The organism is Micromonospora echinospora (assembly GCF_900091495.1).
Lineage (GTDB): Bacteria > Actinomycetota > Actinomycetes > Mycobacteriales > Micromonosporaceae > Micromonospora > Micromonospora echinospora.
Genome location: NZ_LT607413.1, coordinates 337921 through 393731, shown reverse-complemented (window position 1 = coordinate 393731; position 55811 = coordinate 337921). Strand labels below are relative to the sequence as shown.

The following is a 55811-nucleotide window of genomic DNA, read 5'->3' as shown; positions in this document are numbered from 1 at the left end:
TCCGGCGACAGCTCAACGCCCTGGTGGCCGCCCGGCACCACCGCACCGGCCAGCCCCACGGCAAGATCCACGCGGAGTTGCGCCGGCTCTGCGGCGGGCCGCCGAGCGCCCAGGCCACCATCGAGCAGCTCGAAGAACGTATCGCCACCGTCCAGACCCTCTGACCCCCGCTCGCCGCGCCGGGCAGCCGTCGGGGCTCGGGCGGGTGAGGGAGCGTCGGGCGGGAGCGGAGCGTGGACCACCCTGCGCCCGGTCCTGAGGGCGGTGGACGGCTCCAGGGCCGGTGCCGGGCGCAGCAGGGCACCCGGGACGGCAGGGGCTCGCCTGAGCGCGTCAGAGGGCTGCCGGGGCGCCCTGCGGGGCCCGGAGGGACGGTCGGGCACACCGTCGGAGAAACGCCGGGCACCGGATCGGGCCCGGACCATACGAGAGGACCGGGAGCCCCGTGGGGCTCCCGGTCCGTATGTCGGGTTTGCGGTTAGTTCGCTATCAGATCGGCGCCACGCCAGGTGAACTCCGGGTCCGTCGCGTACCGCACGGTGATCTTCACGAGATCCTCCGCGTACTTGTTCGCGTGGTGCCCACAGAACACCAGCTCGCTCCCACCAGCCAGAGTGATGCGGAGCTTGCCGGCAGCATTGCAGCGGTCGCACCGTTCATCGGCAGCTGGGGGAGCCACCGTCTCGGGCGGCGGCGTGAGGGTCGGGGTCATCGCCTTCCTCCTCTGGTCGTCACCGATGAACACTCTCGTCGGTCATTGCTCACCTATCGTGCAACACCCTTGCCGGGCTTTGCCTTCCCAGTGTGCCCGCGGGGGACCGGGGTCACACATGGGAGACAGTCTGCCGTGCACCAAGGGTGCCACGTCAACGATCACAATCGTGCAACCGGCCGGTCACCGGGGCGTGTTGTACGTCTGGTGATCAAACCGACACCGTTGGTTGACGGAATTGCTCAGTCCAGGTAGTCACGCAGTACCTGGGACCGGGACGGGTGCCGGAGCTTCGACATGGTCTTGGACTCGATCTGCCGGATGCGCTCCCGGGTCACCCCGTACACCTGGCCGATCTCGTCCAGGGTCCGTGGCTGACCGTCGGTCAGGCCGAAGCGCAGCCGGACCACACCCGCCTCACGCTCGGAGAGCGTCTGGAGGACCTGCTGGAGCTGGTCCTGGAGCAACGAGAACGACACCGCGTCGACCGCGACGACGGCCTCCGAGTCCTCGATGAAGTCACCGAGCTGGCTGTCCCCCTCGTCACCGATCGTCTGGTCCAGGGAGATCGGCTCCCGAGCGTACTGCTGGATCTCCAGCACCTTCTCGGGTGTGATGTCCATCTCCTTGGCCAGCTCCTCCGGGGTGGGCTCGCGGCCCAGGTCCTGGAGCAGCTCGCGCTGGATGCGGCCGAGCTTGTTGATCACCTCGACCATGTGCACCGGGATACGGATGGTGCGGGCCTGGTCGGCCATGGCGCGGGTGATTGCCTGGCGGATCCACCAGGTGGCGTAGGTGGAGAACTTGTAGCCCTTGGTGTAGTCGAACTTCTCGACGGCGCGGATCAGGCCGAGGTTGCCCTCCTGGATGAGGTCGAGGAAGGCCATGCCCCGCCCGGTGTACCGCTTGGCGAGGGAGACCACCAGCCGCAGGTTCGCCTCCAGCAGGTGGTTCTTGGCCCGCTCGCCGTCCCGCGAGATCCAGCCCAGGTCGCGCTGCATCTCGCGGGTGAACTTCTCCTCGCCCTCCTCGGCGAGGCGCAGCCGCTCGGCGGCGTAGAGCCCCGCCTCGATCCGCTTGGCGAGCTCCACCTCCTGCTCGGCGTTGAGCAGCGGGACCTTGCCGATCTGCTTGAGGTACGCCCGGACGGAGTCGGCGGAGGCGGTGAGCTCGGCGTCCCGCCGGGCCTGCTTGAGGGCCTCGGACTCCTCGTCGTCCCACTCGAAGTCGTTGTCGGTGGCGGAACTGGCCGCGTCGGCCTCGGCGGCCTGGGCCAGCTCGACCGGCTCCTCGACGACCACGTCCTCGATCTCGGCGGCGAGTTCCTCGGGATCGATGTCGCCCTCGGGACCCTCGCCCTTGGCCTTGCCGGCGGCCTTGGCCGTGGCTCCGGGGCCACCCGCCCCGGCGGTCGCCTTGGTCGCCCGGGTCGCCTTGGCGGCCTTGGCCGGCGCCGCCTTGGCGGCTCCGTCCGCGGTCGCGCCGGCGGCCTTGCGGGGGGCTGCCTTGCGCGGGGCCGGCGCGGCCTCCTCGGCGGCGGGAGCCTGCTTCGGCGCGGGGGCGGCCGTCTTCTTGGTGGTCTTGGCGGTGGTGGCCCGGGACGCCGGTGTGGCCGACCGGGCGGCGGAGACCCGGCGGCGGGTGCTCGCCGAACCGTCGACCACCACGGTCACGCCCGCGTCGGAGAGCGCGCGCAGGATCTTCTTGGCCTGGGCCGGAGTCACCTCAGCGGACTCGACGGTGCGCGCGAGCTGGGCCGACGTCAACTGTCCGCCGGCGCTCTGCGCGTGGGCGATCAGCGTGTCGGTGAGCGAGCGTACGTCGGCGCCGGTGTGGCGGGGTTCTGTCACGAATGACCTTCCGGAGGCGATGAGCGAGCACGGCCGGGTTCGTCCGGCGCAGCATGGGGCACCGCGTCGGGCGATGTGGTTGAGGGACCCCCGTGTCCCGGGCCGGCCGGTCGTCTGGCGGTCCGTGGCGCGTGGGCAGGGGTGAATTGTAACGCCGTCTGCGGCGATCATCCTGCGCCGCACGGCGTACCGGCGGCCGGAGGCCGCGAAATTGGCGAACTTGTGGACTTTGTAAGGATGATACTCGCGGGCGACACGGACGTCCCGGACGTGTGGAAGGGGACACCATGGGCGCGGCGAGGCCGGAAGAACTGCTCGAAGTTGCCGTCGGGGTCGTCCGGGCGGCGGCCGCGACAGCCCACCGGATGTGGGGCGAGGGGGTCGCGGCGGTCGCGACCAAGAGCACCGCCACCGACGTGGTGACCGCCGCCGACCGGGCGGTGGAGGAGCAGGTCACCGCGGAACTGCGCCGGCTGCGCCCCGGGGACGCGGTGCTGGGCGAGGAGTACGGCGAGGGCCCGCCGGCCGCCGCCGGGGGTGTCCGGTGGATCGTCGACCCGATCGACGGCACGGTCAACTACCTCTACGGCCTGCCGTACCACGCGGTGTCGCTGGCGGCCGAGGTCGACGGCCGGGTGGTCGCCGGCGTGGTGCGCAACATCGCCACCGGTGACGAGTGGACCGCCACCCTCGGCGGCGGCGCGTACCGGGAGGGACGGCGGTTGCGGGGCTCCGCCGAGACCGATCTCGGTCAGGCGCTGGTCGCCACCGGATTCGGCTACGACCCGGCCCGCCGGGCGCACCAGGCGCGGGTGGTCGCCGAGCTGATCCCGCACGTCCGGGACATCCGTCGACTCGGGGCTGCCGCGCTCGACCTCTGCCTGGCCGCCGAGGGACGCGTGGACGTGTACTACGAGAAGGGGCTGGCCGCCTGGGACATGGCCGCCGGCGCCCTGGTGGCGGCTGAGGCGGGGCTCCGCGTCACCGGGCTGCGGGGGTGTGCCCCCGGCCCGGACATGCTGGTCGCGGCGCCACCCGCCCTGTACGACGCGCTGCACGACCGGCTCGCCGACCTGGACGCCTCCGGCGGGCCGTGACGGCCGCCGTCCGGACCGGAGCCGTGTGGGCCCGGTCCGGACGGCGGCGACCGGCTAGTCCTCGACCGGCGCCGGGCAGGTGTTCTCCGGCGCCTGGGGCGAACCGAGGTCGCCGAGGGACTGGTTGACCTCGGTCAGGGTGGCGAGCTGCTGGAAGCCGCTGCCGATCACGACGTCCACCACGTCGTCCTCGCGCTTTTCGTCGTACTCGTAGACGGCCTGGTTGAGGAAGTACGCGCGGAGAAGGTGCGCCGAGCCGACGCCCTTCGGCCCGTACCGCAGGGCGGCCACCTGGTCGACGGAGCGCTTCTGCGGATCGTTGCCGGCCTTCTTCACCTGGAAGTTCCGGTTGCGGAAGTCGTCGGCCACGCTGGTGGCCAGGCCCGCCTTCTCGGTGGCGTTGTAGACGTTGATCTTGACGTCCTTGGACTCGCGCAGGGTGACGTCGGCCAGCGGCCACCCCGCCGGGCAGCCCTTCGCGGTACCGGCGTCGCTCTGGCTGTCCTTGACCAGTGCCACGACCGAGAAGACCAGCGCGAAGGCCGCCAGCAGACCGACGACAACGAGTGCTCGCACTCGCGCAAAGCTCATCTGGGCGCTCCCCCGGGAGAGGTGGACGAGGACGGCCCACGACGGGGCGGCCGTACGGACGGGCCGTCGGGTACGCCGCTGAGGTTATCGGTTGTCCGGCGGACGCGTGGAAACAGCCGGACATGCCGGCGTGCCGACCGGCGAGCGGGTAGTACTACCCCTATCTTCGTGTCGCCTGAGTCACATTGGGAACATCTTTGGCGACGAGGGCGTACATCCATGCCACGAGAGCGGTATACATGCCTCGCTTAGAGGGGGGTAAGGTACCGCGCTCGCTGGGGGACGTTCCTCTGGCAAGCCCCGATCCGACGGGCCGTCGGGTCGGGTGACCGACACTGTGGTGGCCGGCCAGCGGAACCGGAACAGCGTCGTCCGGCGTGACAACCGGGTAGCGACCATATCGAAATGGGAGAGTGAAACCGATGGCCACCGACTACGACGCCCCGCGTCGCGACGAGGTCGACCTCGGCGAGGACAGCCTGGAAGAGCTCAAGGCCCGGCGGGTCGACTCACAGTCGGGCGCCGTGGACGTCGACGAGGCCGAGGTGGCCGAGAGCTTCGAGCTGCCCGGCGCTGACCTGGCCGACGAGGAGCTGACAGTCAAGGTGCTACCGATGCAGCAGGACGAGTTCCGATGTGCCCGCTGCTTCCTGGTCCACCACCGCAGTCAGCTCGCGACCGAGCGCAACGGGGAACTGATCTGCCGCGAGTGCGTCTGACCGTGTCCCGCGACGGTTCCACGGAGACGTCGCGGGGCGCGATCGTCGTGCGCCGCTGTGCGGGAGCTGCTTCACTCGGTGACGGTGTGGGTGGTTTCCCGGACGGCGCACGACACGGGAGGGCGACGGTATGAGCGGACGCGGGACGGAGCCGACCCCGGAGCCGGCGACCACGGCGGGGTCGGGCCCGTCGCCCGACGACGGAGCAGGGGGCCGGTCACCCGACGGCGGACCGGAGGACACGACGCCCGTCGACGGACCGGAGGACACGACGCCCGACGGCGGACCGGGGGGCCCGTCGGCCGGCGACGAACTGGGGGCGACCGTCGCGGCGCTGACCGCCGACGACCTCCCCGCCGGGCGGCGTCGACAGCTGCTGACCCGGCTGGTCGGTCAGGCCCGCGCCCGGGGTCTGACCGACCTGTTCAAGCCCCGGGCCGCGCTGCGCTGGATGACCGAGACGGTCGGCGAGATCGCGCCGTACGTGCCCGTGCGGGACCTGGCCACCCTGCGCCGCCACCACGGCGGTCTGGACGGCGAGGCGCTCGCCGACCGCCTGGTCCGCAACGCCTCCCGGGCGACGGCCGGGGTGGGGGCGGCCGGTGGCGGCGTCGCCGCCGTGGAGTGGGCCGTCACCCCGACCCTGCTCTCCGCGCCGGTGCTGCTGGCCGCGGAGACCGTCGCCGTCGTGGCGATCGAGCTGAAGCTGATCGGTGAGCTGCACGAGGTCTACGGCGTCCCGCTCCCCGGTGGGGGCACCCCGCGCACGGTGGCGTTGCTGCACTCCTGGGCCAGCCAGCGGGGCATCAACCCGATGGCGCCCGGCGTCGGGGTGGCGGCGGTGCTCGGCACGGCCGCCCGGAGGGAACTGCGGGACAGCCTGCTCAAACGCTTCGGACGCAACCTGACCACGCTCGGGCCGTTCCTCACCGGCGCGGCGGTGGCGAGCTACCTCAACCGGCGGGCGACCCGCTCGGTGGGCGACCAGATCCGGGCCGACCTGCGCTGGCAGCGCCGCGGACTGCCCGGCCTGCCGCCGATCGCGTCCTGACCGCCGTCCGGTCCGAGGCGGGCGGAGTCAGCCGCCGATCGGGTCGGCGGCCTCGGCGGAGACGGTCTCCCGCCGGCCGGTGGCGGCGTCCCGGGCCGCCAGCAGGGCCGCCGCGAGCCGCACCGGGTGCCGGGTGCTGACCACCCAGAACGGGGTCGGGTCGGCCGGGTCGTCGAGCAGCACCTGCACCGCCCCGGAGACCCACGGCCGTTGCACCACGAAGGCGAGCGGGTCGGCCCCGACGCCGAGCACCTCGCGCCGGCCGTCCGCGTCCAGCGGCACCACGTCCGCCACGAAACGCACCGGCAGCCGGGCGTCGTCCACCCGCAGCTCGCCGTCGCCGACCGCGACGCGGATCCGCCCCAGCCACCACAGCCCGGCGGCGGTGGCCGGCAGGAGCACCACGAAGGGCAGCCAGGCCCGCACACCGGGAGCGCCCATCCAGATCTCGACGGCGAGCAGCACCGCGACCGCGACGCCGCCCAGCCAGAGCCACCACGGCAGGGTGAGCCGCTCGGCGTGCGTGCCGGGTGGGCTGGGCGGGGAGGAAGGCGACAGGCTCACAGTCCGAGGGTACGGCGCGGCGCGGGCGTCCGAACCGGCAGGATGGCAGGGTCACCGGAGCGAACCGGAGGAAGAGGCGACGTGAACGACCCTGTACCCGTACCCGTGCGGCAGCTCGACCCGCAGCTGCCGCTGCCGGCGTACGCTCATCCCGGCGACGCCGGGGCCGACCTGGTGGCCGCCGTCGACGTCGACCTGGCGCCGGGCGAGCGGGCCCTGGTGCCCACCGGTGTCGCCCTGGCGCTGCCCGACGGGTACGTCGGCCTGGTGCATCCACGCTCCGGACTCGCCGCCCGGCTCGGCGTGACGGTGCTCAACGCTCCCGGTACGGTCGACGCCGGCTACCGGGGTGAGATCATGGTCAACCTGATCAACCACGATCAGGTGAGCCCGGCGAGGATCTCCCGTGGCGACCGGATCGCGCAGCTCGTCGTGCAGCGGGTGGAGCGGGTCGATTTCCATCCGGTGACCGAGCTGCCCGACTCGCGTCGCGGGGCCGGTGGACACGGGTCGACCGGCGGGCACGCCGGCCTCGTCCCACCGCCGGCCGACGGCGGGGCGGGCGGGCGACCAGACGGAAGAGGTGGCACGGTGAGTGCGAACAGCGGAGGGTGGGCGCAGTGATCTTCTCCCGAAAGCGGGCCGGTTCCGGGCGGCACGCCCGCGACGAACGGGCCGCGGAGTCCCGGGTCGGGCCGGACACCGACGAGTCGACCGCGAGCGCGCCGGCCCGCGGCCCGTACGACATCTCCGAGGTGTCCGACGACGTCCAGCGACTCGACCTGGGCAGCCTGCACATCCCGGCGGTGCCCGGGGTGGAGGTGCGGGTGCAGGCCGACCCGCAGGGCGTGGTCCAGCAGGTCGTGCTGGTGCACGGGGAGAACGCGCTTCAGCTCGGGGTCTTCGCCGCGCCGCGCAGCGACGGCATCTGGGACGAGGTCCGCGACGAGATCCGGCAGTCGCTGTTCAACGACGGGGCCGCCGCCCAGGAGGTGTCGGGGGAGTACGGCACCGAGCTGCGGGCCCGGGTGCGCACCCCGGACGGCATCACCGACCTGCGGTTCATCGGGGTGGACGGCCCGCGCTGGATGGTCCGGGGCGTCTACCAGGGCGTCGCGGCGGTCGACCCGGCGGCGGCCGGTCCGCTGGCCGAGTGCCTCGACGGGCTGGTGGTCGACCGGGGGCAGGAGGCGAAGCCGGTGCGGGAGCCGCTGCCGCTGCGCCTGCCCAAGGAGGTCGCCGCCCAGCACCAGGCGCAGGCGGCGGCGCAGGACGCCGACGGCTCCGCCGAGGCCTGACCGGTCCCCGCCGACCGGCGGCACCGGGAAGGTGGACCGTCGGCGTACGCTGACGGGTACGCCGGCCCGGTGCCGGCTCGGCCGGGTACCGGGCCGCCGGTCGGCGGGGAGAGGGTGACGCGGAGGTCATGGTGACCGACGAGGGGCGGGTGTCGCTGCGTCGCCTGCTGCGCCGGCTCACCGCCGACGAGGCCGAGATCGAGGCGCAGGAGCTGCGCCGGGAGAGCGCCGAGTGCGGTGGGGTCCCCGCCCGGCAGTGCCGACGCGGACAGGTCGTCTCGGTGTCCGGCCGGTTGCGTACCGTGGTGTACACGCCCCGGACCAACCTGCCGACGCTGGAGGCCGACCTCTACGACGGCAGCGACGTGGTGACCCTGGTCTGGCTCGGCCGCCGGCACATCGACGGCATCGAGCCGGGCCGGCACCTCACCGCACGGGGGCGGGTGGCCGTGCGGGACGACCGCAAGGTCATCTACAACCCGTACTACGAGCTCGAGCCGCCACGGTGACGGGCCCGCGAGCGGAGGACGTACCGATGACCACTGGGCAGCACCCGACCGCCCCGCCCCGGGACGACGCGTCGGACACCGAGCGCCTGCCGACCCTCGCCGAGCAGATGGCCGACCAGCTCGGCGGCTGGCGTGGGCTGGTCGAGTCCAGCGTGCCGGTGGTCGTCTTCGTGGTGGCCAACATCATCACCGACCTGCGGCCGGCGATCATCGCGTCGGCCGGGGTGGCGCTGCTGATCGCCGCGCTGCGCCTGGTCCAGCGCCGCCCGGTCCGGCACGCGGTCAACGGCCTCTTCGGCATCGCCGTCGGCGCGGCGATCGCCTGGCGCACCGGCGACGAGAAAACCTTCTACCTGCCCGGCATCCTCTACGGCATCGCGTACGGGCTGGTGCTGCTCGGCTCGGCCGCGATCCGGCAGCCGCTGGTCGGGTGGATCTGGTCGGTGCTGGCCGCCGGCGGCAAGTCCGAGTGGCGGCAGGATCCCCGGCTGGTGCGCACCTTCACCTGGCTGACCGCGCTGTGGGGCGTGGTCTGGCTGGCCAAGGTGGGCGTGCAGGCCGCGCTGTACCTCGCCGACATGGACACCGCACTGGGTATCGCCCGGCTGGCGCTCGGCTACCCGCCGTACGCGCTGCTGCTGCTGATCACCGTCTGGGTGGTGCGCCGGGTGACCCGGGAGCCGGCCGCCCCCGCGACCCCGACCGCCTGAGCCACCGCACCACCCGCGACCGGCGCCGCCCGGACCCGGCCCCGGGGCCCGACGTCCTGTCACAGGTGCTCCGGCGGGCGATTCAACCGCCGTTGCGGGTGCGTTCCACGCTGTCCGGGCCGAGGACCACCACGCGGACCGCGTCCTCGACCTCGGCGGTGCAGACGAAGACCAGTTCGTCGCCGACCTCGATCGGGTCGTCCGGGCTGGGTACCAGCACCCGTCTGCCGCGCACGATGGCCACCAGCGCGCTGTCCCGGGGCAGCGGCACGTCCCGCAGCGGCTGCCCGACGTAGGGGGCGGCCGGAGGCAAGGTGATCTCGACCAGGTTCGCCTCGCCCTGCCGGAAGGTCATCAGCCGGACCAGGTCGCCGACGGTGACCGCCTCCTCGACCAGGGCGGCCATCACCCGCGGTTTGCTCACCGCGACGTCGACCCCCCACTGCTCGGTGAAGAGCCACTCGTTCTCCGCGCGGTTGACCCGGGCGACCACCCGGGGCACCGCGAACTCGGTCTTGGCCAGCAGGGAGACCACCAGGTTGACCTTGTCGTCGCCGGTCGCCGCGACCACCACGTCGCAGCCGGCGATCTCGGCCTCCTCCAGGCTGCTCAGCTCGCACGCGTCCGCCAGCACCCAGTCGGCGCCCGGCACCCGGTCCGGGCGGAGCATCCGGGGCTGACGTTCGATGAGCATCACCTGGTGGCCGTTGTCGATGAGCTCCTGGGCGATCGAGCGGCCCACGTTGCCCGCCCCGGCGATGGCGATGCGCATGCTCAGTGCCCTCCTTCCGGCGGGGCCACGGCCACCGCCGTCACCACCGTCGCGATGTCGTCGGTGACCAGCATGAAGAGCTGGTCACCCTCCTGCACCACCGTGGAGGCGGTGGGGAGCGTGCCGATGCCGAAGCGGTTCAGGTACGCCGTACGCGCGCCGGTCGCCTCCTCCAGCGTCCGCAGCGGGCGGCCGATCCAGTCCTTGTGCGTCGGCACCTCGATGATCGACACGGTGCTGGTCGGGTCGCGGAAGATCTCCACATTCCCCTCGGGGACCAGGTGCCGCAGCATCCGGTCCGCGGTCCACCGGACGGTGGCGACGGTGGGGATCCCGAGACGCTCGTAGACCTGGGCCCGACGCTGGTCGTAGATCCGGGCGGCGACCCGGGCCACGCCGAACGTCTCCCGGGCCAGGCGGGCCGAGATGATGTTGGAGTTGTCGCCGCTGGAGACCGCCGCGAAGGCGTCCGCCCGCTCGATGCCGGCCTGGCGCAGCACGTCCCCGTCGAACCCGGCGCCGGTCACGGTGACTCCGGCGAAGTCCGGGCTGAGCCGCCGGAAGGCGTCGGCGTCCTGGTCGATGACGGCCACCGAGTGGCCCCGCGACTCCAGGTTCTGGGCGAGGGTGGAGCCGACCCGGCCGCACCCCATGATCACGACATGCACGGCGTCCCCTCCCGACGGTGCGCATCCCTCCGCCCCGACGGGCGTGGTCGTCTGCGAGCCTGCCACGTCCGCCGCCCCGGCGCGGAGGAGACGCTACCCCGCTCCGGCCCGTGGACGGGTCGGGCACCCCGGGGTGAGCCGCCCGGACCCGCCGTACGCTTATCGGTTGTGGCCAGTCCCACCTCGCTGCTGAAGCGACTCCTCGTCGGTCGTCCGTTCCGGTCCGACCGGCTCCAGCACACCCTGTTGCCGAAGCGGATCGCCCTGCCGGTCTTCGCCTCCGACGCGCTCTCCAGCGTCGCGTACGCCCCCGACGAGATCCTGCTGACCCTCTCCATCGCGGGTGCGTCGGCGTATCTCTTCTCCCCGTGGATCGCCCTCGCGGTGGTGGTGGTGATGCTCACCGTGGTCGCCAGCTACCGGCAGACCGTGCACGCCTACCCCTCCGGCGGCGGCGACTACGAGGTGGCCACGGTGAACCTCGGTCCCCGGTTTGGCATCGGGGTGGCCAGCGCGCTGCTCGTCGACTACGTGCTGACCGTCGCGGTGTCGGTCTCCTCCGGGGTGGCCAACCTGGGGTCGGTGATCCCGTTCGTCGCCACCCACAAGGTGCTCGTCGCGGTGACCGCGGTGGTGCTGCTCACCGCGATCAACCTGCGCGGCCTGCGGGAGTCGGGCACGGCCTTCGCCATCCCGACCTACGGCTTCATCATCGTCATCGTCGGCATGATCCTCACCGGTCTGGTCCGGGTCTTCGTGCTCGGCCACGACCTCCGCGCGCCCAGCGCCGGGCTGGAGATCGTCGCCGAGTGGAGCGACATGACCGGCCTGGCCATGGCCTTCCTGCTGCTGCGCAGCTTCTCCTCCGGCTGCGCCGCGCTCACCGGCGTGGAGGCGATCTCCAACGGGGTGCCGGCGTTCAAACGGCCGAAGAGCCGCAACGCGGCCACCACCCTGCTGCTGCTCGGCACGGTCTCGGTGACCATGCTGGTCGGCATCATCTGGCTGGCCCGGCTGACCGGCCTCCAGTTCGTCGAGGACCCGGAGCTGCAGATCGTCTCCGGTCCCGAGGGATACGTCCAGAAGACGGTGGCCGCCCAGCTCGGCGAGACGATCTTCGGCTCCGGGTCGGTGCTGCTCTTCGTGGTGGTCGGGGCGACCGCCCTGATCCTCTTCCTGGCCGCGAACACCGCCTTCAACGGTTTCCCGGTGCTCGGCTCGATCCTCGCCCAGGACCGGTTCCTCCCCCGGCAGCTGCACACCCGGGGCGACCGCCTGGCCTTCTCCAACGGGATCCTCTTCCTGGCCGTCTTCGCGATCGTGCTGATCGTCGGTTTCCAGGCCGAGGTGACGAAGCTCATCCAGCTCTACATCGTCGGGGTGTTCGTCTCCTTCACCCTCTCCCAGGCGGGCATGATCCGGCACTGGAACCGGCTGCTGCGCACCGAGCGGGACGACCGGGCCCGCCGCCGGATGGTCCGCTCCCGGGCGATCAACGGGTTCGGCATGGCGTTGACCGCGACCGTGCTGGTCATCGTGCTGATCACCAAGTTCCTCCTCGGCGCCTGGATCGCCATCGCCGCGATGGCGGTGATCTACGGGCTGATGGTCGCCATCCGGCGGCACTACGACCGGGTCGCCGTCGAGCTGACCCCGGACGACGGCCGGCCCGTGCTGCCCGCCCGTAACCACGCGATCGTGCTGGTCAGCAAGCTGCACCAGCCGACCCTGCGGGCGGTGGCGTACGCGCAGGCCACCCGGCCCGACACGCTGACCGCGGTGACGGTGAACGTGGACGACAAGGACACCCGGGAACTCCAGGCCGAGTGGGAACGGCGGGCGGTGCCGGTGCCGCTGACCGTGGTCGACTCGCCGTACCGGGAGATCACCCGGCCGATCCTGAACTTCGTCGCCTCCACCCGCCGGGAGTCGCCCCGCGACGTGGTCACCGTCTTCATCCCCGAGTACGTGGTCGGCCGCTGGTGGGAGAACCTGCTGCACAACCAGAGCGCGCTGCGGCTGAAGACCCGGCTGCTCTTCGAGCCGGGGGTGATGGTGACCAGCGTGCCCTGGCAGCTCGCCTCGTCCCGGGGCAAGGACCTGACCCGGTTCGACGCGACGCTGAGCCGGGGACCGGCCCGGGGCCCCCGGGTGGCCCCGCGCAGTACCCTGCCGCCGACCGTCCCGCCGGTGCCGACGGCGGCACCCGGCGAGGGCGGCGACCGGGGACGGGAGGCCGGCGGTGAGTGACGTCGACGTCGAGGTGGAGGGCGCGAGGATGGAGCCGGAGGTGGCCGGGCAGGACGTTCGGACCGGGCCGGAGGAGGCCGAACGGATCGAGCTGACCGTCGGGGCGGTCGCCCCGGGCGGGCACTGCGTGGCACGACACGACGGACAGGTGGTCTTCGTCCGGCACGCGTTGCCCGGCGAACGGGTGGTCGCCGAGGTCACCGAGGTGCACCGGGGGTTCCTCCGGGCCGACGCGGTGACCGTGCTCCAGGCCGCGCCGCAGCGGGTCGAGCCGCCCTGCCCGTACGCGGGGCCCGGCCGCTGCGGAGGCTGTGACCTGCAACACGTCGCGCCGGAGGCGCAGCGGGAGTGGAAGGTGGCGGTGGTGCGCGAGCAGCTCAGCCGGCTCGGCGGCCTCACCGACGCCGAGCTGGACGCGCTCGACCCGCAGGTCGCGGCGCTGCCCGGCGGCCCGCTGGGCTGGCGTTCCCGGGTCCGCTACGCGGTCGACGCGGCCGGTCGGGCCGGGCTGCTGAAGCACCGCTCGCACGAGGTCGTCCCGATCGACCGCTGCCTGATCGCCCACCCGGCCGTCCAGGAGCTGCCGGTGCTGGCGGCCGGATGGCCGGAGGCCGAGGCGGTGGAGACGGTCGCCTCCACCGGCGGGGACGTCACCGTCACCGCGCTCGCCGAGGGGGTCGCCACGCCGGTGCGCGGACCGGGCACCGTCCGCGAGGTGGCCGTCGGCCGGGACTGGCGGGTACCGGCCTCCGCCTTCTGGCAGGTCCACCCGGCTGCGGCGGACACCCTGGTCACGGCGGTGCTGGAGCTGCTCGCGCCGCGTCCCGGCGAGACCGCGTGGGACCTCTACGGCGGGGCTGGCCTCTTCGCCGCCGCGCTCGCCGGCCGGGTCGGGCCGACCGGCCGGGTCACCCTGGTCGAGGCAGCCGCCGACGGCGTCCGGGCGGCCCGGGAGAACCTGGCCGACCTCGACCGGGTCGAGGTGGTGCCGGCCCGGGTGGAGACCGCGCTGGCCCGCCGCCGGATCACCGGCCCGGTCGACGTGGTGGTGCTCGACCCGCCCCGCTCCGGCGCGGGCGCGCGGGTGGTGCGCGACCTGGTCGCCGCCGGGCCGCGCGCGGTGGCGTACGTCGCCTGCGACCCGGCCGCCTTCGCCCGCGACGTGCGCACCTTCGCCACCGCCGGGTGGCGGCTGGCCGCCCTGCGCGGGTTCGACCTGTTCCCGATGACCCAGCACGTGGAGCTGGTCGGGCTGCTGCTGCCACCGACCGGGGAGGGCTGAGCCGTGCTGCGGATCGTGGGGTTGATGTCGGGCACCTCGTACGACGGGGTGGACGTGGTCGCCGCCGAGTTCACCGTGGCGGGGGAGACGCTGCTGCTGCGCCCGCTCGGCCACCGGGGCATCGACTACGACGACGAACTGCGCGCCGCGATCGGTTCGCTGCTGCCGCCGAACGCCACCACCGTCGAGGCGGTCTGCCGGCTCGACAACCGCCTCGGCGAGGTGTTCGCCGACGCGGCGGCGATCGGGGTGGAGTTGGCCGGCGGCCGGGCCGACCTGGTCGTCTCGCCGGGGCAGACGGTCTTCCACTGGGTCGAGGCCGGGCGGGCCCGGGGCACCCTGCAACTCGGCAGCCCGGCACGGGTGGCCGCCCGGGTGGGCGTACCGGTGCTCAGTGACCTGCGCAGCGCGGACGTGGTCGCCGGCGGTCAGGGCGCGCCCCTGGTCCCGGCCTTCGACGCCCTCCTGCTCGCCGACGCGGCGGCCACCGGGCCCCGGGCGGCGCTGAACCTCGGTGGCATCGCCAACCTCACCGTGGTCGCGCCGGACGCTCCGCCGCTCGGCTACGACATCGGCCCGGCGAACGCCCTGCTCGACGCGGCGGCTCGCCGCCTCCTGGACGCGCCCTGCGACGTCGACGGGGCACGGGCGGCGGCCGGGCGGGTGCACGCCGACCTGCTGGATCTGCTCCTCGTCGAGCCCTACTACGCCGTGCCGCCGCCCAAGTCGACCGGGAAGGAACTCTTCCACGCCGGCTACCTGGACGACCGGCTCGCCGCGCTGGACACCCCGGTGGCCGTCGACGACGTGTTCGCCACGCTGACCGAGCTGACCGCCCGGACCGTGGCCGCCGAGTGCGACCGGCACCGGGTGGTGGAGGTGGTCGCGGCCGGGGGCGGGGTGCGCAACCCCACCCTCCTGCACCGGCTGGCGGCCCTCGGCGCGGGGCGCTGGCGGCTGCGCACCACCGACGAGTTGGGGGTGCCCGCGCAGGCCAAGGAGGCGTACGCGTTCGCGCTGCTGGGCTGGCTCTCCTGGCACGGCCTGCCCGGGGCGGTGCCCTCGGTCACCGGGGCCGGCCGGGCCGCGGTGCTGGGCTCGTGGACCCCGTCCGGGCCGCCCCGGGCCGCCGTCGCCACCCCGGCTCCGCGCCGGCTCCGGGTGGTCGACGACGGGTCCGGCCGAGGTGCGGCCCGGACTGCGGACTGTGCGGCGGCCGATAGACTCATCCCTCATGAGTGTTGAAGAGGACACGGCCAACCACGGCCGGCTACTGGCCACGGTGCACGGTCCGCAGGACGTCAAGCGGATGTCCGCCGAGGAACTGGACATCCTCGCCGCCGAGATCCGGGACTTCCTGATCGCCAAGGTCTCCCGCACGGGCGGACACGTCGGCCCCAACCTCGGTGTGGTGGAGCTGACCATCGCCATGCACCGGGTCTTCGACTCCCCCCGTGACCGGCTCCTGTTCGACACCGGCCACCAGGCGTACGTGCACAAGATCCTCACCGGCCGGCAGGCCGGCTTCGACCGGCTGCGCCAGCGCGGCGGCCTCTCCGGCTACCCGAGCCAGGCCGAGAGCGAGCACGACCTGATCGAGAACTCGCACGCCTCCACCGCCCTCTCCTACGCCGACGGCCTGGCCAAGGCGTACAAGCTCCGGGGTGAGCAGCGCAGCGTGGTCGCCGTGGTCGGTGACGGCGCGCTGACCGGCGGCATGTGCTGGGAGGCGCTGAACAACATCGCCACCGCCGGCAACCCCCTGGTGATCGTGGTCAACGACAACGGCCGGTCGTACGCGCCGACCATCGGCGGGCTCGCCGACCACCTCTCCACGCTGCGGCTCAACCCCGGCTACGAGAAGATCCTGGACACGGTCAAGGACGCCCTCGGCTCCACCCCGCTGGTCGGCAAGCCGATGTACGAGGTGCTGCACGCGGTCAAGCGGGGCATCAAGGACGCGGTCGCCCCGCAGGCCATGTTCGAGGACCTCGGCATCAAGTACGTCGGCCCGGTCGACGGGCACGACGTCGGCGCGGTCGAATCCGCGCTGCGGGCGGCGAAGAACTTCGGCGGCCCGGTGATCGTGCACGCGGTCACCCGCAAGGGCTACGGCTACCGCCCCGCCGAGGAGGACGAGGCGGACTGCCTGCACGGCCCCGGTGGCGCGTTCGACGTCGAGACCGGCAAGCTGGTCGCCGCGCCGTCGGTGAAGTGGACCCACGTCTTCGCCGAGGAGCTGGTCGCGATCGCCGACGAGCGGCCCGACGTGGTCGGCATCACCGCCGCCATGGCCGAGCCCACCGGCATCGCCAAGCTCGCCCGCAAGCACCCCGACCGGGTCTACGACGTCGGCATCGCCGAGCAGCACGCGGCCACCTCGGCGGCCGGGCTGGCGCTCGGCGGCCTGCACCCGGTGGTGGCGGTCTACGCGACCTTCCTCAACCGCGCCTTCGACCAGGTCCTCCTCGACGTGGCCATGCACAAGCTGCCGGTCACCTTCGTCCTCGACCGGGCCGGCGTCACCGGCCCGGACGGACCGAGCCACTACGGCCTGTGGGACATGTCGGTCTTCGGGGTGGTGCCCGGCCTGCGGATCGCCGCGCCCCGGGACGCCGCCACGCTCCGCGAGGAGCTGCGCGAGGCGGTCGCCGTCGACGACGGCCCGACCATCGTCCGCTTCCCGACCGGCACGGTCGCCGCCGACCTGCCCGCCGTGCGCCGGGTCGGGCCGGTGGACGTGCTGGCCGAGGCGGAGCGGACCGACGTGCTGCTGGTCGCGGTGGGTTCCTTCGGCCAGCTCGGCATGGAGGTCGCCACCCGGGTCGCCGAGCAGGGCTACGGGGTCACCGTGGTCGACCCGCGCTGGGTGCGGCCGGTCCCGGCGGAGCTCGTCGAGCTGGCCGCCGCGCACCGGCTCGTGGTCACCGTGGAGGACGGCGTGCGCACCGGCGGGGTGGGCAACGCACTGGCCCAGGCGCTGCGCGACGCCGACGTCCGGGTTCCGCTGCGCGACCTCGGCGTGCCGGCCGACTGGCATCCGCACGGCACCCGGGCGCAGATCCTCGCCGACCTGGGCCTGACCGCGCAGGACGTGGCCCGCGACGTCACCGGCTGGATCTCCGGCCTGGACGACGCGGCCGGCGAACCGGTGCGGCTGCCCGCAGACGACGCCCGTTCCCAGAACTGACCGATACCGGCCGGCCCGCACCCCCGCTCGGGGTGCGGGCCGGCCGGCGTCGTGCTGACCGGGGTACCGGTCAGCCGCAGGTGCCGCTGACGGTGAACCAGCAGGCCGTGTGTGGCGAGGTCTTGAAGAAGCGGAGCAGCAGGCTGCCCACCTTCTGGCGGCCGCTGGTGGACGGGTGGGTTCCGTCGGTGACGAAGTCGGACCGGGCCCAGGTGAGCCCGTCGGACCGGGGCTGGAGGCCGTTGGCCCACAGGTACGGCCCCCAGGCCGCCCAGGCCACGGTGCCGGTGTGGTCGAGGTCGCCGGCCCGGGGGTTGATGCCACCACCGGACATCTGGTTTATCTGCGCCTGGATCACCCACTTGACGCCGAAGCCCGTCTCGTAGGCGTACGGCTCGGGGTTCAGGGTGGTCGTGGCGTAGCCGCCGTAGATCCGGCTGGAGAAGAAGACCTGCTGCACGTTGGGGTAGCGCTTCTTCACCGTGCGCAGGATGTCGCCCTGCTGCGTCACGAGCTGGTACGCGTCCGCGTTCGGGTCGGGCAGGGACACCGTCGGGTTGGCGTTGGCGACCTTAACCCAGACCACCTGGACCTGCCGTTCGGTGAGGCCGAGCGGGGCGAGTCTGGTGTCCCGGACGCGGTCGTAGTTGGGATCGGTCGGCGCGTCCCAGGTGCCGGCGGTCTGTCCGCCCGACGCCCCGTCGACGATGGCCAGTCGGTCGTGGTCGACCTGCGGGTCGGCTGCGGCCTGACCGACGAAGGAGTACGGGGCGCAGGTTCCGCCGGACGCTCCGCCACAGAACTCCTGCGTGGTGTTGGACATGCCGATGGAGAGCAGGACGTACTTGCCGGTGGCGCTCGGTCGACCAGCGGTGTCCAGCGGGCGTACCCGCAGGGCCCGCTCGACCCCGACGGTGTGGTGGGCAGCGGGCATGGTGTTGCGGCCGGCGGGATACAACCCGCCCGGGAAGCCGAGGTAGGTCCCGTTGCCGAGGTCGTTGATGGGCACTGGCGCGGCGGCGTGGGCGGCGGGCGGACCGGTGACGGCGATCGCGGCGACGGCAACCAGCACCGCGAGCACCCGGCGAGCATGGGTAGTCATGATGCCAAGGTAGGAGCCGCATCGGCATCTATCAATTGATGGCCGTGGTGTCAGCGACCGCTGACCGAGCGGTAGTAGGTGCGTTCGGCGTTGGCCAGGCTGAAGGTCTGCGTGGACTCCGGTTGCGGCACGACCACCAGGCCGGGGCGATCCAGCAGCCGTCGGGTGCCCGGCGGGGTGGACAGGGAGGTCGTCCGGCTGGCCCGCCAGCTCAGCACCACCAGCGGCTGTCCCGGCACCGGCAGCACGTACGTCTGGAGGGTGCTGGTCCGGTCGGCGGAGGAGACCACCGTCGGGCCCCCGCCCGGGGCGCGGTGCACCAGGGCGGTCATCGGACCGGCCTCGCTCTCCCAGCTGAGCTGCTTCAACTCGGCCGGCGCGCCGCCGTCGACAGTGATCTCGCCCAGCACCCGGGCGGAGACCTGCTCCATCGGCCAGGAGCGCGGGACCGACTCCGGCGCGTCCCGGTCCCGCACCCGGCGGGGGACGCTGACGAACGGGCCGTCCTCACCGGCGAGCTGGCAGGTGTCCAGCCCGTGCAGGGCCCGCTGTCCGGCACCGGACTCGTCCCGCACCAGCGGGTAGCGGGGTGCCTTGGTGGCCGTACCCAGGTCGAGCAGGCGGTCCGTGGCCCGGCCGCGCGGCAGCGACTCGGTGGCCCGCAGCGTGGCGGTCAGCGGGACGGCCGCGCAGGCCGGCACGGCGACCGGTCCGGTCAGACCGTCGGTGACGGCCAGCGCCCGGCCGTCCGGTCCGAGTAGGCGCTCCACCCGGGCGGAGGTGAGGTAGCGGCGTTCGGCACCGAGCTGCACCGGCAGGACGTCGGCGTAGACCAGGTATCCCGGGTCGGTGTACTCGACGGCGTGGGTGACCGCGTACCGCGACCCGTCGCCGGTGAGCTGGAGCAGCCAGGAGGCGCTCTCCCCGGGAACGTCGGCGGCGACCAGCGCGAGCCGGCCACCGCCGACCTCACCGGACCAGAGGATGCCCGAGGTGGGCAGGTGGACCCGGTCGTCGACCGGTGAACGCCAGTCGCGGACCGCCTCGGTCACCGCGGCCGTCGCGTCGGCGTCGGCGGAGAGGCCACCCCGCGCCGGCCAGACCGCCAGGGCACCGTCGAGGGAGTCGTAGCCGACCGGGAGCCGGGCCTGCTGCCGCTCGGCGACCGGTCCACAGCCGGCCGTCGTCAAGGCCAGCGCCAGCAGCGCCGTGGCCGTCCTGCCGCGCCAGCGGGCTGAAGCCACGTGTACGCCCCCGATCGATCTGCCCGGTCCGGAAGCCACATGCTACGAGATGTCCGATGGCCCCCGGCCGGCACCTCGGCCCGCTGGGCGTAGGCTGGACGCGGGCTGTGTGGCGTCCGACCCGGGCGTCCCCGCCGTTTTCGTGGCTTTTCTCAGCTCCGGTAGACTCCGCCGACTGTGACGCCTGCCGTGCCCCGTGGGGTATCCACGTTGGAATCCGCCACCGCCGGCCCGGAGAGCGACCCGACAGCGTCGACCGGGCAGGTCGCCGCCGGGTCGGTCGACGAGCGGACGTCCGACGGAGGAGCGGCCGACGGGACCACGGCCGACGGGAACCCGACGGCCAGCCGGACGGACGCCGACACCCCGGACGCCCCCGGCGCCCCGGCGGGGACCACCGCCGGCCGGCGACGTTGGCCCACCTGGCGGCGCGACGTCGGCGTCTTCGGGCTCTTTCTGCTCGCCGCGATCTGGGTGACCAGTCAGATCTGGGTCGACCCGGCAGGCCGGGTCGCCTCGCTCTACAGCAGCGACCCGGCCCAGGTGCAGTTCTTCCTCGCCCACTCGGTGCGGGTGGTGCTGCACGGCGAGTTCCCGTTCTACACCGAGCAGTTCAACTACCCCGACGGGGTCAACCTGATGGCCAACACGGCCATCCTGGCGCTCGGCATCCCGATGGTGCCGATCACGCTGCTCTTCGGCCCGGCGGTGACCTTCGTGGTGCTGGTCACCCTGGCCCTGGCGGGCACCGCCTCGACCTGGTACTACGTGCTCTCGCGGCACGTCGTGCGGACCCCGCTGGCCGCCGTGGTGGGCGGCTGGTTCTGCGGGTTCTCACCGGCGATGCTCTCGCACGCCAACTGGCACCCGAACATCATCTCCCAGTGGCTGCTGCCGTTCATCGTCTGGCGGGTGCTGGTGATCACCCGCTCCCGGCGTCCGGTCCGGGACGGGGTGATCCTGGCGCTGCTGGTCACCTGGCAGGCGTTCATCAACGAGGAGATCCTGCTCTTCACCGCGATGGCCTGCGGCATCTTCCTGATCGCCGTGGTCGCCCAGCGGCGGGACCTCTGGTCGACCGCCTGGCGGCCGATGGCGGTCGCGCTCGGCGTCTGCACCCTGGTCGCCGGGTCGCTGCTGGCGTACCCGCTCTACGTCCAGTTCGGTGGCCCGATGGCGTACCACGGGCTCAGCGACGCGGTCCGCGACTACGGCAACGACATCGCGGCGTTCGTCACGCCGGGTTCGCCGACCCTCGGCGGCAACGAGCGGGCCAACGCCAACCTGGCCCCCAACTACTCCGAGGAGAACGCCTTCTTCGGCTGGAGCCTGGCGCTGATCACCGTCGGCATCGTGCTCTGGCTGCGCCGGGAGCTGGTCGTCCGGGCGCTCGCGGTCACCGGCGTCTTCTACGCCGTGCTCTCGCTCGGGGAGCGGATCTCCTGGTGGGACCGGGAACTCTTCACCGGCCCGTGGGAGTGGCTGGTCCACCTGCCGCTGCTGGACGCGGTGGTGCCCACCCGGTTCGGGATGATCACGACGGTGGTGATCGGCGTCCTGCTCGCCATCGCCGTCGAGCGGGCCTGGGCGACGCGTCCGCTGGCCCAGCACACCCGCACCCTGGTCGGCGCCGGCCTGGTCATGGCGCTGCTGCCGATCGCCCCGATGCCGCTGAAGGTGACCAGCCGCCCGCCGGTGCCGGACTTCATCACCTCCGACCAGTGGCGGCGCTACGTCGCGACGGAGCAGACCCTGGTGCCGGTGCCGATCCCCAGCATGGGCAACACCCACGGCATGCGCTGGGCCGCCTCGACCAACCTGGACTTCAAGATCCCTGGCGGGTACTTCCTCGCGCCGCGCAACGGCAACACCGGTGACCCGGGCCGGTTCGGCGGCCGACCCAGCGGGGTGGGCGAAATCCTCCAGGAGGTGGCGACCACCGGACGCGCCCCGAAGCTGGACGACCGGGAGCGTCGCCGCTCGCTGGACGAGCTGCGCTACTGGCGGGCGGCGATCATGGTGTTGCCGGTCGACCAGAAGAACGTCGAGCCGCTGCGGCAGACGGTCGAGCAGCTCGTCGGCCCGGCCCGGCGGGAACGGGACGTCTGGCTCTGGGACGTCCGTCCGATCACCACCCGCGCCGACTGACCGATCCGCCCGGGTGGTTGCAGGGGTCCCCTCCTCGGCGAATTGCGGTAGGAAGGGACCCCTGCAACCACCCCACCGGGCGGGCGGCAGATCAGATCAGACCAGGGGACGGACGTCCCAGAGCCACACGTCGTCGACCCGGCGGGGCTCGCCGAGCAGACCGGTCATCAGGTCGCGCAGCGCCGCCTCGCGGGGATGCGCGCCGAGCACCACCACCGAGGCCCGCCAGTAGCGCAGGTCCTCGACGGCCCGGCGGCGGTCCTCGTCGGTCAGCTCCGGCGCCGCACCCTTGTCCATCGTGGAGTAGATCAGGGTGCTGGTCGGGCGGTTCGGCGCGCCGAACATGCCCTCGTCGTTCGGGCCGGGGCCGATGAAGTAGCCGCCGGGCACCGGGAACTCGTGCCGGGTCAGCGCGCTCCAGCGCAGCGTGGAGAGGCCGTGCACGTTGCTCGGGACGGGCACCGGCACCAGCGTCCGGCCGTCGGGCACGTACGTCCGCCAGGCGCCGGACGTGATGAACGTGGGCGGCGGGTCGATCTGCTGGGCCGGCAGCGGCCGGGGGACCAGCGGCAGCACCGCCAGCGCGACGGCGGCGCACCCGACGGGGCGTACCCAGCGGCGGCGGGCTCTGGCGGTGGCCGTACCGGAGTCCGTGACGCCGGGTTCGGCGTCGGCCGGCTGGCCGTCGGCGTCGGCCGCCGGGACGCCCCGGCCGCTCCGGTCGGCCGCGTCCCAGGCGAGCGCGAGCAGGACGCCGACCGCGCCGGTCACCACCAGGGTGAGCCGGGTGGGCATCATCATCTCGACCAGCGGCAGGTCGTCGGGGATGTAGTGCCAGGGGCCGTAGACCTCGGTCTCCACGCCGTTCAGCCGGATCCGGGGGCCGAGCGACGCCACGGTGAAGACCGCCACCAGCACCGCCGCGATCCGCGCGGCCAGGGAACGCCGCCAGAGCAGCACGATCGCCGCCAGCGTGACGAGCACCACCGGCCAGCCGAACCAGGTGTTCTGTTCGGTCAGCCCGATGGTCTTCTCCACCGCCGGGTCCCCGGCCAGGGTGTCCCGAGCGAAGGTGACGAAGGCGGCCAGGTCCTCGCCCCAGCTGTGGAAGACGCCACCCTGGAGGCCGCGGTAGGACTGCGGGCCGTTGAACTGGAACCAGATCGGGTACGCGGTCAGCAGCAGCGCCAGCCCGCCGCCGAGGCCGAGGGCGGCCAGGAAGGTGCCGGCCTGGGCCCGCGCGGACCGCCAGCGCGACACCGCGTAGACGACCACGATCACCAGGCAGGCGAGGGCCGTGAGGAGCAGCATCTCCTCGTTGACGAAGATCTGGTACGCGACCAGCAGCCCCAGCGCCACACCGTTGCGTCGCCACCGGCCCGGCTCGCCGAGGCGGAGCACCCGGGCCACGATCAGCGGTAGCAGGAAGTTCGAGACGAAGTTGGGCTGCCCGTTGGCGTGGTGCACGATGCCCGGCGCGAACCCGAGGAACGCGCCGCCGACGAACGCCGCCGCCCGGGAACGGACGAGCCGACGCGAGAGCACCCAGTACGACGTGGCGGCGGTGGCGGCCAGCGCCCCGCCCAGGTAGAGGGCGTAGACCACCTGCGGACCGAGCAGGAGGGTCAGCGGCGCCAGCGGCAGGGTCACCCCGAGCAGCGAGGTGTTCGCCATCATGTTCACCCCGTCCGGGGCGTTCTGGCGTTCCGAGAAGAGCGGGTTCTCCAGGTGGCGCACGGAGTACGCGCCGTGCGAGAAGAGCCACTCGAACCAGCTGTGGTCGGTGGGCAGGTGCGAGGAGACCCGGTTCTCGATGTCCCCCCAGTAGTTCAGGCACACGAGAACGCCGAGGAGCACATAGGCTCCGATGGCCAACGCGTCGGCCCGGCCGAACCGACCGGTCGCCGGTCGGGTCTCCTCCGGCGGGTCGGCCGCAGCGGACACGGACGCGGACTTCAACGAGGGGTCTACCACCGGCACAGCCACGACGCGCCATCGTACGCGAGAGGTCTTGTCGCTTTTGCCGCCGCCGGTGCCGATCGCGGACAGCGGACGGCGCGCCGGGACCCCGGTGGTGATGGCGGGGCGCGGGGAGGGCACGGATGGCGCTGATCGATCTGGGTGAGGTGCGCGACGACCCGGAGCCGGCGGTACGGCCCCGCCCCGGGGTGCCCCGGCCCTGGCGGGTCGCGCTGGTGCTCGGCCTCGTCCTGGCCACCCTGGCCGGGGCGGCGCCGGCACCCGGACGGGTCTCGGTGACGGTGCCCGGTCGCGCCGGGGCCGAGGCGTTCCTCGCCGGTGACCAACTGGTGGTGGTCGGTCCCCGCTCCGGCGGCGTGCCGGGTGGCCGGGAACTGACCGTCTACGACCTGCCCGACGACGGCCGGGCCGCGCCGTCGACGCTGCGCGCCCGCTGGCGGCGGACGGTGCCGGACGCGCCGAGGATCTGGCCGATGGCCGCTGCCGCCGGGGTCCTCCTGGTGACCAGCAACGACGGCGGACGGGAAAGCGCGCTCACCGTCGCCCTGGAGACCGCGACCGGACGGGAACGCTGGCGTCAGCCCGGCTCGCCGATGCTGACCGAGGGCGGCCGGGTGCTGCTGACCGTTCGCTCGGGGGAGGACGGGCAGTCGGTCCGGGTGGTCGACCCGGCGACCGGGTCGGTGTTCTGGTCGGTGCCCGGGCGTCCCACCTGGACCGACCACCGCTTCGCGGAGCGGGGGATCGACCGGCTGGTGTGGATTCTCCCGTCGGGGCGGATCGAGGTGCGGGACGCCGACACCGGTCGGCTCCTGGCCGGCGCGCCCGTCGACCTGGGCGCCCCGGACGTCGGTGTGGGCGGTCAGGTGACCGGCGACCTGCTGCTGGCCGTCCGGATCGATCCGCCCACGCTGACCGCGTACGGGTTGGATCGGCTGGACCGGCGCTGGACGGTCGACCTGCCCTCGGTGGCGTACGTCACGTCGTGCGGCACCGCGTTGCTGTGCTCCTGGGAGCAGGCCGGTGGGGTGCGGGCGCTGGACCGGGCGACCGGCCGGACCGTGTGGCACGACCCCCGGTGGCTGGCGGGTTTCCCGGTCGGGGACCGGCTGGTGGCGACCACGTCGGTCAGTCCGGTTCGGGAGGAGGTCGTCCTGCTGGACCTCGCGACCGGCCGGGAGCTGGCCAACCTGGGCAGCTGGAACGGGTTGCAGACGCCGGTCGAGGGTGGGCCGCCGATCGTCTCCCGGGAGATCCGGGACCGGGGACTGCTGGTGGCCGAACTCGACGTCGTGCGCGGCCGACCCCGGATCCTGGACGTGCTGCCGGGCAGCCACGGCGGCTGCCGCTTCTACCCCGAGTTGCTGCTGTGCCAGCAGCTGGACGGCTCGTTCCGCCTCTGGTGGCTGCCGCACTGACCGGGTGACCGGGGCCGCTGCCCAGCCGGCATCAGGCCGACGCCCCGGCAGCGACGCCCGGCCGGGCGACGCCCGGCCGGTGTCCGCGACGTGCCGGATTGAGCCGGGCGGTCACCAGTTCGGCTGGGCGGGCGGCGGCGGCAGCGGCACCGAGGGCGGGCGGATGACGTACGCCACCCCGCCGCTGCCCTGCTGCCAGGCCACCGTGAACCGGTGGCGGTCGACGGTCCGGCGCACCCCGGCGTCGTCCGAGGCGTACGGGTCGTTGAGCACCGGGTCGCCGTCGGGCGTGAAACCGACCAGCACGATCAGGTGTCCCTTGGTGTCGTAGTCGAGGCCGGGCACGTCACCGGTACGGAACGCGGCGGAGACCACCAGCGGAACCCCGGCGGCGACGAACCGTTCCGCCTCGGCCAGCGACCGCAGCCGGGTGACGAAGGCGTCCATGCGGTAGCGGCCGGCGTAGGCGGTGTTGAAGGGCCAGTTGCCCGCGCCCCGGTAGGCGTGGTCGTAGCAGTGCCGGGCGGCGTGGTCGACCTCCGGGCGGGGGTCGGCCGGGTCCACCCACGTGTACTCGTCGGGCGTGGGGCCGACATCCCAGTAGGCCAGCACCATGGCGACGCAGGTCGGGCTGCACCAGGAGTCCCCGCCACCGCCCCAGTGGGGGTGGTGGCCGGCGTGCAGCCGCTGCGAGAACGTCGGCACCGCCAGCACCCGGCCACGCGCCGCCGGCTCACCCGTCGCCGCGTTCCGCTCCGTGCCGTCGGTGCGGGCAGGCCCGGTCGCGTCGGTTGGCGCCGGCCCGGTGCCGTCCGCCCGCACCGGGGTGGGGGCCGTGGGCGCGGGTGGGGGAGCCGTCGGGCGGGGACCGGAGGCGACCACGCCGACCGTCCGCAGGGTCGGCCCGACGGTGCTGCCGACCGGGCGGGCCAGGGTCACCCGCACCTGCCAGCCGGTCGCCGCCGCGCCGGTCACGGTCAGCGTGTCGGTGTCCACCTCGGCCCGCTGGTCCCGCTGCCCTGGTACGGAGGTGCGGCGGATCCCCTCGTCGTCGGCGGCCCACCGGGCCAGGACGTACCAGTCGGTGGCCGGGGCGTCGTCGCTCCAGCCGCACATCTCCACCTGGATCCAGCAGCCCGCCGGGGTGTCGGCGGTCCAGGAGGGGACCACCTGGTGGACCCCGAACCCGACCCGGACCGGTGGGGAGGTCCAGCGGCCCACGTCGTACCGGGTGCGGACGCCGGTGTGCGGGTCGGTGTACTCCAGCTCGGCGAGCGGTCCGCCCAGGACGAGTCCGCCGTCGCCGGGTCGTACGCCGAGCACCGCGCCGTCGTCGAGGTCCGCCGGGAACCGGAAGACCCGGTAGACGACGTCCCGGCCCTGCGTCGCTGCGGCCATCACGGTCCGATCCGTAGACATGTTTCGTGCAGCATCGCGTACCCGAAGTTTCTTTGCAATGCCCCGGCGGGGTGTGCCGGAGGCCCGCGACGACCTCGCGTTTGGCGGCCGACACTAGGTTGTGGTGGGCAGCAGCGAGGAGGCCGGGAATGCGGGTACTGGTGGTCGAGGACGAGCGCAACCTCGCCGACGCGATCGCGCGGGGACTGCGCCGCCGGGGCATGGCGGTCGACGTCGCGTACGACGGGGACGCCGGGCACGAGATGGCCTTCGTCACCCGGTACGACGTGGTCATCCTCGACCGCGACCTGCCCGGCGTGCACGGCGACCAGATCTGCGCCGAGCTGGCCGCCTCCGGCACCCTCACCCGGGTGCTGATGCTCACCGCCAGCGGCACCGTCTCCGACCGGGTGGAGGGGCTCCAGCTCGGAGCCGACGACTACCTGCCCAAACCGTTCGCCTTCGACGAGCTGGTCGCCCGGGTCCAGGCGCTCGGCCGGCGGGCCACCCCGCCCGCGCCGCCGGTGCTGGAGCTGGCCGACCTGGTGCTCGATCCGGCCCGCCGGGTGGTCACCCGGGGCGGGTCGACGGTCGACCTGACCAACAAGGAGTTCGGCGTCCTCTGCGAGCTGCTCAAGGCCCGGGGCGCGGTGGTCTCCAGCGAGGAGCTGCTGGAACGGGTCTGGGACGCCAACACCGACCCGTTCACCACCATCGTCCGGGTCACCGTGATGACCCTGCGCAAGAAGCTCGGCGACCCGCCGCTGATCGAGACGGTGGTCGGGGCCGGCTACCGGACCGCCGGAGACCCGTCATGACCCTCTACCTCACCCGCCGTCCCCGGCTGCGGCCCACGCTGCGGCTGCGGCTGACCCTGCTCAACGGCATCCTGCTGATCGGCGCGGGCGCGATCCTCGTCCTGCTCGCCTGGCTGCTGGTGCGCGACGCGCTGCGGCCCACCGACGAGCTGCTGCCCGGCACCACCGTGGTGCTCGCCGACGGGCGCACCCTCGACGCCGGGCAGTGGCAGCGGCAGCTGGTCGACGCCGCGTCCCGGGAACTGCTCGCCAAGGGCCTGGTCGCCCTGCTGGCGATCAGCGTGGTCGGGGTGGCCGGCGCGTACGCCGTGGCCGGCCGGGCGCTGCGTCCGCTGCACCAGGTCACCTCCACCGCCCGCCGGCTCGGCGAGGCCACCCTGGACCAGCGGATCGGCTACTCCGGGGCCGACGACGAGGTGGCCGAGCTGGCCAAGACCTTCGACGCGATGCTGGACCGGATCGCCGAGGCGTTCGAGGCGCAGAAACGGTTCGTCGCCAACGCCTCCCACGAGTTGCGCACACCGCTGGCGGTGATGCGGACCGAGATCGACGTGACGCTCTCCGACGACGAGGCGGACACCGCCGAGTTCCGCCGGATGGCCACCGTCGTCCGGGACGCCTCCGAGCGGGCCAACGGCCTGGTTGACGCGCTGCTGGTGCTGGCCCGCAGCGAGGCCCAGGCGGGGCGTCGGCTGGGCCGCAAGACCGAGTGCGACCTGGCCGACGGCACCGCCGGCGCGCTGTCGGCGGTCCGCCGGGAGGTGGAGCGGATCAAGCTGCGGGTGGAGACCGCGTTGGAGCCCGCTCCGGTGGTCGGCGACCCCGGCCTGCTCGGCCGGCTCGCCGGCAACCTGATCGAGAACGCGGTGCGCTACAACCACCTGCACGGCCGGCTCTGGGTGCGCACCGGCTCCGACGGGCGGGAGTCCTGGCTGGTCGTCGGCAACACCGGCTTCGAGGTGGACCAGGCCGACGTGCCGGGGCTGTTCGAGCCGTTCCGGCGTGGCGGGCGGGAGCGGACCGGGGCGCGCGGTTCGGGGCTCGGCCTCTCCATCGTCCGGGCGGTCTGCGACGCGCACGGCGGCAGCGTCCGGGTGATCGCCCAGCCGGGCGGGGGCCTGGAGGTCACGGTGACCCTGCCGGCGGCGGACGCCACCCCGGTGGTCAGCGCCTCCGCCGTGGTCACCACCGCCGCCCTGCCGGGCACCGGGACAGCCGCGACGACCGACTGACCGGCGGCGGAAAAACGTTTTGCGCGGGCCAGGGCGGGCCTGGCATGATCGTCCGGTCAGCCCGAGCAGGGAAGGGAGGTGCGGTCGATGTCCACCATTGTCATTCCCGCGCCTCGCCGCCGGCACCGCTGACAGTCGACTCACGCGGGGCGCGTCCCATCCTCGTACGGAGGAAACCGTGAGTTCAGGAATTCACAGCGTCACCGTCGACTGCCACGACACCTACGTCCTCGCCGGGTTCTGGGCCGAGGTCTACGGCTGCTCCCGCCGGCCCGACGACTTGCCCGGGGACCCGGAGGCGATGCTGCTGCCGCCGGGCGGCCCGATGATGCTCTTCGTGCAGGTGCCGGAGGGCAAGACGGTCAAGAACCGGATGCACGTCTGCCTGCAGCCGTCCGACCGGGACCGGGACGCCGAGGTGGAGCGCCTGCTCGCCCTCGGCGCCACCCAGGTCGACGACCAGCGTCGGCCGGACGGCACCGGCTGGGTCGTCCTGGCCGACCCGGAGGGTAACGAGTTCTGCGTAGAGCGCAGCGTCGCCGAGCGGGCCGTGACGGCCTGACCCGGGGAGGCGAGGGGCCCCTTCCGTCCGGGAGGGGCCCCTCGTGCCGATGCGACTCAGTCGCGCTGCTCGATGGCGGCGCGGATGGCAGCGAACTCCCTCTCGACCTCCTTGCCGGTCTTGGAGTAGCCGATGATCATGCCGAGGCTGCCCCGGTCGGCCCACATGCAGAAGCCGAGTTCGACGTCCTCGGCGGAGCCGTCGCCGCACTTGGCGATGCCGCCCAGCGGGCCCGGCGCCACGGTGACCACGACGCCGACCTCGAACTCCGCGGAGAGGCTCTTGAGCGCGCCGTCCAGCTCCTCCTCCGGTTCCTCGATCAGAGCGGCCAGCCCGAAAACCAGGATCACGTCGTCCTTCGCCAGGTCACCGTAGACGCCGACGACCGTGTCGGTCGCCTGCGGCACGTTCTTGGCGTTGTCGGCCTTGATCTCCTCCACCATGGCCATCGAGTCCGGATCGGTGAGCCTGGGCCGGCCGTTGAGCGTCTCCGGGGCGACCAACCGGGTCCCGGTGGCCTCCACGACCTCGCCGACGTCGTCCTTGACGAAGGCCCAGATGGCGATCCCGCCGCCGACGCCGAGCACCAGCACCAGCACCACGGCGAGGACGATCAGCAGGACCCGGCCGACGCCGGACTTCTTCTTCTGCGGGGGCGGCGGGAAACCAGCCGCCGGGTCGGTCCCGTACGGCGGGCCGGGCGTGCCGGACGGGGAAATGGCAGCGCCGGACTCCGGTTGGGGGGTGGCCGCGCCTGACTCCGGCTGGAGGGTGGCAGGGCCGGACTCCGTCTGGGGCATGGCAGAGCCGGACTCCGGCTGCGGGGGGTGGTGCGGCTGGGACATCGATGCTCCAGATCGGAGGAACGGACGCGTGATCCTAACCAGGTGTGCCGGGATGACCGTTGTCCAGATGGGACGCTCTCCCGTCGGGCAGCCGGGGTGACGGTGGCGACTCGCGGCGCCGTTCACCCGGGCCGCGGCACGGTCGTCCGACCAGCGGGCCGGGACGTGACCTGGCCGATCCGGAGGGCGACGGGACCAGCGCCGCCGAGCGGGCCGCGACGGCCCGACCCGGGGACGCGAAGGGGCCCCTCCCGCGCGGAAGGGGCCCCAACCGGATACCGGACGACTCAGTTGCGCTGCTCGATGGCGGCGCGGATGGTGCCGAACTCCGCCTCGGCCTCCTTGCCGGTCTTGAAGTAGATGACCACCATGCCGAGGCTGCCCCGGTCGGCCCACACGCAGATGCCGAGCTTGACGCCCTCGGAGGAACCGTCGCCGCACTTGGCGTCGCCGCCGAGCGGCCCCGGCTCCACGGCGGTCATGTTGGTGGCCCCGAGCTGCCCGGAGATGGCGCTGATCGCGTCGTTCATCTCCTTCTCCGGGTCGGCCATCACGCCGGACACCCCGACGATCATGACCAGGTCGTTCTTCTGCGGGTCGCCGTAGAAGCCGCCGACCTGGCTGGTCGCCTCCGGCACGTCCTTCTTGATCTCGGCGGCCATCTGCTCCGACGCGGCCACCAGCGCCGGTTCGGTAACCTTGGGCCGGCCGTTGAGCGTCTCCGGGGCGACCACCCGGGTCTTGGTGGCCTCCACGACCTCGCCGACGTCGTCTCCGACGGTGGCCCAGATGGCGATGCCACCACCGACGCAGAGCACCAGCACCACGGCGAGGACGATCAGCAGGACCTTGCCGACGCCGGACTTCTTCTTCGGCGGCGGCGCGAACCCGGCCGCCATCGGGTCGGCCCCGTACGGCTGGCCAGCGCCGGGGCCGGGAATGCCGGACGGCTGGGGGGTGGCAGAGCCGTACTCCGGCTGCGGGGGGTGGTGCGGCTGGGACATCGATGCTCCAGATCTCAGGAATGGACGCGTGATCCTAACCAGCCGCACCGACATGACCATTGCCCCGATGGGACGCTCCACCGTCCGGCGGCCGGGGCGTGCCGACCCGAACGAACGGGGCCGACACGCCGTCACGGCGTGCCGACCCCCGGTGGTCGTACGGCGGATCAGGCGGGCAGGCTCGCCGCCCCGCGCGGCAGGAAACGCGTCCCGGTGACCCGCTCCGAGGTGCCCGTCCGGTCCAGGTACGGCGTCACGCCGCCCAGGTGGAACGGCCAGCCCGCGCCGAGGATCATGCACAGGTCGATGTCCTGCGCCTCGGCCACCACGCCCTCGTCGAGCATCAGCCGGATCTCCTGGGCCAGCGCGTCGAGCGCGTTCTGCCGGACCTGCTCGGCGGTCAGCGGTGCGTCCCCGACCACCAGCAGCTTCGCCACCTCCGGGTTCACCTCGTCGTCCACCATGACCGGCTGCCCCGACTCGGCGATCCGCTTCAGGTTGTCGCTGACCGCGAACCGGTCCGGGAAGGCCGCGTGCAGAGTGCCGCCCACGTGGTGGGCGACCGCCGGGCCGACCAGTTGGAGCAGGGCCAGCGGACGCATCGGCAGGCCCAGCGGGTCCAGCGCGCTGTCGGCCACCTCCAGCGGGGTGCCCGCGTCAACGGCCGAGAAGATCTCCCCGAGGAAGCGGGTGAGCAGCCGGTTGACCACGAACGCCGGCGCGTCGGCGACCAGCACGCAGGACTTGCGCAGCTGCTTGCCGACGGCGAACGCGGTGGCCAGGGTGGCGTCGTCGGTCCGCTCGCCCCGGACGATCTCCAGCAGCGGCAGCACCGCGACCGGGTTGAAGAAGTGGAAGCCCACCACCCGCTCGGGGTGCTCCAGGTCGGCGGCCATCGCGGTCACCGAGAGCGAGGAGGTGTTGGTGGCCAGCACCGCCTCCGGCGAGACGATCTTCTCCAGTTCGGCCCAGACCTGCTTCTTGACGCCCAGGTCCTCGAAGACCGCCTCGATGACGAAGTCGGCGTCGGCGAAGACGCCCTTGTCGACCGAGCCGGAGACCAGGCCGTACAGCTTGGCGGCCGTGCCCTTGTCCATCCGTCCCTTGGACACCTGCTTCTCGATCTGCGCGTGCACGTAGGCGACGCCCTTGTCCACCCGGGACTGGTCCAGGTCGGTCATCACCACCGGCACCTGGAGGCGGCGGGCGAACAGCAGCGCGAGCTGGCTGGCCATCAGGCCGGCGCCGACGATGCCGACCTTGGTGACGTCGCGGGCCAGCCCCTTGTCGGGCGCGCCGACCGGTCGCTTGGCCCGCCGCTGCACCAGGTCGAAGGCGTACAGGCCGCTGCGCAGCTCCTCGGAGAAGACCAGGTCGGCCAGGGCCTCGTCCTCGGCGGCGGTGCCGGTGGCGAAGTCGGCCTCCTTGGCCAGGGCGAGCAGCTCCAGGGCCCGGTTCGCGGCCGGGACCGCGCCGTGCAGCCGCTGGTCGAGCATCTGCCGGGCGAAGAAGAGCACGCCGTCCCACATGTCCCGGTCGACCTCCGGCCGGGACACGGTCAGCTCGCCGCGCACCACGCGGGCGGCCCACTCCAGGGACCGCTCCAGGAAGTCGGCCGGCTCCAGCAGCACGTCGGCGATGCCCATCTCGGCGGCCTGCTTCGGCCGGAGCATCTTGTTCTGCATCAGCGGGTTCTGGATGACCACCTGGGTGGCGGCCGGGATTCCGATCAGGTTGGGCAGGAGCTGGGTGCCGCCCCAACCGGGGACCAGGCCCAGCGACACCTCGGGCAGGGCCAGGGCCGCCGCGCCGCCGGAGAGCGTCCGGTAGTGGCAGTGCAGCGCCAGCTCCAGGCCGCCGCCCATCGCCGCGCCGTTGACGAAGGCGAACGTCGGGACGTCGCTGTCCTTCAGTCGGGCGAAGACCCGGTGGCCGAGCCGGCCGACCTCCAGCGCCTGCTCCCGGTCGGCGATCTGCGGCAGGCTGACCAGGTCCGCGCCGACGCAGAAGACGTACGGCTTGCCGGTGACCGCGACGAACGCCGGGTTCGCGGCCAGCGCCTCGGTGATCGCCTCGTCCAGGCTGGTCAGCCCGCCCGGTCCGAGGGTGTTCGGCTTGGTGTGGTCGAAACCGTTGTCCAGGGTGATCAGGGCGGCCGGCCGGTCCAGGCCGGGCACGTTCACCCGGCGCAGCAGCGCCTTCGTGACCACCTCGTTCGCCGCGGCGATCGTGCTCACTTGTCTCCACCCTCCCAGTTCGGGTTCTCCCAGATGACCGTGCCGCCCATGCCGATGCCGATGCACATGGCGGTGAGGCCGTACCGGACCTCGGGGTGCTCGGCGAACTGCCGGGCGAGCTGGGTCATCAGCCGTACGCCCGAGGAGGCGAGCGGGTGACCGATGGCGATCGCGCCGCCCCACGGGTTGACCCGGGGGTCGTCGTCGGCGATGCCGAAGTGGTCGAGGAAGGCCAGCACCTGCACCGCGAACGCCTCGTTCAGCTCGAACAGCCCGATGTCCTCGATGCCCAGACCGGCGATCCGCAGCGCCTTCTCCGTCGACGGGATCGGGCCGACGCCCATCACCTCCGGCTCGACGCCGACGAAGCCGTACGACACCAGCCGCATGGCGACCGGCAGGCCCAGCTCGCGGGCGGTGGACTCGGCGGCGATCAGGCTGGCGGTGGCGCCGTCGTTGAGCCCGGCGGCGTTGCCGGCGGTGACCTTGCCGTGCGGGCGGAACGGGGTCTTCAGGGTGGCGAGCTTCTCCAGCGAGGTGTCCCGGGGCGCCTCGTCCACCGTGGCCAGCCCCCAGCCGCCCTCCTCGTCGCGGATCGCGACCGGGACCAGGTCCGGCTGGAGTTTGCCGTTGGCGTACGCCTTCGCGGTCTTCTGCTGCGAGGCCAGCGCGAACGCGTCGGCGCGCTCCTTGGTGACGTGCGGGACCCGGTCGTGCAGGTTCTCCGCGGTGGCCCCCATCACCAGGGCGGACGGGTCGACCAGCTTCTCGGCGAGGATGCGCGGGTTCGGGTCCACGCCCTCGCCCATCGGGTGCCGCCCCATGTGCTCGACGCCACCGGCGATGGCCACGTCGTACGCGCCCATCGCGATGCCCCCGGCCACGGTGGTCACCGCGGTCATCGCGCCCGCGCACATCCGGTCGATGGCGTAGCCGGGCACGGTCTTCGGCAGGCCGGAGAGCAGCGCGGCGGTCCGGCCGATGGTCAGGCCCTGGTCGCCGATCTGGGTGGTGGCGGCGATGGCGACCTCCTCGACCCGCTCCGGCGGCAGCTGCGGGTTGCGTCGCAGCAGTTCCCGGATGCAGCGGATGACCAGGTCGTCGGCGCGGGTGTTGGCGTACATGCCACCCGCCTTGCCGAACGGGGTGCGGACGCCGTCGACGAAGACGACATCCCGAACTTCACGGGGCACTGGAGCCTCCTTTTCGACCGTGATTCGGCCTACGCGCCGCCAGGCGGCACGCCGGACCGAACGAAGGTCGCCGGCACGGGCGTGGTTCCTCGCATGCTACTCACCGGTAACCACGCGTGCCCGTGCCCTCCGTGTGTCCCACACCACACCCACCCCGGACCTCCGGGGTGGGTGCGCGCCATCAGGGCGTGGGCAGGACGGCGGTCAGCTCCCGCACCAGCAGGCCGAGCTGCCAGTTCCGCGCGCCGAACCCGCGCAGGGTCTCGGTCACGGTCTCCTCGGTGATCTCGTCCGGCGGGGTCCAGGCCAGCCGGCGGATCGAGTCCGGGGCGATCAGGTTCTCCGGCGGCAGGCGGTGCTCGCCGGCGATCCGGACCACCACCTCGCGACACCGGGCCAGCCGCGCGGCGGCCACCGGGTCCCGTTCCGCCCACCGGTGCGGCGGAGGTGGACCCTCCACCGCCGGGGTGACCGGAAGCGCGTCCTCGGGCAGCTGCCGGGCGTCCTCCAACGCCGCCAGCCAGGTGCGGGCCAGCCGGCGCACCGACCGGCCACCGAAACCGGGCAGGGTCAGCAGCGTCTTCTCGTCCTTCGGGTCCAGCTCGGCGGCGGCGACGATCGCCGAGTCGGGGAGCACCCGCCCGGGGGCGGCGTCCCGGCGGGCGGCGATCTGGTCCCGGGCGTACCACAACGACCGGACCCGCGCCTGAGCACGCGCGCCGCGCAGCCGGTGGATGCCGGAGGTGCGTCGCCACGGCTCGGCCCGTACCCGGGGCGGTCGTGCCCCGGCGGCGACCAGCGCGGCGAACTCCTCCGCCGCCCACTCCTGTTTGCCCTGCCGTTCCAGCTCGGCGGCGAGCGCGTCGCGGAGGTCGACCAGGAGCTCCACGTCCAGGGCGGCGTAGGTCAGCCAGGACTCCGGCAGCGGCCGGCTCGACCAGTCCGCCGCCGAGTGGTGCTTCTCCAGGGTGTAACCCAGCAGGTGTTCGGTCAGCGCGGCCAGGCCGACCCGTTCGAATCCGGCCAGCCGCGCGGCCAGTTCGGTGTCGAACAGCCGACGCGGGCGCAGCCCCAACTCGGCCAGGCAGGGCAGGTCCTGGCTGGCCGCGTGGAGCACCCACTCGGCCGGGCCGATCACCGCGTCGAGGGCGGACAGGTCGGGCAGGGGCAGCGGATCGATCAGGACGGTGCCGGCCCCGGCACGGCGCAGCTGGACCAGGTAGGCGCGCTGGCTGTAGCGGTATCCGGAGGCGCGTTCCGCGTCGATGGCCACCGGTCCGGTGCCCGCCGCGAACCGGGCCACCACCTCGGCCAGCGCGGCCGATGTGGCCGCCGGCGCGGGTGTGCCCTCCCGGGGGGCGGTCAGGGGTACGGGCTGCTCGGCGGTCGCTTCGGTCCCCGCGTCCGTCGGCTCCGGCGCGGCCGGTGGCGGGTGCTGCGGTTCGTTTCCCGGTCGGCGTTCGGCGGCCCGACGGCGCAGGGGTGGTTCGTCGGTCACCTGACAACCCTAGTGCGCGCGGCGATCGGGTGCGCGCAGCCTCCTCCGGTGCGTGTCGGCGGCCGCCCCTGGTACCGCCGTGTCGGGGGAGTGGACAAGAGGGGAGACAATGTCGTTCCGGGCCGGTACGGTCCATCGGGCCCACCGCCGGCGAAGCGCCGGTGGCCGGCCGGCAGGCGCTCACCGGGGAGGACGTGGCAATCATGACGGCGGGGTACGGGCCGCAGGACAGTGGACCGGTCGGGCCGGCACCCGGATCCGGTGAGCAGGGAAGTCGACCGGGGCCGCTGCCGCCACGGATGGAACCGCCACGCACGGCGGTGGGCGGCTGGCCCGCGCCCCCGGCGGGCGCCGCCCCGATCCCCGGCCAGTCCCCGGCCGGCGGGGGACACCCGGGCGTCCCGGCCGCCGGCTACGCCGCCGCCCCGGCCGCGGTGCCCGCCCCCCGGGGCACCTGGCCGACCGCCGGTGAGGCCGGGCAACCGCCGGCACCGCCGCACCCGTCGGCCGCCGGACCGTCGGCGCCCGCCCCGACGACGTGGTCGCCCGGTCAGCCTCCGGCCGCCTCCGGCCCGGCGTTCCCGGGCACCCCCTACCCCGGCGACGCGCGCGCCGGCCGCCAGCGCTCCGGATGGCTGCCCCGCGCCGCGCTGCTGCTGGCGCTGCTGCTGGTCCTGGTGTCCGGCGTCCAGGCGTACCAGATCCACGTGCTCAACGACCGGCTCGGCGACACCCGCCGCGACCTGGCCACCGCGCAGGACCGCGACGGCGTCCGCCTCGACGGTGTGGAACAGCGCACGGACGAGCTGGAGAAGCAGGCCGGCACGGTGTTCAACCCGGAGGACATCGCCGAGACGGTGCTGCGCAGCGTCTTCCGGGTCCGGGCCGGCACCTCCACCGGCACCGCGTTCGCCGTCGGCAAGCCCAACTCCGAGGGCGGGGCGAACCTGTTCACCAACTACCACGTGGTCGAGTCGCTCTGGACCAGCGGCGAGCGCCAGGTGTTCCTGGAGCGCACCGACCAGCGGTTCCCGGCCACCATCGTCAAGGTCGACGAGGAGAACGACGTCGCCCACCTGCGGACGGCGGCCAAGTTCACCGGCCTGGTCACCGCCGCCACCCCGGTGAAGTCCGGGCAGCAGATCGTCGTCGTGGGCGCGCCGCTCGGCCTCACCGACAGCGTCACCACGGGGGTGGTGAGCGCCTTCCGCAAGGCGGAGAACGGCGGCGGCGACATGATCCAGTTCGACGCTCCGATCAACCCCGGCAACTCCGGGGGTCCGGTCATCAACAGCGCCAAGCAGGTCGTCGGCATCGCCACCGCCAAGGCCCGCAACGCCGAGGGCATCGGCCTGGCCGTGCCGATCAAGACTGCGTGCGACGGCTTCGACATCTGCTGATCCGTCCGCCCACGCGCCCCGCACCCGCCCGGTCCGCCCCGTCAGCCGGAGCCGGACCAGCCCACTCGGAGGAAGTAGCCATGACCCAGCCACCCACCGGCGGGTACCCCCCGCCGGGGTATCCGCAGCAGCCGCCGGCCGGCCCCGGCGGCGGGCTGTACGGCTCCCAGCGCGAACCGCAGGGGCACGAGCCGACCCAGCAGTTCGGTATCGACCCGACGCTGTCGGCCCAGCCGCCGGCCGGATACCCGCAGTCCGCGCCACCGGCGACCGGATACCCGCAGTCCGCGCCGCCCGCGGTGGGATACCCGCAGTCCGCGCCTCCTGCCGCCGGGTACCCGCAGCAGCCCGGCTACCCCGGTGGCTACCCGCAGTCCGCGCCGCCGGCCGAGACGCCGGCTTCGGCCGCCTACGGCCCGACCTCCGGCACGCCGGTGCCGGGTCAGTACACGCCCACCTCCGGCCAGCCCTTCGGCCCGCCGATGTCCGGCCCGCCCGGGTACCCGCCGCCGGCGACCACCTCCGGTGGCGGTGGCGGACGCGGGCGCGCCGTGCTCGTGCTGGCGATCGTGGCCGGCCTGCTCTTCGTCCTCGGTGGCGTGATGACCGGGCTGTACCTCAACACCAGCGGGGACCTGGAACGCACCGAGAAGAACCTGGTCGCCCGGACGACCGACCGGGACACCAAGGTCAAGGAGATCGAGAAGCTCAAGGGCGAGTTGCAGACCGCCAAGGACAAGCTGACCGACACCCAGCAGGACCTCACCGGCACCAAGAACGACCGCGACGAGCAGGCCCGGCAGAAGAAGGTCATCGCGAGCTGCCTGGAGAAGCTCACCACCGCGCTGGCCGCCGCCGCGGCCAACAACAAGACCGCCTATGACCAGGCCGTCAAGGGTCTCGACGCGGTCTGCGACGAGGCCGAGAAGTACCTCTGACCCACCGCGCTTCCCGTCGGTCCGCAGGTCGGTCGTCGTGTCACGGCGACGGGCCTGCGGACTGACGCGTTTTGCCCGGCCGGACGGGCCTGGTCGGGATGCCCGCAGCGGTGGGGGTGACCAGGACGAGGCCAGCGGCAGGCGATGGGAAACCGGGGCGGCCGCTGGCGCCCAGCCGGGACCGTCGGTCGTCGTGGCGCGGTGTCGGCGTCAGCCGGTGGTGGCGGGCCGGCGGTCGGCCAGCGCGGTCACCCCCGGCGGTGGCAGGCCGGCGGTCGAGGCGAGCAGCGTGCACCAGGCGTGCAGGTGCGGGGCCAGGTTGTCGTCGAGCGGGGTCCACGAGGCCCGGATCTCGATGTCCCCCGTGGCCGGTGGGCCGGCCAGGTCGCCGAACCGGGTGGACATGGTCTGGGTGACCGTGCCGCCGAGCGCCCGGTGGCCGGCGTCCTGGGCCTCCAACGCGTCGGTCAGCCAGGTCCAGCCCACCCCGGGCAGCAGCGGATCGGCGGCGAGGTCGGACTCCAGGTCCGCGGTGACGTAACTGACCAGCCGTAGCACGCCCTGCCACGCCTCGTGCCCCGCCGGGTCGTGGAGCAGGATCAGTCGCCCGGTGGCGACCTCGTCGTCGTCGCGCAGCACGGTGGCGGAGAGGGCGAAGGCGAACGGGGCGAGGCGCTTCGGAGCGCCCACCTCCTCCATCACGATCTCGGGCCGGGTCGCCACCGACCGCAACCCGGCGACCGCGCGGGCGAAGGTCTCCGGAAGCGCGATCGGAGGGGACATGCGGGCAGCCTAAGCCGCCGCCACGTCCGGCTGGCGGACGGCGCGCCGGCACCGGGCCGCTCGTCGCCGCCCCGGCCACCGCCGAACGCGCAGCGTGATCGTCCGGTGGCTCTCGCGGGCGTGTCCTTCGCAACCCGGGCGACCGGCGGTGACGGTGGACGTGGCACGATTGCGGCGATGACCACCACCACCGCGGGCGGCGCTGCCCGAGACGGAGACACCCGCCCGAGCGTGGGCGGAGCAGCCCGCACCGTCGACTCGCCCTTCGTCCGGGCCTGTCGTCGGCGCCCCGGCCCGCACACGCCGGTCTGGTTCATGCGGCAGGCCGGGCGGTCGCTGCCGGAGTACCGCGAGATCCGGGCCAACGTGGCGATGCTGGAGTCCTGCCGCCGTCCCGAGCTGGTCGCCGAGATCACCCTCCAGCCGGTCCACCGGCACGGCGTGGACGCGGCGATCCTGTTCAGCGACATCGTGGTGCCGGTCGCGGCGGCCGGCGTCGACCTGGACATCGTGCCGGGCACCGGCCCGGTGGTCGCCGAGCCGGTCCGCAGCCGCGCCGACGTCGACCGGATCCGACCGATCACCGTCGACGACGTCTCGTACGTCGACGAGGCGGTCCGGCTGCTCGTCGCCGAGCTGGGCGACACCCCGCTGATCGGGTTCGCCGGCGCGCCGTTCACCCTGGCCAGCTACCTGGTCGAGGGCGGCCCGTCGCGGACCCACGCGAAGACCAAGGCGCTGATGTACGGCGACCCCGAGCTGTGGCACGCGCTCTGCGGCCGGCTCGCCGAGGTGACGCTGGCGTTCCTGCGGGTGCAGGTCGCCGCCGGGGTCTCGGCGGTGCAGCTCTTCGACTCGTGGGCCGGCGCGCTGTCCGAGGCCGACTACCGCCGCTACGTGCAGCCGCACTCGGCGAAGGTGCTGGCCGGGCTGGCCGACGCCGGGGTGCCCCGGATCCACTTCGGGGTGGGCACCGCCGAGCTGCTGACCGCGATGGGGGAGGCCGGCGCCGATGTGGTCGGCGTGGACTGGCGTACCCCGCTGGACGTCGCCACGCAGCGGATCGGTCCGGACCGGGCGGTCCAGGGCAACCTCGACCCGTGCGTGCTCTTCGCCCCCTGGCCGGTGGTCGAGGCCGAGGTGCGGCGCATCCTCGACGAGGGCCGGGCCGCTCCCGGTCACGTCTTCAACCTCGGTCACGGCGTCCTGCCGGAGACCGACCCCGACGTGCTGACCCGGGTGGTCGCGCTGGTGCACGAGGTGTCCGCGCGGCCCGTCGACTGACCGGAGGCGACGATGCGGCGACCGTGGCGGATCGCGGTCATCGGCGGTGGCATCACCGGGCTGGCCGCAGCCGTCCGGTTGCGCGACCGCGCGCCCGCCGGCACCGACGTCACCGTGTATGAGCAGTCCGGCGCGCTCGGCGGCAAGCTGCGCACCAGCAGTCTGGCCGGCGGACCGGTGGAGTTCGGCGCGGAGTCGTTCCTGATGCGTGACCCGGCCGGCGGCGAGTCCGGGGCGGTGGCCCTGGTCCGTCGGCTCGGACTCGACGCCGAGATCGTGCACCCGACCGTCGGGCAGGCCGCGCTCGCCGTCGACGGGGGACTGCGCCCGATCCCGGGCGGCACGCTGGTGGGCGTACCGGGGGATCTGGAGAAGGTGGCGACGGTGGCCGAGCCCACCGCGGCGGCCGACGCCGACGGCGGTGAGCCGCTGCTCGGCCCGGACGAGGACGTCGCGGTCGGCGCGCTGGTCCGGGCCCGCCTCGGCGACCAGGTGGTGGACCGGCTGGTCGATCCGATGCTCGGCGGCGTCTACGCCGGACGCGCCGACGACCTCTCCCTGGTCACCACCATGCCGGCGCTGGCCCGCGCGGCCCGGGTGGCGCACACCCTCACCGGGGCGGTCCGGGCGGCGCAGGCCGCCGCGCCCCGGGCCCCCGGGGCGCCGGTCTTCGGCGCGCTGGCCGGCGGGATGAGCCGGCTGGTCGAGGCGGCGGCGACGGCCAGTGGGGCGACGATCCGGCTCGGCGCGACGGTCCGCGACCTCACCCCGCTGGGCGGGCGGTGGCGGCTGACCGTGGGCCCGACCCGGGACCCGGAGTCCGTCGAGGTCGACGCGGTGGTGCTGGCCGTGCCGGCCCGTCCGGCGGCGCGACTGCTCGCCGAGGTGGCCCCGGCGGTGGCCACCCGGATCGGTGGGCTGGACTACGCCAGCGTCGCCCTGGTCACCCTGGCCCTGCCCGAGCCGGAGCTGCCCGCCCTCTCCGGCTTCCTGGTGCCCGGCACCGAGGGGCTGCTGATCAAGGCGGCCACCTTCTTCACCACCAAGTGGGGGCACCTGCGCCGGCCGGACGGGGTGGCGCTGGTACGCGCCTCGGTCGGCCGGTACGGCGAGGAGCGGCAGTTGCAGCTCTCCGACGCCGACCTGGTCGCCACCGTGCACCGGGAGCTGTCCGGGGTGCTCGGCACGGCGCTGCCGACGCCACTGGCCAGCCACGTGCAACGGTGGGGTGGCGCGCTGCCGCAGTACACCCCGGGACACTCCGACCGGGTGGCGGCGGCCCGGACGGCGCTGCGGGCGGATCACCCGACGCTGGCCCTGGCCGGGGCCGGGTACGACGGGGTGGGCATCCCGGTCTGCGTGCGGTCCGGCGAGACGGCGGCCGAAGAGATCATCAGTGCACTGGGAGGACCGGCGACATGACCGAGCAGACCGAGCAGACCAACGCGGCGCGGCTGCGGGAGCTGAACGACAGCATCCGCTACACGATGTGGTCGGTGTTCCGGGCCACCGGCCCGCTGCCGGCCCTGCGGGACAACGTCGTCGCCGAGGCCGACGCCCTCGTCGAGGAGCTGGCCGGCAAGGACGTCGTGGTCCGGGGCACCTACGACGTCGCCGGGCTGCGGGCCGACGCCGACCTGATGGTCTGGTGGCACTCGTCCTCCAGCGACGACCTCCAGGACGCGTACGGCCGGTTCCGGCGCACCGCCCTGGGACGGGCGATGACCCCGGTCTGGTCGCAGATGGCGCTGCACCGGCCGGCGGAGTTCAACAAGAGCCACATCCCGGCGTTCCTGGCCGGCGAGGAGGCACGGGCGTACGTCTGCGTCTACCCGTTCGTGCGGTCCTACGAGTGGTACCTGCTGCCCGACGCCGAGCGGCGGGAGCTGCTCGCCGAGCACGGCCGGATGGCCCGTGGCTACCCGGACGTCCGGGCGAACACGGTCGCCTCGTTCGCCCTCGGCGACTACGAGTGGATGCTGGCGTTCGAGGCCGACGAGCTGCACCGGATCGTGGACCTGATGCGGGACCTGCGCGCCTCCCGGGCCCGCCGGCACGTCCGCGAGGAGATCCCCTTCTACACCGGTCGTCGCCGCTCGATCGCCGACATCGTCGCCGCCCTGCCCTGATCCGCTCCGTCGCCGACCCCGGCCGACCCGTCGAGGCCGGGGGTCGGTCAGGTCGGTCAGGACGGTCAGGACGTGGCCTCCCGGCGCATCGGGGTGTGCGGGATGCCGTCCTCCACGTACTCCGGGCCGCTGGCGCTGAAGCCGTACCGCGCGTAGAAGCCGACCAGGTGCGACTGCGCCTCCAGGACGCACGGGCGGTGTCCGACCACGGCGAGCGCCTCGGTCATCAGCCGCCCGGCGTGGCCACCGCCGCGCGCCGCCGGGGCCACCACGACCCGGCCGATCCGCTCGACCCCGCCCGGGTCGGCCAGGATCCGCAGGTACGCCACCGGCACGCCGTCCTCGGCCAGCCAGAGATGCCGGGTGCCCGGTTCGACGTCCCGCCCGTCGAGTTCCGGATAGGCGCACGCCTGCTCCACCACGAACACGTCGATGCGTAGTTTCAGCAGGTCGTGGAAGGTGCGGGTGTCCAGGTCGGCGAACGGGGAGACCCGGAGGACGGGGGTGCGGGGCAGCATCCCGCCAGGCTAGTGCCACCGGTCCGTCGGGTGCCTGGAGGCCTGGCCCGGCTCGGACGCAAGCCAGTGTCGCCAGTCGGACAGCCTTCGCATGCCGTTAATAATCTACAAATATCATTGTGTGCGGAAAAGTCCGAATTGGTGGCGTCGATGGAGGTTGTATGAGCACTGCCCTGACGACCGGCAGTTGGTCGTCCCTGAGCGTCAGCCCGCCGAACCTCAACGGACTCGGTACCGAACACGTCCGGTGGGGCACTCCGGCCGGCTCCGGCCAGAGCGGATACGTCTTCCGCGGCGGCTCCGTCGAGGTGCAGACCGACGGCACCGAGTTCACCCTCGGCACGTACACGCACGAGAACTTCCCCATCGTGGGCATGCCGGCGCAGCAGTTCGACGTGGACCTCGTCGTGCGGGTCGCCTTCGAGGACGGCACCGAGTCGGACTTCAGCTTCCGCTTCCACCACAATGAGACCCCGAACAACGGGCCGACCCCGGACGACGTGGTCGACCTGCCGACGTTCGTCTCGCCGGAGACCGTGACGATCGACGGGGTTGAGTACGGCGTGGTGATCAGCGGCTTCAAGCGGGGCGGCCAGGTCGTCCGGACGTTCGTCAGCCCGGAGAACGGCGCGAACAGCGCGGACATCGTCGCGATCTTCGCCCGTGCCGGCCGACCGGACGTGGTCATCACCACCGTGCGCCACCGGGGCGACGTGAAGTACACCCAGGCGGACGAGTACGTCGAGATCGTCAACCGGGGCACCGTGGCCGCGAACATCAGCGGCTGGACGCTCGGGGCCGACGACGCCGGCCAGGACTTCGGGTTCCCGCCCGGCACCGTGCTCCAGCCGGGGCAGCGGATCAGGATCTACACCAACCAGCACCACCCCGAGTGGGGCGGCTTCTCCTACGGCAGCGGACGCCCGATCTGGAACGACAAGGGCGACCGCGCGGCCCTGCGGGGACCCGACGGCGAGGTGGTCTCCGAGTACGGGTACGGATCGCGGGCGTCGACGCCCTGACGCGTACCGCCGGACGCGGCCACCGCGACGGTCGGTGCGACACGCACGGGCCGCGGTGGTCGCGCCCGGTGCCCGTCAGCCCGGACGGGCACCGACCGTGTCGCTGATCGCGGCGGCCCGCTCACCCTCGACGGTACGGGCGCAGTGCGCCGAGCAGAAGAAACGGCCGGACACCTCGACGCCGTGCCCGACGATCTTCAGTTGGCAGTGCTCGCACACCGGTGCCAGCTTGTGCACCGCGCACTCGAACGAGTCGAAGGTGTGCGAGTCACCGCTGACCGTCCGGACCTCGAACGCCATCCAGTAGTCGTTGCCGCAGACCTCACAGGTCGCCATGACGGAACCCCCCACCGACAGTCATGCCCTGAGGGTGCGCCATCGGACGACGGCCTGGTGGCGGAACGGAGGAGAAGCGTCCGGTCGGGTGGCCCGGTGCGGGCGGCTCAGAGCCCTCGCGGCTCAGCCCTCGCGTGGCTCCAGCCGGATGGACACCGAGTTGACGCAGTGCCGGGTGTCCTTCGGGGTGAAGCCCTCGCCGTGGAAGACGTGCCCCAGGTGGCTGTCGCAGCGCGCGCAGCGGATCTCGGTGCGCCGCATGCCGAGGGTGTTGTCCGGGATCTCCTTGACCGCACCCGGCAGCGCGTCGTCGAAGCTCGGCCAGCCGCAGTGCGAGTCGAACTTGGTGTCGCTGGAGAAGAGTTCCACGCCACAGGCCCGGCAGTGGTAGACGCCGGGGGTCTTGGTGTCGACGTACTCGCCGGTCCAGGGGCGCTCGGTGCCGGCCTGGCGCAGCACCCGGAACTCCTCCGGACTGAGCCGGACGCGCCACTCGTCCTCGGTGCGGGGCAGTTCGCTCTCGGAAAGACTCACCCGGCAAGAATAGGTCCTCTGTCACCGGTGTGGCATATGGTCGCGGCATGGGTGGCACGAAGGCATCGGCGGTCGAGATCGAGGTGGCCGGGCACACCGTACGACTGAGCAGCCCGGACCGGGTGATCTACCCCGAGCGGGGCTACACCAAGGCCGACGTCTTCCACTACTACCTCGCCGTGGGCGACGGGATCATGCGGGCGCTGCGGGACCGCCCCACCACGCTGCAACGCTTCCCCGAGGGTATCGAGGGGGAGATGTTCTTCCAGAAGCGGGTGCCGGCCCGGGGCGTGCCGCCGTGGGTCCGGACAGCGCGGATCGAGTTCCCCAGCGGTCGCAGCGCCGACGAACTCTGCCCGGTCGACCTGGCGCACGTCGCCTGGGCGGCGCAGATGGGCACGATCGTCTTCCACCCATGGCCGGTGCGCGCCACCGACGTGGACCGGCCCGACGAGCTCCGCGTCGACCTGGACCCGCAACCCGGCACCGACTTCGCCGACGCGGTGACGGCGGCCGGCGAGCTGCGGGCCCTCCTCGGCGAACTCGGCGCGACGGGCTGGCCGAAGACCTCCGGTGGCCGGGGCGTCCACGTCTACCTGCGTATCGAGCCGCGCTGGACGTTCACCGAGGTGCGCCGGGCCACCATCGCCCTGGCCCGCGAGCTGGAACGCCGTCGCCCCGACCTGATCACCACGGCCTGGTGGAAGGAGGAGCGCGGGGCGCACGTCTTCGTCGACTACAACCAGATGGCCCGCGACCGGACGATCGCCTGCGCGTACTCGTTGCGGGCCAACGCCCGGGCCACCGTCTCCACCCCGGTCGACTGGGACGAGCTGCCCGACGTCGACCCGGACGACTTCCACCTCGGCAGCGTGCCGGCCCGGCTGGCCGAGCGGGGGGACCCGCACGCCGGCATCGACGACCGTCCGTGGGACATCACCCCGCTGCTGGAGTGGGCCGACCGGGACGACGCCGCCGGCTCGGGCGACCTGCCGTACCCTCCGGACCACCCGAAGATGCCGGGTGAGCCCAAACGGGTGCAGCCGTCCCGGTCCCGGCCGGAGGCCGGCTGAGGCGGCGGATCTCGCTTAGCGGGATCGGCGTCCCGCATCCAGGGAAGGGGCGGCTAGGTTCGGGGCACCCGGAACGAGGAGGTCCCCGTCATGGTCGCCGCCCGCAACGTCTACACCCACGGACACCACGAGACGGTGCTGCGGTCGCATCGCTGGCGTACCGCGGAGAACTCCGCCGGGTACCTCCTGCCCCACCTGGCGTCCGACCAGACCCTGCTCGACATCGGCTGCGGGCCCGGCACCATCACCGTCGACCTGGCCGGACGGGTGGCACGGGTGACCGCGCTGGAGGTCACCGGGGAGGCTCTCGATCTCGCGCGGGCCGAGGCGACCGCCCGGGGACGGGACAACGTCGACTTCGTGGTCGCCGACGTGCAGGCGCTGGACCTGCCCGACGCGGCGTACGACGTGGTCCACGCGCACCAGGTGCTCCAGCACGTGGCCGACCCGGTCCGGGCCCTGCGGGAGATGCGCCGGGTATGCCGACCCGGTGGGATCGTCGCCGTCCGGGACAGCGACTACGCCGCGTTCACCTGGTTCCCCCGGGTGCCCGAGCTGGACGAGTGGCTCACCCTGTACCAGCGGGCCGCCCGCGCCAACGGCGGCGAGCCCGACGCCGGCCGGCGACTGCTCTCCTGGGCCCGCGCCGCCGGGTTCACCGACGTCACCGCCACGGCCAGCACGTGGTGCTTCGCCACGCCGGAGGACCGGCAGTGGTGGGGCGGCATGTGGGCCGACCGGATCCGGTACTCGGCCATGGCCGATCAGGTGCGCGCGTCCGGCCTCGCCACGGAGGAGGATCTGGCCCGCCTGTCGACGGGGTGGCGGGAGTGGACGGCCGCCGACGACGGCTGGTTCACCATCCTGCACGGCGAGATCCTCTGCCGGGCCTGACCACCGGCTCGGACTGGCCGCCATCGGTAGTGGGCCTCAGCGGTCGCCGGCGACGGGCCTCAGCGGTCGTCGGGGAGCGCCCCGGAGACCGCGATCAACACGCAGCCGAGCAGCGCCAGGGCGGTGCCCGCGCCCGGCCGGGCCGAGGACATGCCGGCCTCCTGCCGGTACGGATCGTTCGCCACGAAGTACCAGATCGCCCCGATCGAACTGCCGCAGCCCAGCGTCGTGGCGATCGACCAGCCCCGGCTCGCCTCCCGCCACGGCCGGCGGGCCGTGCCGGTACGCAGCAGCGACGGCACCGCCAGCAGGGCACCGACCAGCGCGAAGGGCAGCGCCACGAAGACCAGGTCGAGGCTGGCGTCCACCTCGACCCGGTCCGGGTAATCGCGCCGCCAGGACGGCAGCCCGACCGCGACCGCGACCGTCGCCCAGCCGGCGGCCAGGAGCAGCACCCCGGCACGCCGCCAGCGTGACCGGGGCGGCCCCGCGACGGCCGGACGCGCGGGTGCCGACCAGATGCCCACCAGGCAGGCCAGCAGCGCTCCGGCGGCGGGGAGCAGCGCCGGCCCGGGCTGGGTGGACACCGGGCCCCGGTCGGTGTCGAACGAGGGGTCGAGGGTCCGTACCAGCGACACCGCGATCACCCCGAGCACCACCACGAGGACGACCGCCAGGGCGGTGCCGACCAGCCGGAGCAGCCGCTGCGGGCGTCCGGCCGCGACCGCCACCGCCCGGGTCACCACCAGCAGCGTGGTCGCCCCGACGAGCCAGGGGCCGGCCACCGCGCCCACCGCCGCCACCTTCTGCTCCAGCGCGGCGGCGACGACCGGGTCGCCGGTGACCGTACGCCAGCGGGTGAACGCGGCGGTGACGAGCAGCGCGGCGGCGAGAACCAGCCAGGCCACGGGAGGCAGCCGTGCCGTCCACGCCGCCGGTGCCAACCGAGCCCACCGTGCCATGCGGTGAATCTAGTGCAGCACCGCCCGTCGTGCCCTCTCCGCCGGCGTCCGGTGCCCAGCGTCCGGCGTCCGGTGCCCAGCGTCCGGCGTCCGGTGCCCAGCGTCCGGCGTCCGGTGCCCAGCGTCCGGCGTCCGGCGTCCGGTGCCCCGTGTCGTTCGGGCGCTGGCCGGGTGCGGAAGTCCCGCCGGGTGCTGGTGCCGGTCGGGTGCGGCGCGCCTGCCCGCTTCCGTTCCCGGGGAGGAAGTCATGGGTTCGGGGCACTGTAGAGCTGCCCCGCCTGTGCTACCGGTACGGTCCCCGCCCGTGGAGCAGGATCGGCGACCGGTCCCGCTCCGATCGAGTGTTGGTGCGCCGCGAGTGCGGAGCTGGTGCCTCCGACACCGCCGGGGCGAAGCCGTAAGGAGAGGGCAGCGCCAAGGCGAGGCCGCGTAGGAGGGCAGCGCCGCTGGTGGTGGCCGGGTCGAGGGAAGGAAGCACCGACTGCCCCGTCTGTGCGTGCAGCTCGACAGGGTGGGTGGAGGCATCATCCTGCCGGGAGCCGGGAGCCGGGAGCCGGGAGCCGGGAGCCGGGAGCCGGGAGCCGGGAGCCGGGAGCCGGGAGCCGGGAGCCGGGAGCCGGGAGCCGGGAGCCGGTCAGAGCGGCAGCTTCATCCCCTCGTGGCTGGCGACGAACCCGAGGCCGATGTAGAACCGGTGCGCGTCGGCCCGGCGCTTGTCCGTGGTGAGCTGCACCAGCGCGCAGCCCCGCTCCCGGGCGCGGTCGACCACCCAGGTCATCAGGGCCCGGCCGATCCCCGCCCCCCGGCGGTCCGCGCGCACCCGGACGGACTCGACCAGGGCGCGTTCCGCGCCGTGCCGGCCCAGGCCCGGAATGTAGGTGACCTGGAGGCAGCCGACCACCTCGCCGTCCTGCTCGGCGACCACGAGGTGGTTGCGGGGGTCGGCGGAGATGTCCGCGAAGGCCCGCTCGTACGCCTCGTCGACCACCGTAGCCTCCCGGCTCTGGCCGAGGACGTCGTCGGCGAGCAGGGCGACCACCGCAGGCAGATCGGCCCGGGCCGCTGTGCGGAACACCAGGTCAGACATGCCGCTGAGGATGGCACAGTCGGCTGGCCGGTGCGGGCGGTGGGGCCGGTGACGGTGACGGTGACGGGGGTGTGACGGTGACGGTGACGGGTCAGCGTGCCGGGCAGCGCAGCCCCTCCGCCGGCACGGTCAGGTCGATCAGGTAGGCGTCGACCGCCTCGGTGACACAGGTGGTCTGCGGGTAGGCGGTGTGCCCCTCGCCCTCCCAGGTGAGGACCCGCCCCACCCCGAGCATCGCGGCCAGCGCCGGGGTCTGCTCGTAGGGCGTGGCCGGGTCGCCGGTGGTGCCCACCACCAGGATCGGCGGTGCGCCGTCGGCCTTCCCGGTCGGGTACGGATCGGGCTCGGCGGGCCACTTCGCGCAGGTCAGGAGTCCCACCGCCAATGCCGGCCCGAACAGCGGGTACGCCCGGCGCCACTGCCCCTGGAGCTGGCGGATCCGTTCGAGGCTCGGCCGCTCCTCGTCGTCGGCGCAGTTCACGGCCAGGTTGGCGTCGAACAGGTTGGTGTAGGTGCCGTCCGGGTTCCGTCCGGCGTACGCGTCGGCGAGGCGGAAGACGCCGGCCGGGTCGCCCTCGGCCAACTGGTCGACCGCACGGGCCAGTTCCTGCCACCCCTGCTCGGTGTAGAGCGAGGAGATGACCGCGTAGAAGACCCAGCCGGCGGTGGCCTCCCGCCCGTCCGCGCCCCGGACCGGGGAGACCCGGGCCTTGTCGACGGCTGAGGTCACCGCAGCCCGGGCGTCCGGGGCGAGCGGGCAACGGTCGGCGTTGGCGGAGCACCAGCGGACGAAGTTGCCGAACGCCCGCTCGAAGCCCTTCGCCTGGCCCTCCGACGCCTCCACCGCGTTCTGGCGGGGATCGATGGCGCCGTCGAGCACCAGCGCGCGCACCCGCTCCGGGAAACGCTGGGCGTAGACCGCGCCGAGCAGAGTGCCGTAGGAGTACCCCAGGTAGGTTAGCTTCTCGTCGCCGACGGCGGCGCGCACCGCGTCCATGTCCAGGGCGGCCTGCTCGGTGCCGAACAGTGACAGCCGGTCGCCGTACTTCGCTCCGCAGGCCTGGCCGATCCGCTGGTTGAGGGCGACCAGACCGTCGAAGGCGGCGGTCGACTCCGGGTCGGGGTCGTAACCGAAGCTGGCGTCGAGGTCGGTGTCGGAGATGCACTCGACCGGGCTGGAGCGGGCCACTCCGCGCGGGTCGAAGCCGACGATGTCGAACCGCTCGGTCACCGAGGCCGGCAGGCCGCCGAACTGCTCCCCGAGGGAGAGGTAGACCGCCGTGTCGACGCCGGAACCACCCGGGCCGCCCGGGTTGACCAGCAGCGACCCGATCCGGTCGCGCTGCTTCGTGGAGCGGGCCCGCAGCAGCGCGATCTCGAACGTCGCGCCGCCGCCCGGGGTGGCGGTCGCCGGCCCACCGGTGGTGTTCCACCGCTGCGGTACGGCGATCCGGGCGCACTCGTACCGCATGCCCGGCGCGGCGCGGCCGGCAACCTGCTCGGCGGTCTCCGGGCAGGACCGCCACTGGGGGCTCGCACCCAGCGGGGCCACCGACGCCTCGCCCTCCACCTCGACTCGGGGCGCGAACGTCGGCAGGGTGCAGCCGGCGGCGACCAGGACCGCCGCGATGAACCCGGCCAGCGCGAAACGGGCCCGGCGGGCCGGAGACGGGTGGGTCATGCGGCGCACAGCCTGCCCTCCAGGATCGTGTCGGCGTCAGCTCGGCTCGGTCGTCGGCACCGGATCACCGCGCAGCACCTGGTCGACGTCGAAGCGGACCGGGCGTTCCAACTGGTCGTACCCGCAGGAGCGGGGGTCGCGGTCGGGCCGCCAGCGGACGAACTGGGCGGTGTGCCGGAAGCGGTCGCCCTCCATCGCGTCGTAGCCGACCTCCACCACCAGCTCCGGGCGCAGCGGCTCCCACTCCAGGTTCTTGCCGCCGGTCCAGCGGCTCACCCCGCCCGGGATGCGCTGGCCGCGCGCGTGGTCGCCGTGCGCCCACGGGTGGTCGTCGCCGACGTCCCGGTACGGTTCCAGCTCGGTCAGCAGCTCCTTGCGGCGGGCCATGGTGAACGAGGCGCAGACCCCGACGTGGTGGAGCAGGCCCTGCGTGTCGTAGAGGCCGAGCAGCAGCGAGCCGACCACCGGCCCGGACTTGTACCAGCGGAAGCCGGCCACCACCACGTCGGCGGTGCGGGCGTGCTTGACCTTGAACATGAGCCGCTTGCCCGGCTCGTACGGCAGGTCGGCCGGCTTGGCGATCAACCCGTCCAGGCCGGCGCCCTCGAAGACGTCGAACCACCGACGTGCGGTCTCCAGGTCGGTGGTGACCGGGGTGACGTGCACCGGTGGACGCACCCCGGCCAGCGCGGCCTCCAGCCGGGCCCGGCGCTGCGGGTAGGGCCGGTCGAGCAGCACCTCGTCGTCGATCGCCAGCAGGTCGAAGGCGACGAAGTCGGCGGGGGTGGTCTCGGCGAGCAGCCGCACCCGGGACGCGGCCGGGTGGATCCGCTGGGCGAGCAGTTCGAAGTCGAGCCGGGGCTGCCCGTCGGGGCCGTCGCGCCGGATCACGATCAACTCGCCGTCGACCGCGCAGCGCTCCGGCAACTGCGCACGGGCCTGCTCGACGACCTCGGGAAAATACCGGGTCATCATCTTGCCGCCCCGGCTGGCCAGCTCGACGGAGTCGCCGTCCCGGAAGACGATGCACCGGAACCCGTCCCACTTCGGCTCGTAGGTCATCTGCTCCCCGGTGGGGATCCGGGCGACGCTCTTGGCCAGCATCGGCTCGACCGGCGGGTTCAGCGGCAGCTCCACGGCGACAGTCAACCAGACGGGACCGACGACGGTGAGGCACATCACGGTCGCGTCCGGTGCCGTGTGTCCCGCGTCGGGGGTGTCCGTCACCGGTGGTCGATCCGGAAAAGCGCAGGTCAGAGCTACCGTCGCCGGGTGCGCGAGTTCGTCTGCGGCTGCTGCGGGCGCTGGCGGGTCACCGCGGAGCTGATCCGGGGCCGGTACCGCTACCGGCTGGTGCGCCGCTACCGCCCGGAGTTCGGTGGTGGCAAGGACGTCCTCGGCGAGGCCGGATCGATCCCCGAGCTGGCGGACCTGCTGACCCGGCGTACCCCGCTGACCCTGGCCGATCTGCGCGAGGCGGCCTGAGCCGGCCGGGCCGGCGGTTCGCGCGGGCCGCTCCGCGCCGCCGGCGGCGGCCGTACGCTTGCCGGGTCCGCGCCGAACCCCGGAGGTGCCCGTGCCGCTGACCTACCCGCACGTCGGGGCCACCCGCACCGGGGACCTGCCGGCGGGCTGGCGGCACGTGCGGCACCGGGTCCGGCTTCCCGACGGCTGCTTCGCGGTGGCGGGTACGGCCGTGCTCACCTGGCGGCTGCACCGCGCCGCCGGGGTCCGGATCACCGCCGACGCGCCCCGGGCCGCGCCGGGCGTCGCCGTCACCTCCGGGCTGGGCATCGGCCCGCTGCGGCTCGCCGCCCCGTGCGAGGTGGTCTGGGCCGCCGACGACGACCGCCGGGCCGGTTTCGGGTACGGCACGCTCCCCGGTCACCCGGCGGCCGGCGAGGAGGCGTTCGTGGTGGAACGCGACGACGCGGGCCGGGTCTGGTTCGAGATCCGCGCGTTCAGCCGTCCGGAACGCTGGATCATGCGGGCGGCCGGCCCCGCCGGGCGGGCCTTCCAACACGGGTACGCCCGCTGGCTGGCGGCCACCCTGCGTCGGCTCTGCCGCCGGGCCGGCGGACCGGGTCAGTAGGTCGCGAAGGAGCGCAGCGGCATCCTCGGCCCGAAGCGGGGCGCGTGCACGCCCTCGACGGCCAGCAGCAGGCAGACCCGTCCCCGGTGCCCCCGGAACGGCTCCAGCAGCGCCAGCATCCGCGCGTCGTCCCCGCGCGCCTCACCGGCCAGCGCCCAGCTCACCGTGTTCGGCACGTGGTAGTCGCCGACGCTCACCGCGTCCGGGTCGCCGTACGCGATCCGGACCACCTCGGCGACGCTCCACGGGCCGATGCCGGGGATCGCGGTCAGCCGCCGGGTCGCCTCGGCGGCGTCCGCGCACGCCTCCAGCCGGTCGGCGAGGGCGGCGACCCGGCGGAGCGTCTCGGCCCGCCGCTGTTCCACCCCGAACGGGTGGAACACCCAGTACGGCGCGGCGGCCACCGCCGCCGGGTCGGGCGGCAGCAGCAGCGGGAACGGCCCCGGCGCGGGCTCGGCGAAGTGCCGGACCGTCGCCGCGTAGGCCCGGTACGCCTCCTTGCCGGTGACCTTCTGTTCCAGAACCGTGCGCAGCAACTGCCGGAAGACCCGGCCGGTGGCCGGCATCCGCAGCCCCCGGTGGCGGGCGGCCAGCCGGGACACCACCGGGTGCCGGCCGGCCAGGTCGGCGAAACCGGTCAGGTCGTCGCGCAGGCCGGCAATGGCCCCGGCGCGCTCCACCACCCAGTCGGCGCCCGGCCCGTGCCCCTCGGCGAGCAGGTCGCCGTCGTGGCGGCGCAGGCACAGGGTGGCCGGCCCGTCCGGCGTGCGGGTCGCCCACCAGAACGCCCCGGCGGCGATCCGGGCGCACGGGTCGTACGGGCTGAAGGTCAGCGCGCGTACCGTCTCGGCGAACCGGTGCTCCGGCGGCGGACGCAGGATCCGGGTGGCGGTCACCGGCACACTCTGCCACGCCCGGCACCGACCCCCGCCACCACCGGACGGCCGTGTGACGGCCCCGGAACGGTCACCGGCGGACGGAGAAGAGCCCGGGCGGAGGCGGCGTGGACGGGGTCGCCTCGGCGTCCCGGACCACCGTCGCGCCCCCGACGAAGCGGTCCAGCTCCGCCCCGGCGAGCACCCGCCCGGGGAACCAGTCCCCGGCGGCCCGCCGGGTCAACGCCGCGACCGGCGGCTCGACCCGGCCGGCGACCAGCACCAGGTTGCCGTACCGGCGGCCCCGCAGCACCGCCGCGTCGGCGACCAGGCAGGCCCGGGGCAGGACCGTCCGGACCGTCGCCACCTGGGCGCGGGCGTACCGCAGCGGCGGACCGTCGGCCAGGTTGGCGAGGTACCAGCCGTCCGGACGCAGCACCCGGGCCACCTCGGCGGCGTACTCCGCCGAGGTCAGGTGGGCCGGGGTGCGGGCACCGGCGAAGACGTCGGCGACGATGACGTCGTACGCGGCGTCGGGCGTGGTCGCCACGACCTCGCGGGCGTCGGCGACCCGGACCCGGATCCGGGCCTGCGCCGGCCAGGGCATCCCCCGGCGGACCAGTTCGACCAGCGCCCCGTCCACCTCGACCACGCGGGACGTCGACCCGGGCCGGCTGGCCGCCAGGTAGCGCGGCAGGGTCAGCGCGCCACCGCCGAGGTGCAGCACCCGCAGCGGTACGCCGGTCGGGGCGACCAGGTCCAGCGCGGCGGCGAGCCGCCGCACGTACTCGAACTCCAGGTGGGTCGGGTCGGTCAGGTCGACGTGCGACTGCGGCGCCCCGTCGAGCAGCAGGGTCCACGACCCGGGGCGGTCCGGGTCCGGCACCAGCTCGGCCTCACCGGTGTCGACCCGCGCGACCACCCGGTCCGCGTCCCGCCTGCGCCCCATCCGGCCAGTATCCTCGCCGGTCGCCGGTCGCCGGTCGCCGGTCGCCGGTCGCCGGTCGCCGGTCGCCGGTCGCCGGTCGCCGGTCGCCGGTCGCCGGTCAGCGGCGGGCGCGGCGCGCGGCGGCGGAGAGCGCCCGGTGCAGCAGGCGGGCGTCGCCGAGCAGGGCGCGCAGCCGGCGTTCCAGGCCGGCGATCGGGACCAGGTTCTGCGGGGCGCGCGGATCCTTGTACGGGGTGGAGGCGAACCGGGGGAGGGTGACCAGGGAGAGGTCGGCCAGGGCGATCGCGTCGGTGGGCTCCAGGTCGGGCGAGCACTCCACCCGGACGATGCCGGCCCACGGCGCGCCCCGCGCCACCGGCAGCCGCAGATACCACGACCAGCCACCCCAGCCGGTGCCCACCCGGAGCCGGAACACCGGACACCGCTGCCCCGGCGCCATCCCGGTCACCACCGCCGTCAGCCGGGCGTCGAGGTACTGGCTGTGCTGGGTCTTGACGTACCCGAGGGTGCGGGGCAACTGCCGCCGGGCCCGCAGCGGCCCGTCCACCACCAGCAGGTCACCGTCGGTCCGGGCGGCGTCGGAGACCGCCACCTCCAGCGCGGTCAGCGGGCCCTGCACGGCGGCCGGCAGCTTGCTCAGCTCGCCGCTGCCGCCGACCCGGTGCACCGGGTACCGCACCGACCCGGCGACCATCTCCTGCGCCGACGGGCTGGCCGTAAAGAGCCCCCGGGCCACCCGGGCGCCGGCCATCTCCGCCGCGCCCCGCCCCAGGTCACAACGGACCACACCGGCCGCGTACGACGCCGCCACGCCCGGGTAGGAGACCCCGTCGGACTCGGCCGTCCAGACGCTGGCGTCGATCCGGCGCACCCCGTCGACCAGGAGCACCACCTCGGGGGCGTGAACCCCGTCCCGGGGACCGAGCGCCCGCCAGTCCGCCGCCGGCAGCTCCACGTCCGGGTCGACCTGGGCACTGCTCGGCGCGGCCGGGCCACCCGGGGACGCCTCGAACGACGCCCCATACGCCGGGTCCCACGCGTCCACGAAGAACTGCGGACGACCCGCCCCACTCATCGGGTCAGCCTTCCGTTCGCGACTGCGGGGCTCGCAAGCTCACTCCTCGCGCTCACAGGCCACTCCGTTCGACGCGGGCGCTGCGGGCGTCCTTGCGGACCTCGAAGCGCACCGGGATCCGCTCGGCGAGCGCCGGCACGTGGGTGACCACCCCGACCATCCGGTCGCCCCGGGCGGCCAGGCTCTCCAGGGTGGCGGCCACCGTGTCCAGGGTGGCCGCGTCGAGGGTGCCGAACC

The 55811-nt window shown here is 73.8% G+C and carries 54 protein-coding genes (2 of these 54 only partly in view); 27 read left to right on the top strand and 27 right to left on the bottom strand.

The genetic code is table 11. The annotated features are described in order from the left end of the window. Positions 1 to 164 carry the final stretch of a DEAD/DEAH box helicase gene (locus GA0070618_RS01800; RefSeq protein ID WP_088980064.1) on the top strand. It extends 1567 nt beyond the left edge of the window, so the window shows 164 of its 1731 coding nt (coding positions 1568-1731); its start codon lies off the left edge, out of view; its stop codon occupies positions 162 to 164. Between the two features lie 314 nt (positions 165 to 478). Here GA0070618_RS01800 and GA0070618_RS01795 read toward each other — a convergent pair whose 3' ends face one another. Continuing rightward, on the bottom strand, positions 479 to 712 hold the full coding sequence (locus GA0070618_RS01795; protein WP_088985213.1) for a DUF7455 domain-containing protein: 234 nt from the start codon (positions 710 to 712) through the stop codon (positions 479 to 481). Positions 713 to 954: 242 nt separating this feature from the next. Beyond that, positions 955 to 2562, bottom strand: coding sequence for an RNA polymerase sigma factor (locus tag GA0070618_RS01790; protein ID WP_088980063.1), 1608 nt, complete (start codon positions 2560 to 2562; stop codon positions 955 to 957). 287 nt (positions 2563 to 2849) lie between these two features. Here GA0070618_RS01790 and GA0070618_RS01785 point away from each other — a divergent pair, with 287 nt between their 5' ends. Then, a complete protein-coding gene (locus GA0070618_RS01785) occupies positions 2850 to 3659 on the top strand; it encodes an inositol monophosphatase family protein (protein ID WP_088980062.1) in 810 nt (269 codons plus the stop codon). 54 nt (positions 3660 to 3713) lie between these two features. Here the strand turns inward: GA0070618_RS01785 and GA0070618_RS01780 are convergent, their stop codons facing one another. Beyond that, entirely contained in the window at positions 3714 to 4235 is a 522-nt protein-coding gene (locus tag GA0070618_RS01780) for a LytR C-terminal domain-containing protein (RefSeq protein ID WP_172900358.1), read from the bottom strand. A 437-nt stretch (positions 4236 to 4672) separates the two neighbouring features. Here GA0070618_RS01780 and GA0070618_RS01775 point away from each other — a divergent pair, with 437 nt between their 5' ends. Both GA0070618_RS01775 and GA0070618_RS01770 read left to right on the top strand, forming a co-directional pair. Next, positions 4673 to 4969 carry a DUF4193 domain-containing protein gene (locus GA0070618_RS01775; protein ID WP_088980060.1) on the top strand — a complete coding sequence of 99 codons (297 nt, stop codon included), beginning with the start codon at positions 4673 to 4675 and terminating at the stop codon, positions 4967 to 4969. Between the two features lie 130 nt (positions 4970 to 5099). Then, positions 5100 to 6020 (top strand): hypothetical protein, encoded by a 921-nt coding sequence (locus GA0070618_RS01770; RefSeq protein ID WP_231931571.1) that lies wholly within the window; start codon positions 5100 to 5102, stop codon positions 6018 to 6020. Between the two features lie 27 nt (positions 6021 to 6047). On the opposite strand, the gene GA0070618_RS01765 is transcribed toward GA0070618_RS01770, so the two are convergent. Beyond that, positions 6048 to 6584, bottom strand: coding sequence for a DUF3093 domain-containing protein (locus tag GA0070618_RS01765; protein WP_414467548.1), 537 nt, complete (start codon positions 6582 to 6584; stop codon positions 6048 to 6050). A gap of 42 nt (positions 6585 to 6626) precedes the next feature. Here GA0070618_RS01765 and dut point away from each other — a divergent pair, with 42 nt between their 5' ends. From dut to GA0070618_RS01745, 4 genes are all read left to right on the top strand, one after another. Beyond that, positions 6627 to 7208, top strand: a complete 582-nt coding sequence (gene dut / locus GA0070618_RS01760; RefSeq protein WP_088980059.1) for a dUTP diphosphatase — start codon at positions 6627 to 6629, stop codon at positions 7206 to 7208. Beyond that, the gene (locus GA0070618_RS01755; protein WP_088985210.1) at positions 7205 to 7882 is read left to right on the top strand and encodes a DUF3710 domain-containing protein; all 678 of its coding nucleotides are present in this window, start codon (positions 7205 to 7207) and stop codon (positions 7880 to 7882) included. Before dut ends, GA0070618_RS01755 begins: the two co-directional genes overlap by 4 nt. 128 nt (positions 7883 to 8010) lie before the next feature. Continuing rightward, complete coding sequence (locus GA0070618_RS01750; RefSeq protein WP_088980058.1) at positions 8011 to 8391, top strand: OB-fold nucleic acid binding domain-containing protein; 381 nt, start codon at positions 8011 to 8013, stop codon at positions 8389 to 8391. 26 nt (positions 8392 to 8417) lie between these two features. Next, positions 8418 to 9101: a DUF3159 domain-containing protein gene (locus GA0070618_RS01745; protein WP_088980057.1), complete on the top strand. Its 684-nt coding sequence runs from the start codon at positions 8418 to 8420 to the stop codon at positions 9099 to 9101. Positions 9102 to 9183: 82 nt separating this feature from the next. On the opposite strand, the gene GA0070618_RS01740 is transcribed toward GA0070618_RS01745, so the two are convergent. Both GA0070618_RS01740 and GA0070618_RS01735 read right to left on the bottom strand, forming a co-directional pair. After that, positions 9184 to 9873, bottom strand: coding sequence for a potassium channel family protein (locus tag GA0070618_RS01740; protein WP_088980056.1), 690 nt, complete (start codon positions 9871 to 9873; stop codon positions 9184 to 9186). A 2-nt stretch (positions 9874 to 9875) separates the two neighbouring features. Further along, on the bottom strand, positions 9876 to 10541 hold the full coding sequence (locus GA0070618_RS01735; RefSeq protein WP_088980055.1) for a potassium channel family protein: 666 nt from the start codon (positions 10539 to 10541) through the stop codon (positions 9876 to 9878). A 168-nt stretch (positions 10542 to 10709) separates the two neighbouring features. Between GA0070618_RS01735 and GA0070618_RS01730 the strand changes: the two genes are divergently transcribed. The 4 genes from GA0070618_RS01730 to dxs are packed head-to-tail and all read left to right on the top strand — an operon-like array spanning position 10710 to position 17263. Continuing rightward, positions 10710 to 12791, top strand: a complete 2082-nt coding sequence (locus tag GA0070618_RS01730) for an APC family permease (protein ID WP_088980054.1) — start codon at positions 10710 to 10712, stop codon at positions 12789 to 12791. A gap of 28 nt (positions 12792 to 12819) precedes the next feature. Continuing rightward, positions 12820 to 14073, top strand: coding sequence for a class I SAM-dependent RNA methyltransferase (locus GA0070618_RS01725; RefSeq protein WP_088985209.1), 1254 nt, complete (start codon positions 12820 to 12822; stop codon positions 14071 to 14073). Positions 14074 to 14076: 3 nt separating this feature from the next. Then, on the top strand, positions 14077 to 15318 hold the full coding sequence (locus tag GA0070618_RS01720; protein ID WP_231931569.1) for an anhydro-N-acetylmuramic acid kinase: 1242 nt from the start codon (positions 14077 to 14079) through the stop codon (positions 15316 to 15318). After that, positions 15308 to 17263: a 1-deoxy-D-xylulose-5-phosphate synthase gene (gene dxs / locus GA0070618_RS01715; RefSeq protein WP_088980053.1), complete on the top strand. Its 1956-nt coding sequence runs from the start codon at positions 15308 to 15310 to the stop codon at positions 17261 to 17263. Before GA0070618_RS01720 ends, dxs begins: the two co-directional genes overlap by 11 nt. A gap of 70 nt (positions 17264 to 17333) precedes the next feature. Here dxs and GA0070618_RS01710 read toward each other — a convergent pair whose 3' ends face one another. Together GA0070618_RS01710 and GA0070618_RS01705 are read right to left on the bottom strand one after the other, a co-directional pair. After that, positions 17334 to 18365, bottom strand: coding sequence for a hypothetical protein (locus GA0070618_RS01710; RefSeq protein ID WP_143740346.1), 1032 nt, complete (start codon positions 18363 to 18365; stop codon positions 17334 to 17336). 50 nt (positions 18366 to 18415) lie between these two features. Further along, the gene (locus GA0070618_RS01705) at positions 18416 to 19609 is read right to left on the bottom strand and encodes a hypothetical protein (RefSeq protein WP_088980051.1); all 1194 of its coding nucleotides are present in this window, start codon (positions 19607 to 19609) and stop codon (positions 18416 to 18418) included. Positions 19610 to 19819: 210 nt separating this feature from the next. Here GA0070618_RS01705 and GA0070618_RS01700 point away from each other — a divergent pair, with 210 nt between their 5' ends. Continuing rightward, positions 19820 to 21757 carry a glycosyltransferase family protein gene (locus tag GA0070618_RS01700; protein ID WP_231931568.1) on the top strand — a complete coding sequence of 646 codons (1938 nt, stop codon included), beginning with the start codon at positions 19820 to 19822 and terminating at the stop codon, positions 21755 to 21757. 96 nt (positions 21758 to 21853) lie between these two features. Here the strand turns inward: GA0070618_RS01700 and GA0070618_RS01695 are convergent, their stop codons facing one another. Next, a complete protein-coding gene (locus GA0070618_RS01695; protein WP_231931787.1) occupies positions 21854 to 23701 on the bottom strand; it encodes a glycosyltransferase 87 family protein in 1848 nt (615 codons plus the stop codon). Between the two features lie 158 nt (positions 23702 to 23859). Between GA0070618_RS01695 and GA0070618_RS01690 the strand changes: the two genes are divergently transcribed. Beyond that, positions 23860 to 25155, top strand: a complete 1296-nt coding sequence (locus GA0070618_RS01690) for an outer membrane protein assembly factor BamB family protein (protein ID WP_088980050.1) — start codon at positions 23860 to 23862, stop codon at positions 25153 to 25155. A gap of 111 nt (positions 25156 to 25266) precedes the next feature. Here GA0070618_RS01690 and GA0070618_RS01685 read toward each other — a convergent pair whose 3' ends face one another. After that, the gene (locus tag GA0070618_RS01685) at positions 25267 to 26553 is read right to left on the bottom strand and encodes a peptidase C39 family protein (protein ID WP_231931567.1); all 1287 of its coding nucleotides are present in this window, start codon (positions 26551 to 26553) and stop codon (positions 25267 to 25269) included. 149 nt (positions 26554 to 26702) lie between these two features. On the opposite strand from GA0070618_RS01685, the gene GA0070618_RS01680 reads away from it, so the two are divergent. From GA0070618_RS01680 to GA0070618_RS01670, 3 genes are all read left to right on the top strand, one after another. Then, a complete protein-coding gene (locus GA0070618_RS01680) occupies positions 26703 to 27371 on the top strand; it encodes a response regulator transcription factor (protein WP_088980048.1) in 669 nt (222 codons plus the stop codon). Next, positions 27368 to 28603 (top strand): sensor histidine kinase, encoded by a 1236-nt coding sequence (locus GA0070618_RS01675; RefSeq protein ID WP_088980047.1) that lies wholly within the window; start codon positions 27368 to 27370, stop codon positions 28601 to 28603. The genes GA0070618_RS01680 and GA0070618_RS01675 overlap by 4 nt, the downstream gene beginning before the upstream one ends. Before the next feature lie 178 nt (positions 28604 to 28781). Continuing rightward, positions 28782 to 29165: a VOC family protein gene (locus tag GA0070618_RS01670; protein ID WP_088980046.1), complete on the top strand. Its 384-nt coding sequence runs from the start codon at positions 28782 to 28784 to the stop codon at positions 29163 to 29165. A 56-nt stretch (positions 29166 to 29221) separates the two neighbouring features. Here GA0070618_RS01670 and GA0070618_RS01665 read toward each other — a convergent pair whose 3' ends face one another. From GA0070618_RS01665 to GA0070618_RS01645, 5 genes are all read right to left on the bottom strand, one after another. Beyond that, on the bottom strand, positions 29222 to 29965 hold the full coding sequence (locus tag GA0070618_RS01665) for a hypothetical protein (protein WP_088980045.1): 744 nt from the start codon (positions 29963 to 29965) through the stop codon (positions 29222 to 29224). Positions 29966 to 30297: 332 nt separating this feature from the next. Beyond that, positions 30298 to 31014, bottom strand: coding sequence for a hypothetical protein (locus tag GA0070618_RS01660; protein WP_143740345.1), 717 nt, complete (start codon positions 31012 to 31014; stop codon positions 30298 to 30300). 167 nt (positions 31015 to 31181) lie between these two features. Further along, on the bottom strand, positions 31182 to 33251 hold the full coding sequence (locus GA0070618_RS01655; protein ID WP_088980043.1) for a 3-hydroxyacyl-CoA dehydrogenase NAD-binding domain-containing protein: 2070 nt from the start codon (positions 33249 to 33251) through the stop codon (positions 31182 to 31184). After that, positions 33248 to 34444 carry a thiolase family protein gene (locus tag GA0070618_RS01650; protein WP_088980042.1) on the bottom strand — a complete coding sequence of 399 codons (1197 nt, stop codon included), beginning with the start codon at positions 34442 to 34444 and terminating at the stop codon, positions 33248 to 33250. Before GA0070618_RS01650 ends, GA0070618_RS01655 begins: the two co-directional genes overlap by 4 nt. A 181-nt stretch (positions 34445 to 34625) precedes the next feature. Then, the gene (locus GA0070618_RS01645) at positions 34626 to 35942 is read right to left on the bottom strand and encodes a ribonuclease D (protein WP_088980041.1); all 1317 of its coding nucleotides are present in this window, start codon (positions 35940 to 35942) and stop codon (positions 34626 to 34628) included. A gap of 203 nt (positions 35943 to 36145) precedes the next feature. On the opposite strand from GA0070618_RS01645, the gene GA0070618_RS01640 reads away from it, so the two are divergent. Both GA0070618_RS01640 and GA0070618_RS01635 read left to right on the top strand, forming a co-directional pair. Next, on the top strand, positions 36146 to 37342 hold the full coding sequence (locus GA0070618_RS01640) for a trypsin-like peptidase domain-containing protein (protein ID WP_088985206.1): 1197 nt from the start codon (positions 36146 to 36148) through the stop codon (positions 37340 to 37342). An 80-nt stretch (positions 37343 to 37422) separates the two neighbouring features. Further along, positions 37423 to 38280 carry a hypothetical protein gene (locus GA0070618_RS01635; protein WP_088980040.1) on the top strand — a complete coding sequence of 286 codons (858 nt, stop codon included), beginning with the start codon at positions 37423 to 37425 and terminating at the stop codon, positions 38278 to 38280. A 210-nt stretch (positions 38281 to 38490) separates the two neighbouring features. On the opposite strand, the gene GA0070618_RS01630 is transcribed toward GA0070618_RS01635, so the two are convergent. Beyond that, positions 38491 to 39063 (bottom strand): DUF3000 domain-containing protein, encoded by a 573-nt coding sequence (locus tag GA0070618_RS01630; RefSeq protein ID WP_088980039.1) that lies wholly within the window; start codon positions 39061 to 39063, stop codon positions 38491 to 38493. Between the two features lie 177 nt (positions 39064 to 39240). On the opposite strand from GA0070618_RS01630, the gene hemE reads away from it, so the two are divergent. Genes hemE through hemQ form a run of 3 tightly spaced genes read left to right on the top strand, consistent with a single transcriptional unit; the run spans position 39241 to position 42476 of the window. Beyond that, positions 39241 to 40347, top strand: a complete 1107-nt coding sequence (gene hemE, locus GA0070618_RS01625; RefSeq protein WP_088980038.1) for a uroporphyrinogen decarboxylase — start codon at positions 39241 to 39243, stop codon at positions 40345 to 40347. A gap of 12 nt (positions 40348 to 40359) precedes the next feature. After that, entirely contained in the window at positions 40360 to 41769 is a 1410-nt protein-coding gene (hemG, locus tag GA0070618_RS01620; protein ID WP_088980037.1) for a protoporphyrinogen oxidase, read from the top strand. Continuing rightward, positions 41766 to 42476 (top strand): hydrogen peroxide-dependent heme synthase, encoded by a 711-nt coding sequence (gene hemQ / locus GA0070618_RS01615; RefSeq protein WP_088980036.1) that lies wholly within the window; start codon positions 41766 to 41768, stop codon positions 42474 to 42476. The genes hemG and hemQ overlap by 4 nt, the downstream gene beginning before the upstream one ends. Positions 42477 to 42541: 65 nt before the next feature. On the opposite strand, the gene GA0070618_RS01610 is transcribed toward hemQ, so the two are convergent. Then, the gene (locus GA0070618_RS01610; protein ID WP_088980035.1) at positions 42542 to 42994 is read right to left on the bottom strand and encodes a GNAT family N-acetyltransferase; all 453 of its coding nucleotides are present in this window, start codon (positions 42992 to 42994) and stop codon (positions 42542 to 42544) included. A gap of 161 nt (positions 42995 to 43155) precedes the next feature. Here GA0070618_RS01610 and GA0070618_RS01605 point away from each other — a divergent pair, with 161 nt between their 5' ends. Next, on the top strand, positions 43156 to 44016 hold the full coding sequence (locus GA0070618_RS01605; protein ID WP_088980034.1) for a lamin tail domain-containing protein: 861 nt from the start codon (positions 43156 to 43158) through the stop codon (positions 44014 to 44016). A 75-nt stretch (positions 44017 to 44091) separates the two neighbouring features. Here GA0070618_RS01605 and GA0070618_RS01600 read toward each other — a convergent pair whose 3' ends face one another. Both GA0070618_RS01600 and msrB read right to left on the bottom strand, forming a co-directional pair. Then, entirely contained in the window at positions 44092 to 44352 is a 261-nt protein-coding gene (locus GA0070618_RS01600; RefSeq protein WP_088980033.1) for a Prokaryotic metallothionein, read from the bottom strand. A gap of 123 nt (positions 44353 to 44475) precedes the next feature. Next, complete coding sequence (gene msrB / locus GA0070618_RS01595; protein ID WP_088980032.1) at positions 44476 to 44886, bottom strand: peptide-methionine (R)-S-oxide reductase MsrB; 411 nt, start codon at positions 44884 to 44886, stop codon at positions 44476 to 44478. 47 nt (positions 44887 to 44933) lie between these two features. Between msrB and ligD the strand changes: the two genes are divergently transcribed. Together ligD and GA0070618_RS01585 are read left to right on the top strand one after the other, a co-directional pair. Then, positions 44934 to 45959 carry a non-homologous end-joining DNA ligase gene (gene ligD / locus GA0070618_RS01590; RefSeq protein WP_088980031.1) on the top strand — a complete coding sequence of 342 codons (1026 nt, stop codon included), beginning with the start codon at positions 44934 to 44936 and terminating at the stop codon, positions 45957 to 45959. 90 nt (positions 45960 to 46049) lie between these two features. Beyond that, entirely contained in the window at positions 46050 to 46853 is an 804-nt protein-coding gene (locus tag GA0070618_RS01585) for a class I SAM-dependent methyltransferase (protein WP_088980030.1), read from the top strand. Positions 46854 to 46912: 59 nt separating this feature from the next. Here the strand turns inward: GA0070618_RS01585 and GA0070618_RS01580 are convergent, their stop codons facing one another. The 4 genes from GA0070618_RS01580 to GA0070618_RS01555 all read right to left on the bottom strand — a co-directional run bounded on the left by GA0070618_RS01580 (position 46913) and on the right by GA0070618_RS01555 (position 51720). Beyond that, positions 46913 to 47815, bottom strand: a complete 903-nt coding sequence (locus tag GA0070618_RS01580) for a hypothetical protein (RefSeq protein ID WP_143740344.1) — start codon at positions 47813 to 47815, stop codon at positions 46913 to 46915. Between the two features lie 634 nt (positions 47816 to 48449). Further along, positions 48450 to 48902, bottom strand: coding sequence for a GNAT family N-acetyltransferase (locus GA0070618_RS01565; protein ID WP_088980026.1), 453 nt, complete (start codon positions 48900 to 48902; stop codon positions 48450 to 48452). 91 nt (positions 48903 to 48993) lie between these two features. Continuing rightward, entirely contained in the window at positions 48994 to 50583 is a 1590-nt protein-coding gene (locus GA0070618_RS01560) for an alpha/beta hydrolase (protein WP_088980025.1), read from the bottom strand. A gap of 36 nt (positions 50584 to 50619) precedes the next feature. Continuing rightward, on the bottom strand, positions 50620 to 51720 hold the full coding sequence (locus GA0070618_RS01555) for an ATP-dependent DNA ligase (RefSeq protein ID WP_088985205.1): 1101 nt from the start codon (positions 51718 to 51720) through the stop codon (positions 50620 to 50622). A 135-nt stretch (positions 51721 to 51855) separates the two neighbouring features. On the opposite strand from GA0070618_RS01555, the gene GA0070618_RS01550 reads away from it, so the two are divergent. Then, the gene (locus GA0070618_RS01550) at positions 51856 to 52068 is read left to right on the top strand and encodes a hypothetical protein (RefSeq protein ID WP_088980024.1); all 213 of its coding nucleotides are present in this window, start codon (positions 51856 to 51858) and stop codon (positions 52066 to 52068) included. Positions 52069 to 52159: 91 nt separating this feature from the next. Then, positions 52160 to 52675: a DUF1990 family protein gene (locus tag GA0070618_RS01545; RefSeq protein WP_231931565.1), complete on the top strand. Its 516-nt coding sequence runs from the start codon at positions 52160 to 52162 to the stop codon at positions 52673 to 52675. Here the strand turns inward: GA0070618_RS01545 and GA0070618_RS01540 are convergent. The 4 genes from GA0070618_RS01540 to GA0070618_RS01520 all read right to left on the bottom strand — a co-directional run. Next, on the bottom strand, positions 52669 to 53577 hold the full coding sequence (locus GA0070618_RS01540) for a DNA-3-methyladenine glycosylase family protein (protein ID WP_088980022.1): 909 nt from the start codon (positions 53575 to 53577) through the stop codon (positions 52669 to 52671). The two genes, GA0070618_RS01545 and GA0070618_RS01540, sit on opposite strands and share 7 nt — an antisense overlap. A gap of 64 nt (positions 53578 to 53641) precedes the next feature. Further along, positions 53642 to 54499: a spermidine synthase gene (locus GA0070618_RS01535; protein WP_088980021.1), complete on the bottom strand. Its 858-nt coding sequence runs from the start codon at positions 54497 to 54499 to the stop codon at positions 53642 to 53644. Positions 54500 to 54596: 97 nt separating this feature from the next. Beyond that, positions 54597 to 55574 carry a hypothetical protein gene (locus GA0070618_RS01525; RefSeq protein ID WP_088980020.1) on the bottom strand — a complete coding sequence of 326 codons (978 nt, stop codon included), beginning with the start codon at positions 55572 to 55574 and terminating at the stop codon, positions 54597 to 54599. 52 nt (positions 55575 to 55626) lie between these two features. Continuing rightward, positions 55627 to 55811: the final stretch of an AAA family ATPase gene (locus GA0070618_RS01520; protein WP_088980019.1), read on the bottom strand. The gene runs 2290 nt beyond the window's last position; 185 of the gene's 2475 nt are visible here — the last part of the coding sequence; its start codon lies off the right edge, out of view; the stop codon is at positions 55627 to 55629.

What these genes read in the sequence shown, in the direction of transcription:
- GA0070618_RS01740 (WP_088980056.1), bottom strand. Translation starts at nt 9,873, where the DNA reads ATGCGCATCGCCATCGCCGGGGCGGGCAACGTGGGCCGCTCGATCGCC.
- GA0070618_RS01560 (WP_088980025.1), bottom strand. Translation starts at nt 50,583, where the DNA reads ATGACCCACCCGTCTCCGGCCCGCCGGGCCCGTTTCGCGCTGGCCGGG.
- hemQ (WP_088980036.1), top strand. Translation starts at nt 41,766, where the DNA reads ATGACCGAGCAGACCGAGCAGACCAACGCGGCGCGGCTGCGGGAGCTG.
- GA0070618_RS01745 (WP_088980057.1), top strand. Translation starts at nt 8,418, where the DNA reads ATGACCACTGGGCAGCACCCGACCGCCCCGCCCCGGGACGACGCGTCG.
- hemE (WP_088980038.1), top strand. Translation starts at nt 39,241, where the DNA reads ATGACCACCACCACCGCGGGCGGCGCTGCCCGAGACGGAGACACCCGC.
- GA0070618_RS01630 (WP_088980039.1), bottom strand. Translation starts at nt 39,063, where the DNA reads ATGTCCCCTCCGATCGCGCTTCCGGAGACCTTCGCCCGCGCGGTCGCC.
- GA0070618_RS01685 (WP_231931567.1), bottom strand. Translation starts at nt 26,553, where the DNA reads ATGGCCGCAGCGACGCAGGGCCGGGACGTCGTCTACCGGGTCTTCCGG.
- GA0070618_RS01680 (WP_088980048.1), top strand. Translation starts at nt 26,703, where the DNA reads ATGCGGGTACTGGTGGTCGAGGACGAGCGCAACCTCGCCGACGCGATC.
- GA0070618_RS01795 (WP_088985213.1), bottom strand. Translation starts at nt 712, where the DNA reads ATGACCCCGACCCTCACGCCGCCGCCCGAGACGGTGGCTCCCCCAGCT.
- GA0070618_RS01675 (WP_088980047.1), top strand. Translation starts at nt 27,368, where the DNA reads ATGACCCTCTACCTCACCCGCCGTCCCCGGCTGCGGCCCACGCTGCGG.
- GA0070618_RS01770 (WP_231931571.1), top strand. Translation starts at nt 5,100, where the DNA reads ATGAGCGGACGCGGGACGGAGCCGACCCCGGAGCCGGCGACCACGGCG.
- GA0070618_RS01610 (WP_088980035.1), bottom strand. Translation starts at nt 42,994, where the DNA reads ATGCTGCCCCGCACCCCCGTCCTCCGGGTCTCCCCGTTCGCCGACCTG.
- GA0070618_RS01565 (WP_088980026.1), bottom strand. Translation starts at nt 48,902, where the DNA reads ATGTCTGACCTGGTGTTCCGCACAGCGGCCCGGGCCGATCTGCCTGCG.
- GA0070618_RS01660 (WP_143740345.1), bottom strand. Translation starts at nt 31,014, where the DNA reads ATGTCCCAGCCGCACCACCCCCCGCAGCCGGAGTACGGCTCTGCCACC.
- hemG (WP_088980037.1), top strand. Translation starts at nt 40,360, where the DNA reads ATGCGGCGACCGTGGCGGATCGCGGTCATCGGCGGTGGCATCACCGGG.
- GA0070618_RS01750 (WP_088980058.1), top strand. Translation starts at nt 8,011, where the DNA reads ATGGTGACCGACGAGGGGCGGGTGTCGCTGCGTCGCCTGCTGCGCCGG.
- GA0070618_RS01535 (WP_088980021.1), bottom strand. Translation starts at nt 54,499, where the DNA reads ATGGGGCGCAGGCGGGACGCGGACCGGGTGGTCGCGCGGGTCGACACC.
- GA0070618_RS01635 (WP_088980040.1), top strand. Translation starts at nt 37,423, where the DNA reads ATGACCCAGCCACCCACCGGCGGGTACCCCCCGCCGGGGTATCCGCAG.
- ligD (WP_088980031.1), top strand. Translation starts at nt 44,934, where the DNA reads ATGGGTGGCACGAAGGCATCGGCGGTCGAGATCGAGGTGGCCGGGCAC.
- GA0070618_RS01640 (WP_088985206.1), top strand. Translation starts at nt 36,146, where the DNA reads ATGACGGCGGGGTACGGGCCGCAGGACAGTGGACCGGTCGGGCCGGCA.
- GA0070618_RS01580 (WP_143740344.1), bottom strand. Translation starts at nt 47,815, where the DNA reads ATGGCACGGTGGGCTCGGTTGGCACCGGCGGCGTGGACGGCACGGCTG.
- GA0070618_RS01775 (WP_088980060.1), top strand. Translation starts at nt 4,673, where the DNA reads ATGGCCACCGACTACGACGCCCCGCGTCGCGACGAGGTCGACCTCGGC.
- GA0070618_RS01725 (WP_088985209.1), top strand. Translation starts at nt 12,820, where the DNA reads ATGGAGCCGGAGGTGGCCGGGCAGGACGTTCGGACCGGGCCGGAGGAG.
- GA0070618_RS01585 (WP_088980030.1), top strand. Translation starts at nt 46,050, where the DNA reads ATGGTCGCCGCCCGCAACGTCTACACCCACGGACACCACGAGACGGTG.
- GA0070618_RS01785 (WP_088980062.1), top strand. Translation starts at nt 2,850, where the DNA reads ATGGGCGCGGCGAGGCCGGAAGAACTGCTCGAAGTTGCCGTCGGGGTC.
- dut (WP_088980059.1), top strand. Translation starts at nt 6,627, where the DNA reads ATGGCAGGGTCACCGGAGCGAACCGGAGGAAGAGGCGACGTGAACGAC.
- GA0070618_RS01600 (WP_088980033.1), bottom strand. Translation starts at nt 44,352, where the DNA reads ATGGCGACCTGTGAGGTCTGCGGCAACGACTACTGGATGGCGTTCGAG.
- GA0070618_RS01710 (WP_143740346.1), bottom strand. Translation starts at nt 18,365, where the DNA reads ATGACTACCCATGCTCGCCGGGTGCTCGCGGTGCTGGTTGCCGTCGCC.
- dxs (WP_088980053.1), top strand. Translation starts at nt 15,308, where the DNA reads ATGAGTGTTGAAGAGGACACGGCCAACCACGGCCGGCTACTGGCCACG.
- GA0070618_RS01690 (WP_088980050.1), top strand. Translation starts at nt 23,860, where the DNA reads ATGGCGCTGATCGATCTGGGTGAGGTGCGCGACGACCCGGAGCCGGCG.
- GA0070618_RS01525 (WP_088980020.1), bottom strand. Translation starts at nt 55,574, where the DNA reads ATGAGTGGGGCGGGTCGTCCGCAGTTCTTCGTGGACGCGTGGGACCCG.
- GA0070618_RS01605 (WP_088980034.1), top strand. Translation starts at nt 43,156, where the DNA reads ATGAGCACTGCCCTGACGACCGGCAGTTGGTCGTCCCTGAGCGTCAGC.
- GA0070618_RS01665 (WP_088980045.1), bottom strand. Translation starts at nt 29,965, where the DNA reads ATGCCCCAGACGGAGTCCGGCCCTGCCACCCTCCAGCCGGAGTCAGGC.